Genomic DNA, 57,277 nt, shown 5'->3' on the forward strand with positions numbered 1-57,277 from the left:
CCGGCCACCAGCATCCGCGCCGCCCTGCGTGCCGCTGTGATCATGGGCTGACGATTCGACCGATGACCACGCGGGCGTACCGTTACCCCGGGCAGTTCCGGCGGCCGATGTTCTGTCCGGCACCGACGACGGAGACCCAGACAGGGCTTTCCGGTGCCGTGGCGGCGGCCGTGCACACGATCTGCGCCACGGCCAATGTGGACAGTTTGCCGGCCGGAGTGGACGGGTTCACCGCCCAGTGGCCGGGCTGACGGCCTGGCGCGGCGGTCACCGAGAACGGGGCGGCTTCGGGCGGCACGTCGGTGGTGAGTCCTTGCGCCCGTTCGCTCGCGGTGGGTCCGGCTGCCAGCAGCGCGAGCGTGTCCCCTTGGGACAGTGGCGGACCGGGCCGCGTCACCGCGCTGAGCCGGCCGTTCTTCAGCAGGTAGAGGGTGGTCGTCGGGGTTCGTGCGACGGGCCCGCTCGGCGGGGCGCCGGCGCGGATGACGTCGGAGGGCCGCACGCCGCAGCCGGCCACGGCGACGAGCGATACGAGGCCCGCGGCGAGCACGCGGCGGGCGAGCCCGGTCCTCACTCGGGGCCTCCGTCCTGATCGTGCGCCCGGCGTGGCAGGCGCAGCGTGAAGATGGCGCCGCCGTCCGGGGCGTTGGTGACGGTGAGGTCGCCTTGGTGCAGGCGCGCGTTCTCCCGCGCGATGGCGAGGCCGAGACCGCTGCCCTCGGACCTGGCCCTGGCCGCGCTGGCCTTGTAGAACCGGTCGAACACGTGCGGCAGCACCGCTTCCCTCAGCCCCGGTCCGTGGTCGCGGACCTCGAGAGCGAGCCATCGCGGGTCGGCGGAAAGCCGGACCGACACCGGTGGCTCGCCGTGCCGCAGGGCGTTGCCGACCATGTTCGCGAGGATGACGTCCACTCGGCGTGGGTCCAGCCGGGCCGTCACCTCGGGTGGCAGCTCGGTGTGCACCTGCTCCGTCCAGCCCCGGGTACGCAGGGTCGCGCCCACCAGCTCGGCCACGTCGATCTCGTTCAGCGCGAGGGCCGCGACGCCGGAGTCGAACCGGCTGATCTCGATGAGGTCGTTCACCAGCCCGGTGAGGTTGAGCGTCTCCTGGCTGACCAGCCTGGCGGCCCGGCCGGCGGGCTCGGGCAGCTGGGCCGCCTCCTCGTCGAGGACGTCGGCGACCGCGGTGAGCGCGGCCAGCGGGGTGCGCAGCTCGTGGGACACGTCGGCCACGAACCGGCGGGCGTCGGCCTCCATCTCGCGCAGCTGCTTGACGTGCCGTTCCAGCTCCGCGGCGGTGTTGTTGAACGTGCGTGCCACGTCGGCCAGCTCGTCGGAGCCGCGGACCGCGATCCTGGTCCGCAGGTCGCCCTCGCCCAGCAGGCGTGCCGCCCGGCCGAGCTCGCGCACCGGGCGCAGCACGCCACGGGTGGCCAGCAACGCCAGGACGACCGCGAACGCCAGGGCCGCCCCGCCGATGAGCCAGGCGAACACGGTGAGCTGGTCGATGCTGCGTTGTTCGGCAAGCAGGCTGCGCGCGGCGTACACCTCGATGCCGGACACCCGGGTCGTCCGGTCCGGCTCGGTGATCAGCAATGGCGCGCCGATGATCAGCCAGGGCGTGCCCTGCCGCACCACGCGTTGCCACGCGATCTGGCCGTCGGCCACCGCCTGCCGCAACTGCGGGGAGATCACCCCGAGATCCAAGGCCAGAACCCTTCCGCCCGGCCTCAAGCGCCCCGGCGGGGCGATCGGCGAGTGCGTCTCGCGGTACATGGCGACCGCGTACTCCACGCTGTCCTGGTCGGGCACGGCGGCGGCGATGTCGTCGAGCTCGTCCGGGCCCGGCACCGGACTCCGCAACGGGTAGAGCGCCGCCAGGCGGCTTCTCATCGTCTGCACCGTGGCATCCTGGGCGCGCTGCAGGATGTCGTTGCGGGCTTGGACGTAGAGCCCGCCGGCCACCGCCGCCGTGGTGACCACACACAGCAGGGCGAACGCGAACAGCAGCCGGGTACGCAGCCCCAGATTCGGCCGAAATGTCACGGGCGGCCTATACCGGCCCGAACCGGTACCCGAACCCACGCACCGTCTGCACGTAGACCGGCGCCGCCGAGTCGTCCTCGATCTTCGCGCGCAAGCGCTGCACGCACGCGTCCACGAGACGCGAGTCGCCGAAGTACCCCTGCTCCCACACCGACTCCAGCAGCTGCTGGCGGCTGTGCACCCGGCCCGGCGTGCCGGAGAGTTCGAGCAGCAGGCGCAGCTCGGTCGGGGCGAGGCTGACCGGTACGCCGCGGTTGACGACCACCAGACCGGCCCGATCGATGGTCAGGTCCCCGTGCCGCTCCAGCTCCGCCTGGTCCCGGCCGATGCGCCGGAGTATCGCGCGAATGCGTGCTTCGAGCACCCTGGGCTGCACCGGCTTGACCACGTAGTCGTCGGCGCCCGCCTCCAACCCGGCCACCACGTCCATGTCGTCGCCGCGCGCGGTCAGCATGATGATCGGTACCTCACGGGCGGCCCGAATGCGGCGGCAGACCTCGAACCCGTCCATGCCAGGCAGCATCAGATCGAGCACGACGACGTCGGGAAGATCCGCACGCAGCCGGTCCAGCCCCTCCTCGCCGGACTCCACGGCGCGCACCCGGTGCCCCTGCCGGGTCAGGGCCAGCTCAAGGCCCTCTCGTACGGCCGGGTCATCCTCGATCAACAACACTCGCGACACGCCGCCGAGTATCACAGCACGCTCCGTAACTTGCCTGTCGGTCAACCCCATCCACTGTCGGCCGGTCGTGTCCCCGCCCCGTCCGCGCCGTGTCATGGTTGTGTCACGATTGCGCCTACGGTCGCGCCGACGGTCGCGCCTGCTCGCGCCGACGGTGGCCGCCGTCGAGAAACGGTGACATGCGGCTGACAACGCACGCACATTCGGCGTCAAGCCTAGTCGCCATGAACGAGCCACGCACGATCCCACCTCGGCCCCGAGATCGGCTGTACGCCGCGCTCACGCTGGTGCTCGCCGTGCTCCTGCTGCCCGCGGCGTTCGCCCGCCGTCCCGGCCGCGCCCGCGAACTGGCCTGCCGCTGGGCGCTGTGGATGCGATTCCCCGCCGAGGACCTCACCGGGCTCACCGACGGCGCCATGGCGGCGTTCAGCGCGGCGCGCACCGAGGCGCTGTGGCGTCATGGCCAGCTCATCGGCCTCACCTCGGGATACCGCGATCCCGTTGTCCAGCAGCGGATGTTCGACGAGGAGGTGCGCCGCTCCGGCTCCCCGGCCTCGGCCCGCATGCTCGTGTTACCCCCTGCGGAATCCAGTCACGTCAAGGGCATCGCGCTGGACGTGCGCCCGCACGAAGGCGCGCGCTGGCTCGAGGAACACGGCGCCCGCTACGACCTCTACCGCATGTACGACAACGAGTGGTGGCACTTCGAGCACCGCCCGGACAGGTGCGGCACGCCACCACGTCGACGACCCCACCCCGGCGTGGGCTACGTCATCGAGAACGGGGGTCAGACGTAGCCCATGCGCTACAGGGCGGAGTGGTTATCGCTGATCGCGCAGACTTTCGCACTCCGCGAGGATCATCGTCCACGAGGCGGCGGGCAGCCGCGCCGTCAGCCGGTCGCCGTCAGCCTGTACGGCCAGCGGCCCCGGAAGGGCCTCCACCCGGTGCGGGTCGTCCCCGGCGGCGATCACCGAGGCCGACACCGGCCGGACCGCCGCCGGGAGCCGGACGGAGAGGTCGAGGTCCTGGTCGGGCGACCGGTTGACGGCGAACAGCGCCACCTGGGACCCCTCGACGGTGGCCACCGCCGACAGCGCGGGCGCCTCGCCGTGCCGTTCGGTCTCCAGGAGCGGCCCGGACGGCTCCACCCGCAGTACGGTGCCGCGCGCGTGCCGGGCCGTCAGCGCGAACGGGTGGAAGATCGTCTGACGCCAGGCCGGGCCGCCGGGCTCGGTCCTGATCGGCGCGATGATGTTGGCCAGCTGCGCCTGGCAGGCGATGCTCACCCGGTCGGCGTGCCGCAGCAGAGTGATCAGGAAGTCCCCCACCACCACGGCGTCCGCGGCGGTGAAGGTGTCCTCGATCAGCTCCGGCGCCTCCTGGAACGGCGAGCGCTCGCGCCCGGTGAACCGGCTCTGGTTCCAGACGTTCCACTCGTCGAAGGACAGGTTGATCTTCTTCTTGCGCCGGAGCTTCGCCCCGATGTGGTCGGCCGTGGCCACGATGGCCGAGATGTAGCGGTCCATGTCCACGGCGCTGCAGAGGAAGCCGGGCAGGTCGCCGTTCTCCTCGTAGTAGTTGTGCAGCGACAGGTAGTCGACCGCGTCGTAGGCGTGTTCGAGCACGGTGGCCTCCCACGCGCCGAACGTCGGCATCCCGCTGTTGGAGCTGCCGGACAGCACCAGCTCGATGCCGGGGTCGACGAGCCGCATGGCCTTGGCGGTCTCGTTCGCGAGCCGTCCGTACTCGTGCGCGGTCTTGTGGCCGATCTGCCAGGGTCCGTCCATCTCGTTGCCGAGACACCAGAGCTTGATCCCGTACGGGTCGGTCACTCCGTGTTTGACCCGCAGATCCGACCACTGCGTGCCCGAGGGGTGGTTGGCGTATTCGAGCAGGTCGCAGGCCTCCTGGATGCCCCGGGTGCCGAGGTTGACGGCCATCATCGGCTCCACCTCGGCGGCCCGGGTCCAGGTCATGAACTCGTTGAGCCCGAACGCGTTCGTCTCGATCTGCCGCCAGGCCAGGTCCAGCCGGGAGGGCCGGTCGGGGCCGACGCCGTCCTCCCAGCGGTAGCCGGAGACGAAGTTGCCTCCCGGGTAGCGGACCACGCTCACGCCCATCTCGCGGGTCAGCTCCAGCACGTCGGTGCGGAAGCCGTTCTCGTCCGCCGCCGGGTGGCCCGGTTCGTAGATGCCGGTGTAGACGCACCGGCCCATGTGCTCGACGAACGAGCCGAACAGGCGCCGGTCGACGGGGGCGATGCGGAAGGAGGGGTCAAGGGTCAGGTGTGCTTGTGGCACAGGTCAGGCTCCTCGGTAGACGCGTACGTAGTCGAAGTCGGCGTTGATGGCCGGCTGGGCCCCTCCGTGGGCGATCAGGCCGACGCGCACGGCCGTGTCCTTGGGGAAGGTCCACACGCCGCCCCAGGTCCAGGTCTTGCCGTCGCGGCTGGATCCGGCGCGGAACTCGTGCTCCCCGTTGGCCGGGTCCACGTGGTGCGCCAGCCGCAGCCAGGTGGTCTTGGCGGGCGGGCCGACGATGTTGCCGCCGTAGGACAGGCGGTCGGCGAAGGTCAGCTCGCGGCCGTACTCGACCTGGCGGGTGTTCCAGATGGCGACCTGGGACAGGCGGGCGAAGTCGTCGTCGGAGGCGTAGGCGATCAGCCCGGCCTGCTGGTAGTTGCGGACGGCGTCCTCGCCCAGGTCGAGCGTGACCTTGGTCTCCACGACGTAGTCGCCCTTGGGGGCCTCGCGCAGCAGCGCCGACGCCTTGTTGCCGGCCCCGACCAGGTCGGTGCCCTGGACGGGCCAGCGCAGCATGCCCTCTTCGGTCTTGGCCGCGGTGTCCTGCCGCACCCAGGTCCAGCGGGAGTCGAGCGGCCCGTTGAACTCGTCGGCGTCCAGCAGCCTGCCCGTACGCGGCGTCGCCGCCGCCTTGGTGACGGCCTTGAACAGCGGGGCGGCGGAGACGTTGTCGAAGTCGGCGCCCCCGTCGGTGACCAGCCCGATCGGGCCGTTGGCGCGGCCGGTGACGGTGACGCTAGCCTGCGGGTCACGCAGCCGGGCCTCGGTCACCTCGGCGGTGATCGTTCGTCCCTTGACGGTGACGGCCAGGTTGTGCCAGGTCGAGGCCCCTCCGGGCAGCGCCACCGTACGCGACGCGCCGCCCGAGGTGAGCGTCAACCCGTCGCGCGAAACGACCGCGGTCGTGCCACCTATGCGAATCCCAGCGGACTTGTCCGTCTTGAGGTCGGTCTCGACGCGTATGTCCCCGCCGAGCGACTTGCGGCTGATGAGCGTGCCCTGGCCACGGACATACCCATCCTGTACGGTCCAGCCGGCCGTGTTCCGCCAGCCCGACAGATCGCCCGCGAACCGATCGTCCACGACCCCCCGGGTCACCGGCGTCTCCCGCGACTGCTCGGAAGGCCCAGCCCCCGCGCGCACGGCCGGCCAGCCGTCGATCCAGTCCAGCCGGTCCAGCAGCATGGGCCGCTCGTTGATCCCGTACGGCTCGTCCAGGAACGGGTCGTTTCGATCGATGGCGTGGTAGAGCATCCAGTCCTGACCGGAAAGGTCGGTGAGCTGGGCGTGGTGGCCGGTGCCGATGAAGCGGTTGCCGTTCTGGTCCAGGACAGGGGTGCCACCGGCGCGCGAGGCCAGCAGCGGCATGCCCTCGCGGTCGACGAACGGCCCGCGCGGGCTGGTCGAGCGCCCGGCCAGCACCGAGTAGCCGGTGGTCGGCCCGGCGCAGCAGTTCGCCGAGGAGCCGAGCAGGTAGTAGTAGGCGTCGTGGCGTACCACGTACGCGCCCTCGAACTTGTTGTCGATCGCGACCTGTTGTGGCTGCCCGGTGGCGCGCAGTCCGTCGGCGGACAGCTCGGTCACCCACAGGCCGCCGAAGAACCCGCCGAAGTACAGGTACTTGCGCCCGTCCACGTCGGTGAACTGCGCGGGGTCGATCGTGTTCCAGTAGGAGTTGCCCGAGGGGCGCGGGGCGACGACCGGGGCGTCGATGTGCGTCCACGGCCCGGTCGGCGTGGGTGCCGTGGCGGCGCCGATCGAGTAGTCCCAGTTGGCGGGCGTGGTGGCGGTGTCGGTGACGGTGAAGTACATGACGTACCGGCCGTCGAGGTAGCGGATGTCCGGGGCCCAGAACAGGCTGCCCGGCGCCGCGTACGACGGCAGGTTGTCCGGCCCGAACGCGTCGCCCACGTAGGTCCAGCTGACCAGGTCGCTGGAGCGGGAGATCGGCAGCCTGTGCAGGACCTTCTCGCCCTCGCGCAGCGGGTCCGAGGTGCCGTAGGAGTACCAGTAGCCGTCCTGCCCGCGGATCACCGACGGGTCGGCGAAGGTGTCGGAGAAGGAGTTGGACACCGGATTGGTGAAGAGGGAGAGGATCAGTGTGGCGATGACAGCCAATGGGTGCATGTGTCAGCCCTTCAGGCCACTACGAGAGATGCCTTCGATGACGTATCGCTGGGTCAGACTGAAGAGGATCAGGACGGGGATGCTGGCCAGCACCGCGCCCGCCATGATCACCGGATAGTGGATCGTGTACGCGCCCTGCAGGATCGACAGGCCCGGCGGCAGCGTGAAGTACTCCGGGCTGAAGATCACGTAGATCGGCCAGATGAAGTCGTTCCAGTTGGACAGGAAGCTCAGCACGGCCAGCGTGGCCAGCGCGGGCCGCGACAGCGGCAGCGTGATCCGCCAGAAGATGTGCCAGTGGTTGGCGCCCTCCATCAGCGCGGCCTCGTCCAGCTCACGCGGCAGCCCGACGAAGAACTGCCGCAGGAAGAACACCCCGAACGCGCCCGCCGACCCCGGCACGATGAGCGCCGTCAGGCTGTCCAGCCAGCCGAGCTGGTCGACGATCAGGAACTGCGGGATGAGGAAGACGAACCCCGGCACCAGCAGCGTGCCGACGATCATCGCGAACATCAGCTTCTTGCCGCGGAACTCCAGCCTGGCCAGCGCGTACGCGGCCAGCGACGACACCGCGAGCACCAGCAGCATGTGCCCGGTGGCGGCGATGACACTGTTGGCGAACCAGCGCAGCACCGGCGTGTCCGTGGTGCCCTGGAAGACCGTCCCGTACGCGGACGTCGTCGGCTCGGCGGGCAGCAGCGTGGGCGGCACCCGGGTGGCCTCGGTCTGCGTCTTGAACGACACGCCCAAGGCCCACACCAGCGGCCCCACGAACACCACGGCGAGGGCCAGCAGGCCCGTGTACCGCTTCATGACCGGGTCCTGAACAGCCGGAAGTTGACCACGCTGATCAAGATCAGCAGCAGCGTGAGCAGGTAGCTCATGGCCGAGGCGCTGCCCATCTTGTACTCCCTGAGCCCCTGCTGGAGCATGTACATGATCGCGGTCCGCGTCTCCCCGCCCGGTGCCCCCTGGGTCAGCAGGTAGGACTGCCCGAACATGTTCGCCGAGGCCAGGATCGTCGTCGTCACCACGAACAGCGCGACGGGCCGCAGCCCCGGCAGCGTGACGTGGACGAACTCGCCCCACCGCCCCGCGCCGTCCACCTTCGCCGCGTCGTAAAGCTCGCGCGGGATGTCCTGCATCCCGGCCAGGTAGATCACCGCGTTGAAGCCGAGCGTCCACCAGACCGTCACCCCGACCAGCGCGATCCAGGCCCACGGCGTGGCGGTGGTCCAGGGGATCGGCGTGCCGAGTATCCAGGCGACCAGGCCGAGGTTCGGGTCGAGCAGCAGCCGCCACATCAGGCACACCACCGCCACGCCCAGCACGAACGGCGCGAAGAACAGCCCCCGGAAGAACGTCCTGCCCCGGAAGGGCCGGTTGAGCAGCAACGCCACCCCGAGCGGCAGCACCACCAGGAATGGCACGCTGAACAGGGTGAAGATCCCGGTCGCCCGCATCGACATCCAGAAGTCGCCGTAGACGGGCGACTGGGCGTCGAACAGCGCCGTGTAGTTGTCCAGGCCGACGAATGGCTTGCCTTCGAGCATGTAGTCCCAGTCGTGCAGGCTCACCCAGATCCCGAACAGGGCCGGGGCCAGCACGAACACCGAGAACAGGATCAGGTACGGCGCCAGGAACAGGTAAGGCGTCGCCTTGCCCGACCGGGGAACGCGCACCTCCCGCTCCAGCGTCTCTTCCGCCGAGATCGCGACCATCAGGCGCCGTACTTCTTCCGATTGGCCTCAAGGATCTTGTCGGCCTTGGCTGCGGCCTCCGTGAGCGCGTCCTTGGGGCTCTTCTTGAGCAGGATCGCCGCGTTGATCGCCTGGTCGACAGCCGCGAAGGCGTCCCCGATGCCCGCCACCGACGGCGGGAAGTACAGGTAGTCGATCTGGGTGCCGATCGTGGCCTGCTCCTTCAGCGCCGCGAACTCCGCGCCGTCGCGGATCGACTTGCGGGCCGGCACCTGGCCGCCCTTGGCCCACTCCAGCGAGTGGCCGCTGATCCAGTTGATGAACACCTTGGCCGCGGTCAGCTTGTTCTGGTCGGGCGTACGCTGCTTGAACACCACGAACTGGTGCGAGCCCGCCCACGCCGCCGGCTTCGTCCCGATCTGCGGGAGCGGCGCGACGCCCCACTCCAGGTTCTTGATCTCCTTGAGCGTGTTGATGGACCAGATGCCGTTCCAGTTGAAGGCGGCCTTGCCGTTCTGCAGGGCGATGAAGTCGGCGTCCTGGCCGACGTTCTTGGGGCTGTAGCCCTTGTTGACGAGGTCGACGAGCCAGGTCAGGGCCTGCACGCCGGGGTCCTCGGCGAAGCGCGAGACGCTGGCGTCGTCGGCGAAGTGCTGGCCGCCGTTCTGGTAGAGCAGCGACCCGAACTGCATGCTTCCGGTGAACGGGAACGGCGTGGCCCAGTGCCCCTGAATGCCCGCCTTCTTCAGCGCCTCCAGCGCCGTCATGTACTCCTCGCCGGTCTTGGGCGGCTGCTCCGGGTCGAGCCCGGCCTGCTTCATGACCGTCTTGTTGTAGAAGAAGCCGAGCGGGTGCACGTCGAGCGGGATCGAGTAGCGCGCGCCCTTGTAGACGCCGGCCTTCCAGACCGGCGGGGAGAAGTCCGCCTCGGTGAGGCTGAGCGCGTTGGCCACGTCGTCGAGGGGCAGAACCACCTGCCGGGCCGCGTTGGTGGCGACGCTGTCGACGTGCATGATGCCGATGTCAGGGCCTTGACCTGCGGAGACGGCCGCGGGGACCTTCGCGTAGTAGTCCTCCCACTTGTAGACGTTCATCGACACCTTGATGTTCTGGTGCTCGGCGTTGAACTGGTCCACCAGCTTCTTCATGACCGGGCCGTCGCCGCCGGTGAAGCCGTTCCAGAACTTCAGCGAGACCGCGGCACCGGTGTATTCGGTGGGTGCCGCCGTGGTGGCCGGCGCCTGCGCCTGCTTGGGGCCGCCGCCTCCGCCGCAGCCCGCCGCGCCGATGACCAGCGCACCGAGGCCCAGTCCCAATGCGTGCCGCCTGGAGAGGTTGTCGAGGGACATGCCAGATCACTCCTGCCCGTGAGGTTACGGACGTTCTACAACGTTGGTTCCAACGTTGTAAATTACCTGGCGCCAGTTCGTTACATCGTTGTAAACCAGGTAGGGTTCGCGACGGCGAAGGGGGCGAGGAGGGCATGGTGCGGCCGAGGCTGAAGGACGTCGCCGAACTGGCCGGGGTGTCGATCAAGACCGTGTCCAACGTGGTCAACGACTATCCCCATGTCAGCGGCGAGACACGGGCTCGGGTGGAGGCGGCGATAGCCGAGCTCTCCTACCGGCCGAACCTGTCGGCGCGCAGCCTGCGCCAGGGCCGCTCCGGCGTGGTCGCGCTGGCGGTGCCCGACCTGGACAACCCCTACTTCGCCGAACTGGCCACGAACGTCATCGAGGCGGCCGACCGGCGCGGCTGGACCGTGCTCATCGACCAGACCCAGGGTGACCGGGCCAAGGAACGCGTGGTGATCTCCGGGATCCGCGACCACCTCATCGACGGGCTGCTGTTCAGCCCGCTCGCGCTCACGGGCAAGGACCTGGCCGGGCGCGATGAGCGTACGCCGATGGTGCTGCTCGGGGAGCGCATCGGGATGGGCCGCTCGCCCTACGATCACGTCGGCATCGACAACGTGGCCGCCGCGCGGGCGGCCACCCTGCACCTGGCCGAGCGCGGCGCGCGCAGGATCGCCGCCATCGGCGTGCAGCGCACGGCCGTCGCCGCGACGGGCCGCCTGCGGCTGAAGGGCTACCAGCGGGCGCTCGCCGAGGCCGGCTTCCCCGCCGACCCGTCACTGGTCGCGCCGGTCGCCCGCTGGGGTCGCGCCGACGGCGCCGAGGCCATGAGCCGCCTGCTCGACTCCGGCGCGCCGGACGCGGTCTTCTGCTTCAACGACACCCTCGCGCTGGGCGCCCTGCGAACACTGCTCAAGCGGGGGTACGAGGTGCCGGGCGGCGTGATGGTGATGGGGTTCGACGACATCCAGGACGGCCGGTTCGCCACGCCCACACTGTCGACCGTGGCGCCCGACAAGGCGCAGATCGCGCAGGCGGCGGTGGACCTGCTGGCCGAGCGGCTGAGCGGCGGGACGGAGAAGGCACACGAGGTGTGCGTGCCGCACCGACTGGCTTTTCGGGAGAGTACGGATTTTCCGGGGGAAGGGCATTCCTTGCGGCTCGCAAGGTAGGTCTGAACGCCGTTGCTACGGCCGTGGGCGGCGGTACGCCGGAGCAGGCCAGGGCCATCGCCGCCGACTGCGGCCTGCCCGCTCCTCCTCCGGCGACCGCCCGATAATGTGAACCCTCAGTGGTATTGGGTGTAGGTGGTGGAGTACATACGAATCCAGTCGACGTCCTGTCGCGCCGGGCGCATCAGCGTGCCGGTGGCGGGGAACATGTCCATCTGGGCGCCGCCGTTGGTGGAGTTGAAGTAGTTGATCGCGGCGTTGACCGTACACATCAGGTTGCCGTCGACGTACCACTTCACCGAAGTCGGCTGCCAGTCGACGGCGTAGTTGTGAAACTGCGTCGAGTCCACGCCGACCGAACAGTTGCTCTGCGTACCGTCATGGTGGACGAACAGATCGACCGTGGGCGAGGCCACATCGCGTTCGGCGAAGTCGATCTCCGCGTTGGGGTAATCGTCGTCGTTCTCCGGCCACAGCAGCGGGACCGCATGGTAGCGCTGACCACCGTTGCCGGTCAGCGGCACCGCGCGTTCCCTGACCTCGACCCGGCCGTACTTGAAAGGTTGCATCCGGCTGTACAGGCCACCGGTCTTGCCGTCCGCGGTACCGGTGACCGACAGGTATCCACCGCCCTCGGTCGTCTGTGACGCGCATCGCTGACCGTGGCCGTTGTAGCCGGGCGAGCATCCGGTCGTCTGGCCGGGATCGGCGCCGAACAGGCCCCATTTGGTGAGGTCCACCGATGTCCCGTCGTACTCGTCGGATTGACTGGCCACCGGGGTGCCCCAGCCGTAGCGGACCGATGCGAGGGCACTCGGCGCGGCCGATTCGAGCCGGTAGTCGCACTTGGTGGCCTTGAAGTCGGTGCCCGTCGTGGTGCCGAAGTCGCCTTGCTGCAGCACGTGCGCCGAGGTCGCGCCGGTCGGTGCCGTGAGCGTGGCGGTCACGGGAGTCCACGTGCCGCCGGTCTCGGTGGAGGCCGGCAGGTTGGCGATGGGTCCTTGCTGTTCGCTGAGGTAGTGACCACTGTTGTTGTACCACTCGACCACTATCCGGGCGGTGCCGGAGCCGTACACGACCCGGTCCTGTGCGGAGAACGTCCAGATCTGGCCGGCGGCTACCGCCAGTTGCGGCATGTAGAAGGAGCGTCCGCCGGTGTCGAACGCCCAGTTTGCCCCGGACAGGTCGCCGACCGGGTCGCGGGTCACCCAGCCGCCGTCCAGAGAGCCCCAGCCATCGAGGTTGGAGGCGAGTACCGGGTTGCCGCACTCGTTGGTCGTGGCGGCGGCGGGCAGCGGGACCGCGGCGGTCACGAGAGAGGCCAGCATCACGACGGCGCTGCCGATCGCCGCCAGGTGTAGCCGGAGATGGGGATACTTCATGGCAGGCTCCCACTCGGTTCGAGGTTGGTGAGTGTGCTCTTCCGCGCAGTGAATGCCGCGACCGGCCGGGTGCGACAGTGCGGGGCTGCACTTCCGCTCCCGGCCGGGGCATTCCTGGGAGTACCGCCCTTGAAGGCGTGGGGTCCTAAGCGGGTGGGCCGGGGCATTGGTTCGGGGTCGCACTGGCGACTCGATGCACTTTGACGCCGGCCAGCACGGTGCCGGACTTCACCAGAGCCTGAACCTCGCCGACCGTGAGTTGAGTGTCGTGGAAGCGTCTGGCGCGCTCAAGCTTCACCGCGACCAGCTCGACGCGGAAATTCTGCCCTACGCCGCCCTCGTTCTCGCCACCGAAATAATGTGCCCCTTTCCACGTGGCGAGCGCGCTGGGATTGTTGTAGCCGAAGACGACCTCGACGTATTTGTTGGGGTCGCCGTTGACGAGATTCTGCTTTGCCAGGATCAGTGTGGTGTCGGGCGGAAGCGAAGCAGTGCCGGAGAAGTAGGAGCAATATTTCACACCTGAGCCATCGGCCGGCGAGATGATGGTTCCGGTGGCTTTCGCCGCGTCGCCGGTGGTGCGGCTCGGCGTGGATCGCGTCGGAGCGGCACCAGTGCCGCCGCTGAGCGAGGGCGGGGCGGTCCGGCCTTGGCCGCCGCCGTCGGGGGTACGTGCCAGCAGCCCCGGCAGGAATACCCCGCCCGCGGCGACGACGAGGCTCACTGCGACGATCGCGAAGGCGAGCCATCGCCGGCGTAGGCGCGCCGGCGAATGTGGGCGGCCGGCCAGGTCACCCTCGGGCAGCTCGCCATAGCCGCCGGCGCCTGCGGGAACGGCCGCCTCCAGCAGGCCGCGGCTCCAGCTTCGCAGGTCGGCGGGACGGCGGGACGCGTCGCCGTCCAGAGCGCTCAGGATGTGCGACGCGAGGTGCCCAGGGTCCTTCACCCCGGAAAGTCGGGCCACGGCCGCCAACTCGCGCTCGATGTGCGCCAGGGCGCCGGAGGCGTCCGCGGCCGGCGGGTCCTGCCCCGTGAGACAGAAATAGGTGAGCGCGCCGAGCGAGTAGACGTCCGCCGCCACGGCCCGGGGCAGGTGCGGTGCGGCCAAGGCCTCGGGCGCGGTGTAGGCGGGCGTGTGCCATCCGGCGAGGTCGTGCCCGTCATCGATGAGACGCAGGGTGCTCACGTCGATGAGCACCAGATCACGCTCCGGGTGCACGATGCAATTGGTGGGCTTCACGTCCCGGTGCAGGCTCGGGTTGCCGCCGGACCGCGTCACGGACGCGAGGCTGGCAAGTGCCTCGCCGGCCTGGGCCACGTATTCGAGGCGCCGGCGGATCGTGTCGTCGCGCGCCGGGATGCCCGCCAGCAGCGCGTACAGTGTCGGGCCCTCGACCCACTCCATGACCAGGTACGCCATGGACTCGGCCGAGGTGGCGTCTCCCGCCCGCGCGCCGCCGGCCGGGTGGGGAGGCGCGCCGAGGAAAACCTCGTCGAGCCGGACCACATGGTCCAGCTTCAGATGCCGCAGCAGTACGGCGTGGTCGCGCCAGCGCTGCTGATCACGCGCCGAGGGCCAGTCAGGCCCGGCGTCGCGCGGCGGCCTCAGCAGTTTGATCGCCAGCGGGAGTGGTGAGGTCAGCTCACCCTGATAGCGGGCCTTCCAGGTGATCCCCTCACCGCCGGGTATTCCATCACCTAGCAACTCGTGCCGGTCGGGTGCTTCCGGCGGGCCGACGAACAGCCCGTTCGGTTCCTCGGCCGGCACGCTGATTCTGCTCGGCGCACCGCCGTGGACGCCGGCAGTGGGCGTGGGCTGCGGCAGATCCGGCGCGCCGCGGGTGACCGGATCGTCGTCCGGTCGGTCACGGTGGTGGTCAGAGTCCATCGTTTTCGACGCCCGGCTGCGGTTCGGACGGCATGGCGTGCAGATCCTCCACGCTGACGACACCGGTGCGCACGGCCCAACGCGCCAGCGCCCACCGGAAGTCGTCGTGCGGGATTCCCTCGTCGTCCGTGGTCAGCCCTGGGATGCCGTGGCCGGACAGGCTCTCCCGCAGTGACTTGACGACATTGCGGATGTACTGCGGCTGCCGGCCCAGCCGCCGTCCCATCTGCGCGTACGTCGCCGGAACCGCCTGTGGCCCGGCCTTGACCAGCAACGGCTCGCACAGTGCGGCGAGCACGAGTCGCTGCCCCCTGGTCAGGGTCATCGGCGATGTGACGGTCTTGGGAGCGCGGGTCGCCGCCTCGTCCCCGCTCCGGTCCGCACCCGGCGTCAGAGCCCGGGCGTCCACCCGCACGGTCATCGTCGAGCCGCTACGGCCGGCGAAGACGATGCTGAAGATCGGAAACGGCAGCGACGTGGTCGCCGCGCCCGGCTCCACGAGCCGGTCCTCACCGGCCGGTGGCCGGACGACGAGCGGTTTGTGGCGCGAGTCATTGCGTATCAGGACGCAGTCGTTGAGGACGATCAGTGAACCCGCTCGCCGCGACAGGTGATCATCGTCCGGGAAGCGCACACTGCATGCGCGGCTTCGGCCCAACGTCAGCAACTGTCCGCGCGATATGCGCCATTGTTTGCTGTCGAACGCCACGAGTACCGACTCGGCCGGCGTTGGCGAACTGTCTAGCTGAACATCCTTCATGTTGCGCGGCCGCCTTTCGGCGGTGGATCGGCCGCTTCTCCGACCTGCGGCGAACGCGGAACTCATTGATCGTGACTCATTATCGATCACCCGCCACCTCAGATAATAGCGGTCCTTATACGCCGCTGAGGCGCGGAATAACGAAAACGTCTACGCGGAAGCCGAATGGGATTCGGCGGGCTGTATGAAATGTTCTTGTCGTTATCACGTAACGGGCACCCTTGCAAGACGCCTATTCGGTCATGGCGTTTGGCGCCCCGTACATTTGTCGCGATCTTCGGTATGGGCCGGCGGTGGTGGAAGCGGCTGTCGTGCCGCGGCCGCGGCTGACCGAATAGTGCGGGGCTGCACTATTCGGTCAGCCGCGGGCACCCTTCACTACCGCTGAGACCACCTGTCACGGCAGGTCCAGTCAGCGATTCGGATACGAACCGAAGGAGCGATCATGAACATCCCGGCACGCGATCTCCCCAGCAGAGGCGGCACGCTGTCGACGGGGACCCCCTTCCGGCTCCGCAGGGTATCCGCCCTGCTCGCCGCCTTCAGCGTGATTTCGCTGATGTTCTTCGCATCACCGGCCGCCGCTCAGTCGAAGGGCGACCGCATCGGAGTGACGAACTTAGGCTCGACCGACTGGATCGAGTCCCCCAATCACGCCTACCGCCTCGTCATGCAGGGTGACGGCAACCTCGCGCTCTACGGACCGAGCGGCGTCCTGTGGGCGACCTACACCAACGCCGCCGCGAACAACGGCGCCTACCTCGCCAACCAGGGCGACGGCAACCTCGTGATCTACCGGCCGGATCGCAGCGTGGTCTGGGCCAGCCGGAGTCACGCCGCCGGCGGTGGGACGCTGATCATCCAGGACGACGGAAACGCGGTGGACTACGGCGCATCGGGCCCCTTCTGGACCACGTACACGAGCGGAGGGGCCAACAAGATGGCCGCCGCGGGTGCGGTCGCCTTCGCCCGCCAGCAGGTCGGCAAGCCCTACATCTACGGGGCGACCGGGCCCAACGCCTACGACTGCTCCGGCCTCACGTTCAAGGCTTACGGCAGCGTGGGGATCGTCCTGAACCGCACCAGCCAGGGCCAGTACCAGCAAGGCTGGTCGGTCAGCAGAGCAAGCCTGCAGCCGGGGGATCTGGTGTTCTACAACGGTGCCATGCCTGGTCACGTAGGTGTCTACGTCGGCAATGACGAGATAATCAATGCTCTCAACGCTGCCACCGGCGTCCGCTACGACTCCATCAACTACCCAGGCTCCATCACCGGCTTCCGACGCTACTCCTGAGACCTTCGCGCACTCGCGAGCAACAGTGCCCTCTCGGCGTAGCTCTCGCACGCGGAGACATGGCGGCGCGGATCTCGGAAATGGCGCACGGCCTGGGCGGCGACGCTCAGAACCGTCTGCCCCTTTTCGCCCAGACCGGTCCCCGACTCTCGGATCTACCTCAGCGCTCGTACATCCCGTCACCAGATCGGCCGACGTGCTCGCAGGTTCGAACTTCGTAGGGCGCGTTCCTTGACCAGCGCAAGAGCCTCCGACCAGCAGCGGCGGAGGCTCTTCGCTGTGCGGGGTGTGTCCAGTCGACTACGAGCGGAACCGACGTCGTTAAGTCCGTCCGCTGGCGGCTGCTCGAACCTGGTGGATCTGGGCAGGACGCGGTGCGCACCCGCCGGCCGAGGGCTGGTGGCGAACTCCTGAGCCGGTTTGCCATTGCCGGCAGGGAGGCCATGAGGAAGGTCTGAGGCGTTACTCCCAGAACTCGTGCGACGGCACACCGTCATCGCGCCGGAAGGTGACGCGTCCATGGGGGCCGCAGGGCCGATGCTGGGATTTGCCCGGGAATCATGCGTGTAGTCGCTCTGCCAAGCCGCGCACCCGCTTTTGGTGGGAGGCGCGACGGTCTTGCTCAACGTTCCCCAGAGGTTCTCACCAGGGTGGCGCGCCGCGTCTTTCCCCGCAGGTGAAGTCCCCTCGGATCTTAAGAACAGGAGCCGCCGACGTGGCTGATGAGACAGCCGTCAACGACACCGACGCTACTTCCCAACAGCACGCCGAGGAGCTGAGGTTCAACTACAACGGTGGCGACACCAGTGAGTTGGCCCAGCACCTGACCGGACGCAGCTTGAGCAGCCGCCTGCCGAAGCTGGTGCGCCGCTCCTTCGCCCTGGCCTGGACCGCGGACCCTCGCTCGACGCTCGTCTTGCTGACCTGCCAAGTGCTCTCCGGCCTGTTGGAGGCGCTTGGCCTGTTCGCGACGACCGCGACCCTCAGCGCGTTGATCTACTCCGTCCAAGATCCCTCACGCCTGCGCACAGCCCTGCCGTCGGTGTTCATCCTGGCCGCCGCGGCCGGACTGCGTGCGGTCCTGGGCATCGCGATCCAGGGTCTGTCGAACCGGCTGGGGCCACGAATCTCGCGGGAGGCCGAGTACCGCATGCTGGAGGCCGCCACCAACGCGGAGATGGCCGCCTACGATCACCCCGGATTCAACGACCGCTACGACAAGGCCGACCGAGGAGTAGAGGTCAGCCGGGAGATGATCGGCCAGTCGCAGAACCTGGTCTCCTCCCTCGCCACGCTGATCGCCGCGGCCGTGGTCATCACCGCGCTGGCGCCGCTCCTGCTGCCCCTGCTCGCACTGACCGCCATACCGCAGGCCCTGGCATCGGTCGCCGGCGAGAGGGTCACCTACCTGGCGACGCTGCGAACCTTCCACGATCGGCGCATGCTGAACATGCTGCGCTGGCACCTGACCCACAAGGACCAGGCCGACCAGATCCGTACCGACACGTTGGCGCCTTACTTGCTGGAGAAGTACCGGGTCAGCGGCGCGCGGGTGGATCGCACCAACGACCAGGCCGCCTGGCAGCGCGCAAGGATCAGCTTCCTGGGGTCCACCGTCAGTGGCCTGGCCTCAGCGCTGATGTGGGCCGGCGTGATGGTGCTGCTCGGCACCGGACACATCAGCGCGGCCGCGGCCGGCACGCTGGTCTTCGCCCTGCGGTCGGCCGCCGGCGGACTGCACGGCATCGTCGGATACGGATCCGATCTCATGCGCACCGGCCGGTACATGGACGACTGGGAATCCTTCATCGAGGAGGCGGCCGGGCAACGCCTGGACCGGGGGGCCATCGTGCCGGCCCGTCCCCTGCATGTCGCCCTGCATCAGGTCACCTACCGCTACCCCGAAGCCGACCACGACACCCTGCACGAGGTGGACTTCGAGGTCCGTCAAGGGGAGATCGTCGCCGTGGTGGGCGAGAACGGCTCCGGCAAGACCACGCTCATGAAACTGCTGTCCGGGCTCAACCTGCCCACCCAAGGTGTGGTCACCTGGGACGGCGTCAGCACCCGCGATCTGGACCCGCACGCCCTGTGGAAGCAGTGCGCGGTCGTACCGCAGGAGTTCGCCCGCTGGCCCCTGACCGCCCGTGAGAACATCCACCTCGGTCAGCCCCAACGCGAGGCGGACGACGCCGTCCGGCGCGCGGCCACCGCCAGCGGCGCCGACGCGGTGATCAGTGTGCTGCGCAGCGGCCTGGACACCCTGCTTGCCCGCGAATGGTGGGGCGGCCAGGCCCTGTCCTCAGGACAATGGCAGCGCATCGCCGGAGCCCGGGCCATCCACCGCGACGCCGGCCTGCTGGTGATGGACGAACCCACCTCCGACCTGGACCCACGCGCCGAACACCGGATCTTCACCGGGCTGCGCCGGCTCGCCCGAGACCGAGCCATCGTGCTGGTCACCCACAACCTGGCCAACACGATCGTCGCCGATCGAATCGTGATCCTCGAAAGTGGGCGCGTGACCGCCGAAGGCACATTCCCCGACCTGACATCCCGGCCCGGGCTCTTTCGCGACCTGTGGCTCCTGCAACAAGATCGCGCCAACTCCTGACAGCCAGACCCCGATTCGCGAACGCACAAGCATGCGGCCGGTACGGAAGCCACTACCTCGCGCCCGGCGAGCGCTGCCGTTGGGCGCGGTGACGGGGCGCATGAAGCGGACAGCCGTCATTCATACCCCTCTTCGTACGCCGATACAGCACCCGTGAAGAATCCATCCACTTCTAATCCACAGCCGCCTGTCAAAGTCAACGCGAAAGATCTGACCGCCCAGAGCAGAGAAAGGTACGGCCCGCGTGCGAAGAAGAGCGAGCTGGAGACTGGCCACCGCATTCAGCCTGGTCGTCGTCGCCGGCCTGGTCGCCGTTCCTGATACGGCGCTGGCCGCTCCCGCTATCCGGCTGTCCGCGCCCGCGAAGTTACGGGTGGCGGACGTTCCCGGTTCTGTCGACTACCTGACGAGGAAATACGGCATCAGCGTCGACGAGGCGATGCGCCGGCTGGAGTTGCAGCGAACCTCGGGGGCTCTGCACACCGTGCTCGCCCGCGACCATGCCGACACCTATGCGGGGTCCTGGATCGACCAGGAGAACGGTGGCGTGCTGGTCATCGCGAGTACCGCCGCCGAGGCGCTGGTCCCCGCGCTGAGCGCGGTCCCGGACCGGAACCACGTCCGCGTCGTGGCCGCGCGGCACTCCCTCAAGGAGCTGAAGGCGAAGGCCGCCGACGTCGGTGCCCGTCTCGGGCTCACGCCCGAGCAGGCGCCGGTGATCAACGAGCAGAAGAACCGCGTCGAACTGCACAACCAGGCCGCGGCCGCGGTACGCGGTTCGGCCGGCCGGCTCGCCACAGCCGGCGACCTGGACGTTACCGTGATCGATCCGCCGACCATCACGCCCCAGCGGGGGCCGTGCGAGATCCAGGCGTGTTTCCCTCCGATGCGCGGCGGCTTGCGGCTGGACCTCTACGACGTGAACTACAACAAGCTCAAGGGCGACTTCTGCACCAGCGGCTTCAATGTGAAGGGGTCGAACGGGTGGAAGTACACGCTTACGGCGGGACATTGTCTCATCGGTGAGAGCTATTACACGAAGCACACTGACGTGTTCGTCGGCCGCCGCGAACCCTTGACCAGGAACTCGGAATATCCGGCGGATGGAGCCCTCATGCCGTTCGTCACCAGGGGCTTCACTGAATACGTTAAAGTCTGGGCGATATGGCCGTATAACACGGTGATCCACTACAGCACCAAGGCATTCCCGATATTCGGAATGTGGGCGTATGACGACGTCCGTGTCGGCTGGGTGGTGTGTTCGACCGGCGCGCGGTCGGACAACACCAGGTGCGGTGACATCACGAAAAAGGATGGCGGCTTCCAGTCGAACATCTGCACCCAGTCCGGGGACAGCGGCAGCCCGCTCTACAGCGAGGTCGACAACAAGGCCTACGGGATCCTGCACGGGTCTTCGGGGCTGGGCTGCTGGACCGGTAAAACGTCGTACTGGTCGTCGCTGACGAACATCTTCAATATGGCGAAGAAATCCGGTCTTACCTTCGAGCTGGTCACCGACCCCGACCCGTGACAACAGGCCGCGCGCCCAGAAACGTCGAAGCATTAGGGGAAGCGATTATTTCCTCTCAATTCGATCGCTGTTCGCTATGCTCGACGTCATGGCTGACGTCGAGCTACGCCACCTGAGGACCATGGCCGCCATAGCCGAAGAAGGAACATTCGGGCGGGCGGCGGTTCGGCTTGGCTACACCCAATCGTCGGTGAGCCAGCAGATCGCCGCGCTGGAGAAGGCCGTCGGTGGCGCCGTCTTCGATCGGCCCGGAGGTCCGAGGCCGGTACGAATCACTCGCCTTGGCGAGGTGGTCCTGGCCCACGGACGCGATCTGCTCACCCGAGCGGAGGCGCTGGCCGACGCCGTCGATCGCTACAGGGCGGGTAGCGGCCGGATCGACATCGGCACCTTTCAGGGCGCGACCAACCTGATCCTGCCGGCCGTCGTGCGCCGGCTGCTGAGCGAACACCCCGGCTGCGACATCAGGCTTTCCGAGGTGGAACCGGAGGATCCACAGATCGGAGATCTTGACCTGTTGTTCCACTACGGCCGGATCGAAGGCGACGTCGAGCACGTCGAGCTGCTCGATGAGCCGTATCTCCTGGTGGCCGGTGCCGACGCGTTCCCCGATGGTCCAGTGCGGGTGGAGCTGCTCGACGATGCTCCGATGGTCGCCTGGCCTCCCACCTATCACCAAACATGGCTGGAGCGGGAGCTGGCCGGCGCCGGCGCGCGGCCACGGATCGTGTTCCGAACCGCCGGCCACGAAACCATCGTGTCCATGGTGCGGGCCGGCATCGGGTCGGCGGTGCTGCCGTGGCTCGCCCTTCACGGATCCGATGCCTGGTCCGACGACCGGCTCAGCATCCACCAACTGCGACCATCGCCCGCCACCACGTGGTACCTGTACTGGCCGGCCGGACGCACCCAGTCGCCGCTCGCAGTCCGAGCCATCGCCATCGCCGTCGAAGGCGCCAAAGAGCTGGCCGCCCGGATTCTATGAACATCGCCATAGGCGATCATGTTGATCGATAATCATCGCTTTTCACGATGGAGTCGCGTTACTTAGCCTTCCAGGCATGAACGCTCATCAATCCCATGGCGAGCAGCTCCTGTCGATCAACGACGTCGAGCTGTGTGTGGAGACCTTCGGAGACCGCGCGACCTCGGCGATCATGTTGGTGGCCGGGGCGGGGGCCTCGATGCTGTGGTGGGACGCCGAACTGTGCGAACGCATCGCCGCTCGTGGCCGGTTCGTGGTCCGGTACGACCATCGAGACACCGGCCGGTCGACCTGCTACCCGCCGGGACAGCCCACCTATTCCCTCGCCGACCTGGCCCTGGACGTGCTCGGCATTCAGGACGCCCTGGGCATCGAACGCGCCCACGTGCTCTGTCAGTCGATGTCCGGCGGGATTGGACTCATTCTCGGTGTGGACCATCCCGATCGGGTCGCGTCGCTGACGTTCGTCTCGACCTCGACCGGGGCCGACGACCTGCCGCCGCCGTCGAGCGATCTGGCCATGCCGGCCGAGCCGGATTCCTTCGACGCGGCCGCGCTCGTCGAGTATGTGGTCGCCGGCGCGAGGGCCTGCGCCGGTGGCTCGCCGTACTTCGACGAGGCCGCGATCCGCGCGTTGGCCGAACGTGACGTGGCGCGTGCCAGGAACTACGCCTCGACTCTGGCCAATCACTACGCCATCGAGTTCGACGAGCCGGCCCAGGGCGGCTTCGGCGACATCGCGGCGCCGACACTCGTGGCCCACGGCGACCACGACCCACTCCTGCCGCTGCCGCACGGCAAGGCGCTCCGCGACGCCATCCCCGGCGCCGAACTGCTGGTCCTGGAAGGGGCCGGACACGACCTGCCGCGCCCGGTATGGGATGACCTCGTGTCGGCCCTGATCCGACACACGGAACCGCCGGTACGGCGCACGGAACCGCCGGTACGGCGCACGGAACCCCCGGTGCGGCGCACGGAAGCCCTGGTACGGCACACGGAGGAAGGCCGCTCATGAACCGGCTGCGATCGGCGCTCTGGCTGCCGCTCTTCGACGACCTCGCCGACCCGCGAGAGGTCGCGCGCCTTGCCGCCGACGCGGAGGAAGCCGGCTGGGACGGCTGCTTCGTATGGGACCAGCTGTGCTGGCGAGCGCCGGTCCGGCAGGTCGCCGATCCGTGGATCGCGCTGGCGGCGATCGCGACGGCGACCGAGCGGCTGCGCCTCGGCCCGATGGTGTCGGCGCTTCCCCGTCGACGGCCGGCCAAGGTCGCCCGGGAGACCGCGACGCTGGATCGGCTCAGCGACGGCCGCCTGACCCTCGGCGTCGGCCTTGGCAGCGACCGTTTCGCCGGCGAGCTGTCCAAGACCGGCGAGCAACTCGACGATCGGCGGCGCGGACAGATGCTCGACGAGTCCTTGGCCATCCTGGCCGCCGCCTGGTCCGGCGAGCCGGTGCGCCATCGCGGCGAGCACTACATTGTCGACGACATCGCGTTCCTGCCGCGACCGGTTCAGCGGCCCGGCGTGCCGGTGTGGGCCGCCGGATTCCCGGGCAACGCCAAGCCGATCCGCCGCGCCGCCCGGCTAGATGGCTTCTTCCCGGTCAATCTCGAGCACCCCGACCAGCTCGCCGAGGTCGTCGCCACCCTCACCGAACTGCGCCATGGTGAGATGGACTCGTACGACATCTCCGTCAGTCTGCCGCTCGGCGTCGATCCGGAGCCGTACGCGAAGGCCGGGGCGACCTGGTGGCTGCCGGAGTTCGACCCGGGTGTACGGCTCGACGTCGTGCGTGGCGTACTCCGCGATGGCCCAGTAGGTTGACGCGTCAGTCGGGCGTCAGGACTGCGCGTCCCCTGAGCTCTCCGGCGCGCAGCCGGGTCAGCGCCTCATGGGCGGCGGACAGCGGAAACCGCTCGACCTCGACGTGCAGCGCCCCGGAGCGGCCGAGGGCGATCACCTCCGCGAGTTCGGGCAGAGTGCCCCAGAACGGCAGTGAGATCCGGCCGCCCGGGGGCAGCGGGCCCGGTTTGCGGACGGTCAGGTGCCCGCCTCCATTGCCGACGATGACGAGGTCACCGCCGGCGCGCAGGCTGGCGGCGGCCAGATCGACCGTTGATTGGCTGCCCGCGAAGTCGAGCACGACGTCAACGCCGCTGCCGCCGCTCGCCGCGCGCAGGACGCGGCCGGTATCCGGCGAAAGGCGGGTGCTCAGGTGGGCGCCGCACCTGTCGGCGACGGCCAGGGCCTCCTCGCGCACGTCGACGGCGAACACCCGGCTCGGCGTCAACGCGCGCAGGAGCTGAATGGCCAGGTGCCCGAGGCCGCCGACCCCGATGACGGCGACCGTGGATTCGTCGTCCAAGGACGCCCGGCACTGCTGGATGGCGTGGTAGGGCGTCAGGCCGGCGTCGGACAGCGGGGCGGCCTGCACAGGATCCAATTCGCCGATCGGCTGGAGGTGGCGGGCCGCCGGCACGAGGACGTAGTCGGCCATCCCGCCGTCGCGGCCCAGCCCCATCCCGGCCCACGGCAGTTCCGCTCGGCGGTCGCAGTAGTTCTCCCGGCCCGCCACGCAGCGCCGGCAGTCGCCGCAGCCCCAGGGGCCGTACACCACGTACCGATCGCCGACGGTGATCCCGGTGACGGCCGAGCCCACCGCCGCCACCCGGCCGGCGACCTCGTGGCCGAGGGTGAACGGCGCAGGGAAGGGCATGTCACCCGGACCCGCGTCGAGAACGTGCAGGTCGGAGTGGCAGAGTCCGGCGGCTTCCACGCGCAGGAGGACCTCGAAGTCTCGCGGGGCCGGCTGGTCGACGTCGGTGAGGACGGGCGGCCGGCCCCAGCCCGGCAGCCGGAGCGCTCTCACCGCGTCGTCCGATGCGCAGGGAGGCGGACCTCGGCTTTTGTCATGGTCGGCACCGGCATGGCGACACAGTAGCAAACTGAAGTTGGTTCAGTATCGAAGCCTGCCGAGAGGCTTGCTGGACGGCGGCTCGTCGTCTAAAGTTCTCGAACTGAGTTCATTTTGGGTTACAGGGCGCGGAGCGCGTGAGCCGCCCTGCGAGAGAGTGACGGTCGGAATGGATCAATTCCTGCTCGTCCTGGTAAGCGGCGTCGCCAGCGGCGCGATCTACGGGTTGATGGGCCTCGGCCTGGTGATCATCTACCGGGCGACGGACGTGGTGAACTTCGCCCTCGCCGCCCTGGCCACGCTGGGACTCTACGCGGCGATCACCTTCCGTGACAGCGGCGTCGCGATGCTCCTGTGCGTGCTCGCCGCGATCGCCGTGACCGCGCTGGCCGGGGTGGTCGTCCGAGAGGTGGTGATCCGGCCGCTGGGTCAGGGGCAGTTGTTCTCCGCGCTCGTGGTGACGATGGGTGTCTCGCTCATCGTCGAGAGCGTGGTGGACTCGATCTGGGGCACCCAGCCGAAGACCTTTCCCAGCCTGGTGGACGGCACCGTTCGATGGGGTGACGCGGCGCTGCCGGCGCAGAGCCTGGTGACCATCGGCATCGCGGCGGTGGCGATGGCGGCCGTCGCCTTCCTGTTCGGGCGCACCACACTGGGGTCGGCGATGCGGGCCGTCGCCGAGTCCGCCGACACCGCCCAGCTCATCGGCATCAGCGCGCAACGCGTCGCGCGGATCGCCTGGGCACTCGGCCTCGCTCTGGCCGCCCTCGCCGCCTGCCTCTACGCGCCCAGGTCGGGGCTGGTGCCCACGGTGCTGGCCGCGCCACTGTTCCGCGCGTTCGCCGGGATCTTCCTCGGCGGGCTCACGAGCATGTACGGAGCCGTCATCGGAGGTCTGACCGTCGGGGTACTGGAGAACCTCGCGGCCAGCTACGTCTCGGCCAGCTTCCGCGACACCTTCGTGTTCTCCTTCACCGTCCTCGTGTTGCTGATCCGCCCGCAGGGCCTGTTCGGCACACGCACCTTCCAGCGGGTCTGAGGAGCAGCACATGGTATTCACCCGCTCGAATCTCTTGCGGGCCGCGCTCGGGCCGGTCGCCGGGCTGGCCCTCGTCGCGCTGATGCAGTCCGGGGCGATACCGGCCTATCAGGCCTATTCGGTCGGGCTCGCCGCGGTCTACGCGATCGTCGTCCTCTCGGTCGGCCTGCTGGCCGGCTGGTCGGGGGTGTGGTCCGTGGGTCATCCCGCGTTCGTCGCGGTGGGCGCCTACTTCGCGGCGTACGGCGGTGCGCATCAGTGGCCGCTGGAGTGGGTGATCGTGGGGGCGATCGGGTCGTGCGCGCTGATGGGCGCCTTCCTCGGGTACGCCGGCGCCAGGTTCTCGGTGCTCTACATCGCCCTGCTGACGTTGGCGTTCAGCCTGGTGTCCCTTGAGGTGATCAACCGGTGGACCAGCGTGACCGGCGGCGACCAGGGCGTGGCGGTGGCCCCGCTTGACGGTGTGTTCGGCGCGGTCCCGAGTGGCGGCAGCGAGGCCCAGCATCTCGCGGTCCTCGTGGCGGGCGTGGTGTTCGCGGTCGCGGTCCTCGCCAGGTCGACCGCGCTGCGCATGCGACTGGTCGCCGCGAAGGCACACCCGCTGGTCGCCCGTTCCGTGGGCATCGTGCCGGAGGCGCAGACCGCTCTGTCGTTCGCGGTCAGCGCGGCGTTCACCGGCCTGGCCGGCGTGCTGCTGGGCCTGATCACCGGCTTCGTCAGCCCTGATACGTTCTCGCTGAACTTCGGTGTCACCATCATCGCGGCCTGCGTGCTCGGCGGCGTCGGCTCGGTGTTCGGCGCTGTGGTGGGCGGGGTCTACCTGGTATGGGTTCCGACGGTGGCCGACGCCGTGTCGGTGCCGCAGCCGGTGGTGCAGGGCGTGCTGCTGATCGCCGCGCTGATCTTCCTCCCCGGTGGAGTGGTCCCGTTCCTGGGCTCGCTGGTACGAAGGGCGCTGGGCAGGCGAGGCCCCGGCCTTCCCGACGGCGAGCACCACGTCAGCGCGACGGCCGCCGACAGCGGGGACGGCGCTCCCGCCACCCCGGCCAGGGACCGGCCGGCCGCGGACGACGTGGCGCCGTTGCTGGTCGTCGATGGCCTGTCCGTGCGATTCGGCGGTCTCAACGCCCTTGAGAGCGCGTCGCTCGACGTACGGCCCGGCGAGGTGCTCGCCATCATCGGCCCGAACGGCGCCGGCAAGACCACGCTGCTCAACGCCGTCTCTGGGCTCATCGGCGGCGCGCGGATCAGCGGCGCGGTCGACTACGCGGGTGCGAACCTGATGGGGACGAGGGCCACCGCACGGCGCAGGCTGGGAATCGCCCGCACCTTCCAGCACGCGGAGACCTTCTCGGAGCTCACGGTCGCGGAGAACGTGCTGTGCACCAAGCGCTGGGTCGGCACGGCGGACCGCGCCCGGGCCGATGAGCTGCTCGCCCGCACCGGACTGGCCGACGTGGCCGACCGTTACCCGGCCGAACTGCCGTTCGGGCTGCAGAAGCGCCTGGACCTGGCCCGGGCGATCGCCGAGGAGCCGAAGCTGCTGATCCTGGACGAACCGTTCGGCGGCCTGGACGCCACAGAGCGGCAACTGGCCGCCCAGCAGATCGTCCGCCTGCGGGCGCGGGGCGCCGCCGTCGTGATCATCGATCACGTTCTGGACGACCTCTTCGCCGTCGCCGACCGGGTGGTCGCCTTCGACTTCGGCAAGCCGATCGGTTCCGGCGAGCCGGGCGCCATTCTGGCGGACCCGAAAGTGCGCTCGTCGTACCTCGGCCTGACCGCCACGCGCGCCGAGTTGCCGGCCCGCGCCGACGAGAGCGTCGCCATCGCCCTGCGCGACGTCAGCCACCACTACGGTGGTGTCTCCGCCCTGCACGACGTCCACCTCGACATCGGCAAGGGCGCGGTCATCGGCATCGTCGGGGCGAACGGCGCGGGCAAGAGCACCCTCGGCAAGATCATTCACGGCTCGCTGCGCCCGTCGTCGGGGCAGGTGCGGATCGGCGAGCCTGGTGCGCGCCCGGTTCGCGGCAGCCTGGTCCCCGAAGGTCGTGCCCTCTTCAAGACCTTGTCGTTGCGGGAGAACCTCGAAGTGGCCGGTTACGCCGCAGGCGTCCATGGATCGGCCCTGCGCACCCGCCTCGACGAGACCGCCACGTGGCTGCCGGAGCGGCTGCGCGGCCGCCTGTCGGTGGCCGCGGCCGGGCTGAGCGGAGGAGAGCAGCAGATCCTGGCCATCGCACGGGCCCTCATGGCCCGGCCGGACGTGCTGATCCTCGACGAGCCCGCGCTGGGGCTGGCGCCGGCCCTGGTCGACGAGGTCTACGCCCGGATCAACCAGCTTGCCCGCGAGGGGATGACGATCGTGCTCCTGGAGCAACTGCTCAGCAGGGCGCTCACCTCCTGTCATGAGGTGGTGGTGCTGCACGAGGGCCGGGTGGCCGCGCGCGGAGACGCGTCGGACCCCTCGTTCGCCGAGACCGCGGAGCTGGCCTACTTCGGTGGGGAGGCCGCGACCTTGCTCAAGCTAAGTGAGCTCAAGCTAAGTGAGCTCAAGCTAAGCGATGTGAACGAACTGGAGGCCTGATGCTCGACGTCGATCCGGCGCTGCTCGGCGACACCGATGAACGCAAGCAGCTACGGGAGGTCCTGCGCGACTTCTTCACCGAGGCCGCCGCGTCGGAAGGCGTACGCGAGCACCTGGCGACCGGCCGCGCACACGACGCGGCACTGTGGGCGCGGATGGCCACGGAGCTCGGCGTCCAGGGCCTGGCGATACCGGAGGAGTACGGCGGGTCGGGCTTCTCGTTCGCGGAGCTCGCGGTGGTCTTCGAGGAGGCGGGGCGGGCGCTGCTGAGCGCCCCCTTGCTCTCCACCACCGTGCTCGCTACCTACGCCCTGTTGCTCAGCGGAGATCGCGAAGCCTGCGCCCGCTACCTTCCCGGCATCGCCGCGGGCACCCTCACCGCGACGGTCGCGGGCTTCGACGACGACGGCGGCGGGATACGAGCCGCGCCGGGGAAGGGCGGGTGGACCGGCAGCGGGACGGCCGACTTCGTGCTCGACGGCTGCGGGGCCGACCTGATCATCGTCGCGGCGCGGACCGCTGATGGAGCCGGTCTCTTCGCGTGCGAGCCTGGTGGGGAAGGCGTCACCCGGACGGCCCGGACGGTTCTGGACGGTGCCCGGCCCCAGGCCCTGATCACCTTCGCGGACACTCCGCTCATACCGATCGGGCAGCCGGGGAACACCGCCGCGACCACCGGGCGGGTGCTCGACATCGGACGGGCCGCGCTGGCCGCCGAGCAGGTCGGCGGGAGCGCGCACGCGCTCGACGCGAGCGTGTCGTACGTGCTGCAGCGCCGTCAGTTCGGCCGGCAGATCGGCTCGTTCCAGGCGATCAAGCATCGGCTGGCCGACCTGCTGGTCGAGATCGAGGCGGCACGGTCGGCCGCGGTCTACGCGGTGGCGTGCGTCACCGCCTCGTCGCCGGATCTGCCGGTGGCGGCCAGTACGGCGAAGGTGGTCTGCTCCGGCGTGTACAGCCGGGCGACGGCCGAATACGTGCAACTGCACGGCGGGATCGGGTTCACCTGGGAGCACCCCGCCCACCTATATCTACGCCGCGCCCGAGCGGCGGAAGTGTTGTTCGGCACGGCCGGTGACCACCGGGCGCGACTGGGCGGTCTGCTCGGCCTGAACGGGCTCTGACAGGCGATATTTCGCACAATGCCCGCTATTGACAGGGCAGCAGTCGGCCCATAGAACTGTACTGAATTCAGTTCAAGGAGGAACGTTGACGGTAGAGGAAGAGATCCAGTTCGAGCGCGATGGCAACGTCGCGAGAGTCTGGCTCAATCGCCCGTGGAAGAAGAACTGTGTAACCCTGCCGATACTCAAGCGGCTCGACGAGATCATCACCGAGGTCGACGCCGACCCCGAACTGCGCGTCCTGGTGCTGCGCGGCCGGGGCGGCACGTTCTGCTCGGGCTTCGATCTCGACGAGTTGCAGGCCGACTACATCGGCAGCAGCACGGCCATGGACGTGGCGGTCATCTCGGCGAAGGTCTGCGACCGGCTGTACTCGATGAGCACCCCCTCGGTGGCGGTGCTGGAGGGTCATGTCACGGCCGGCGGGTTCGAGCTGATGATCTCCTGTGACTTCGCCATCGCCGCGGACGATGCCAAGATCGGGGACTTCCACATCCGCCGAGGCCTGTTCGGCGGCGCGGGGCCGATCTACCGGGTGCCTCGCATGATCGGCATCCGCAAGACCAAGGAGCTGATGCTCACCGGCAAGCTGTTGACCGGTGTCGAGGCGGCCGACTTCGACCTGATCAACAAGTCGGCGCCAGCGGAGGAGCTCGATGCCACGGTCGATGAGTTCATCAGCCACCTGACCGACAAGAGCCCCTTCCAGATGCGGATCACCAAGATGACCATCGACCGCAGCCTGGAGGCCGACATCCAGTCGCTGATGGTGATGGAGCACCTGGCCGTCGGCGTGACGCTCAACTCCGAGGACGCCGCCGAGGGCGTGGCCGCGTTCCTGGAGAAGCGCGAGCCGAAGTGGAAGGGTCGCTGACCGGTGTCGACGATGGCGCAGGCCGGTCTGCGGGGCTCGCGGTGCGGTGAGTGCGCGGTGACGGTCTACCCGGCCGACGGCGCCTGTCCGCGGTGCGGGCGGGCGACGTCCGAGGTGACGCTGTCCTCGGTGGGGGAGCTATGGACGTGGACGGTTCAGCGGTTCGCCCCGAAATCTCCCCCGTACGCGCCGCCGCCACAGGGCTTCCGGCCTTTCGCCGTGGGGTATGTGGAGCTGCCGGAGGGTGTCCGCGTCGCGGCGGTGCTCGACGTCGGCGACCTCGACTCGATCCGGATCGGCATGCCGCTGCGGATCGAGCCCGCCACCGGAGTGCCGCGCGCCGTCCGGATCGAGCCCGCCGCTGGAGCGCCGGGCGCTGTCCCGATCGAAGGCGCCCGATGACGGACGTCCTGATCGCCGGTGCCGGCATGTCGCCCTTCGGGCGCACCGAGCACACGACCGGCCGCGAGCATGCCGTGCACGCGGTGAACGCCGCGCTCGCCGACGCCGGGATCGCCTGGTCACGGGTGGGAGCGGCGTTCGGCGGCAGCGACGCCGCCGGGCTGGCCGACACCTTGGTGGCCCAGCTAGGTCTGACCGGCTTGCCGTTCGTCAACGTCAAGAACGGCTGCGCGACGGGCGGCAGCGCCCTGGTGTCGGCGGTGAACGCCATCCGCGGCGGTATGGCCGACGTGGTGCTGGCCGTCGGGTTCGACAAGCACCCACGGGGCGCCTTCGACCCGATGCCGGCCGACTGGGGGCTGGACGAGGCCTACGGGCGCGACGGGCTGATGGTCACCACCCAGTTCTTCGGCATGAAGATCCGCCGCTACATGCACGAGCACGGGATCAGCTCCCGTACGCTCGCGCTGGTCGCGGAGAAGGCCTACCGCAACGGCGCCCGCAACCCCAACGCCTGGCGGCGCACGCCGATGACCGCCGACGAGATCCTCGCCTCTGGCATGGTCAGTGACCCGCTGACCCGCTACATGTTCTGCTCCCCGGGAGAAGGCGCGGCCGCGTTGGTGTTGTGCAGCGCCTCGGTGGCCGGGAAACTGACGAGCGTCCCGGTCACCCTGCGATCGGCGGTCGTGCGGTCTCGTCGCTTCGGCTCGTTCGAGGTCTTCAGCCCGTGGCTCGCCGGCGGCGAGCTGAGCAGCGTGACCAGGGACGCCGCGGCGGCGGCGTTCGAAGCGGCCGGGGTCGCTCCCGGCGACGTCGATGTGTGCCAGCTGCAGGACACCGAGAGCGGTGCCGAGGTGATGCACATGGCCGAGTGCGGGTTCTGCGAGGACGGTGAGCAGGAGAAGCTGATCGCCTCGCGCGCCACCGAGATCGGCGGCTCGTTGCCGGTCAACACCGACGGCGGCTGCATCGCCAACGGTGAGCCCATCGGCGCGTCGGGTCTGCGCCAGGTCTGCGAGGTGGTCCGGCAACTGCGCGGACAGGCCGGAGAGCGGCAGGTGCCCGGCCGGCCGAGAGTCGGATTCACCCACGTGTACGGCGCCCCGGGCGTAAGCGCCTGCACGGTGCTGTCCCGATAGAGGACCCCGATAGAGGAACTGATGAGCGATAGTCCGGCACCTGAGAAGTTCAGGGCAGAGGCACGCGACTGGCTCGCGTCGGTCGCCCGGCCGCGGCAGGCGAACGGTGCCTGGGGCACCGGTGACGACTCGGTCGCGGTCTTCGAGAACTGGTCCGAACAGGAGGAGCGCGAGCACACCGAACGGATCCGGGCCTGGGAGGTGACCCGGTTCGAGGCGGGCTGGGGCGCGCTGAGCTGGCCGGCGGAGTTCGGCGGACGCGGACTGCCCGTGTTCTACGAGCAGCTCTACCGGCAGGAGGAGGCCGCCTTCGACGTCCCGCGCCGCACCGAGATCTTCCCGGTCACCCAGCAGCTGGTGGCCCCGGCCGTCCGGATCTGGGGCACGCCGGAGCAGCGGGAACGCTGGATCAGGCCGATGCTGCGCGCTGACGAGCTGGCCTGCCAGCTGTTCTCCGAGACCGAGGCCGGGTCCGATCTGGCCGCCGTCCGTACGCGGGCGGTTCGCGACGGCGACAACTGGGTGCTCGACGGGCACAAGGTGTGGACCTCGGGGGCGACGGTCGCGTCCTGGGGCGTGGCCGTCTGCCGTACCGACCCGGACGTGCGCAAACACGCGGGCATCACGGTGTTCATGGTTCCGATGGACGCCCCGGGCGTCACCATTCGCCCCATCCGGCAGATGACCGGCGGGATCAGCTTCAACGAGGTCTACCTCGACGGCGTCGTCATCCCCGACACCGATCGGCTGGGCCCCGTCGGCGAGGGATGGCGGGTCACCCTGACAGTGCTGGCCGCCGAACGGCTCGACTCCGGCGCCCTCGGCCTGGACAACGCCGACCGCGCCGTCGAGCTGGCCCGGCACCTGCCGCGGCCACTCACCGGCCACGAGCGGAACCTCGCGGCCGACCTGTACGTACGCACGCTCGTCCAGCGCCTCATCGGCCTGCGCGTGACCGCGGCGCTGGTCTCCGGCCGCGAACCGGGAGCCGAGGCGTCGGTGGGCAAGCTCTACGCCACCGAGACCATGCGCCGCACCAGCGACCTGGTCCTGCAGCTCCTCGGGCCGCGCCTGGTCGCCGACACCGGAGAGTGGGGCACCTTCGCCTGGACCGAACACCTGCTGGGCGCGCCCGGCTACAGCATCGCCGGCGGAACCGACGAGATCCAGCGCACCATCCTGTCCGAGCGGGTGCTCGGCCTGCCCAAGGAGCCCGTGGGATGACCGCCGACCTCGCTTCGCCAGACCTGGCCGACCGGGTCGCCGGCGCGTTCCCCGGGCAGCGGGTGGGCCCGCTGGAGACGCTCGCCGGCGGCCACTCCGGACTCACGTACGTGGTCACGGTGGGGGAGCGCAAGCACGTCGTCAAGGCGGTGCCGCCCGCCGAACGGCCGGTGGGCCGCAACGACATGCTCCGCCAGGCCCGGGTGCTCCAGGCGCTGGCCGGCACGGCGGTGCCCGTCCCGGAGGTGGTGGCAGTCGACGAGCGGCAACCGGCCTGGTTCGCGATGGAGTTCGTCGCCGGTGAGGCCGCGGAACCGGTGCTCGACGAGCACGATCTCACTCCGGAGCTGGCCCGCGCCCGCATGCTGGAAGCCGCCCGTGTCCTGCGGCGGCTGCACGATCTCGACGTCGCCTCGCTGACGCTGGACGCGCCACCGCCTCGCGACGCGGTCGCCGAGCTCGGCCAGTGGGGCCGCACGATGCGCGCCGTTCCCGCCGAGCTGCGCCCCGGATCCGACGACCTGCTCCACCGGCTCGCCCAGGACGTGCCCGCCGATCTGCCGCCGGTCCTGGTGCACGGCGACTTCCGGCTCGGCAACGTCCTGTACCGGGCGCGGGAGGCGGCGGCCGTGGTCGACTGGGAGATCTGGAGCGTCGGCGACCCGCGTACGGACCTGGCCTGGTTCCTGCTGTTCGCCGACCACCGCAACTTCCCCGCGCTGGGCAGGGAACTGCCCGGGTTGCCCACCGAGGGGGAGCTGCTGGACGCCTACCTCGCGGGCGCCGCGCCGCTGCCCCGCTTCGACTGGTTCCGCGCGCTCGGCCGGATGAAGATGGCCGCGATCATGGGCCACAACCTGCGGCGGCACCGCGAGGGCCGGATCCACGACCCCGACCAGGAACGCCTGCCGCCGACCATCGCCGCCATGATCCGCACAGCGCACGACTTTCTAGGGACATAAGTGGATTTCGCCGACTCGCCCCGCGCACGCGAGCTCCAGACCCGGATGCGGTCCTTCATGGAGCAGCACGTCTACCCCGCCGAACCCGTCTACGACCGGCAACTCGCCACCGCCGGCGACCCGCACGCCCTGCCCCCCGTGATGCTCGAACTCAAGGAGAAGGCGCGCGCCGAGGGCCTGTGGAACCTGTTCATGTCCCACGGCGACTGGGGCGCCAACCTGACGAACCTGGAGTACGCGCCGCTCGCCGAACTGGCCGGCGGGTGCGTCTTCGGGCCGGAGGTGTTCAACTGCTCCGCCCCGGACACCGGGAACATGGAGCTGCTGGCCCTGTTCGGCACCCCCGAGCAGCAGGAGCGGTGGCTGCGCCCGCTGCTGGCGGCCGAGATACGCTCGTGCTTCGCCATGACCGAGCCCGACGTGGCCAGCTCCGACCCCCGGAACCTGCGCACCAGGATCACCCGCGACGGCGACAGCTACCTGGTCAACGGCCACAAGTGGTACACCTCCGGCATCCTCGACCCGGACTGCAAGCTGATCATCCTCATGGGGGTGACCGACCCGGACGCCGACCCGTACCGGCGCCAGAGCATGTTGCTCGTCCCCCGGGACACCCCCGGCATCACGGTGCTGCGGGACCTGCCCATGTTCGGCTACACCGACCGGCTCGGGCACGGCGACGTGCTCTTCGAGGACGTACGCGTACCCGCCGCCAACCTGCTCGGCGGCGAGGGCGACGGCTTCGCGCTCGCCCAAGGGCGGCTCGGACCAGGGCGGATGCACTACGCCATGCGCGCGGTCGGGTTCGCCGAACGCGCCCTCGCGCTCATGTGCCGTCGCGTGCTCGACCGCGAGGCGTTCGGCGGCCCGCTGGCCGACCAGGGCGTCGTACGGGAATGGATCGGGCGCAGCCGCATCGAGGTCGAACAGGTGCGGCTGCTGGTGCTCAAGTCCGCGTGGCTGATGGACACCGTCGGCAACTCCGCGGCCCGCATGGAGGTCGCGGCTATCAAGGTGGCGGCTCTGGAGACGGCGCACCGGGTGGTGGACCGGGCCGTCCAGGCGTTCGGCGCGGCCGGGGTCAGCGACGACACCGTTCTGGCCCGGTTGTTCGCGATCACCAGGGCGCTGCGCATCGCCGACGGGCCCGACGAGGTCCACCTGCGTACCGTCGCCCGCCAGGAACTGGCCAAGTACCGAAACAAGGGGGCGGCATGAACGTGCTCGACGGCCGGACAGCGGTGATCACCGGTGGGTCCCGCGGCATCGGGCTGGCCATCGCGCACGCCTACCGGGCCGCGGGAGCGCACGTGGTCATCGCCGCGCGCAAGGCGGAGGGGCTGGCCGGCGCACGTGCCGAGTTGCTGCGCACCGAGGCGGGCGGGGGTGTGCACACGGTCGTGGCCAATGCCGGGGAGCCGGAGCAGGCACAGCGCTGCATCGACGAGACGATGGAGCGCTTCGGCCGGGTGGACGTCCTGGTCAACAACGCCGCCACCAACCCCTACCACGGCGACCTGCTCGACCTCGACCTGCCTCGCGCGGAGAAGACGGTGCGGGTCAACCAGTACGGGATGATCGCCTGGACCCGTTGCGTCTGGAACGCCTCGATGGCCGAGCACGGCGGCGCCGTCATCAACATCGCGTCGGTGGGCGGGCTGATCGTCGACCCGCACATCGGCTACTACAACGCCACCAAGGCCGCCATGATCCATATGACCCGGCAGCTGGCCTACGAGCTCGGCCCCAAGGCGCGCGTCAACGCCATCGCGCCGGGACTGATCAAGACCGAGCTGGCGCGGGCCGTCTGGGAGGCGCGCGAGCCCATCCTCACCGCGAAGCTGCCGCTGCGGCGGCTGGGCACACCCGAGGACGTGGCGAGCGCGGCGCTGTTCCTGGCCTCGGACGCCTCGTCCTGGATCACCGGCCAGACTCTCGTCATCGACGGCGGCGCGCTGGCCCTGCCGATCGGGGTCGACGAGTGATCGAGCACCTGTTCTCCCTGAGCGGGCGGACGGCTGTGGTCACCGGGGCCTCCTCCGGACTCGGGGCCCGCTTCGCGGCGGTCCTGGCCGCCTCCGGGGCGACCGTGTTCGCGGCGGCCAGGCGGGCCGACCGGCTGGCGGAGCTGGCGGCCGGTGATTCCCGTATCCACCCGGTGGCCTGTGACGTCAGCCGTGAGGACGATCGCGAACGGCTGGTCGCGACCGCCGTGGCGGAGACCGGCCGTTTCGACGTCCTGATCAACAACGCCGGCGTCGCGGGCGGCACCCGCGCCGAGGACGAGAGCTCACAGGACTTCGCTGACGTTCTCGCCGTGAACCTGGTCGCTCCGTTCCATCTGGCCCGCCTCATGGCCGCGACGTCCGGCACCGGCCGCAGCATCGTGAACGTCGCCTCCATCCTGGGCCTGGTGTCGGCGGCCCCGATGGGCGGCGCGAGCTACGCGGCCTCCAAAGCGGGGCTGGTGGGACTGACCCGTGAGCTGGCCGGCCAGTGGGGTCAGGCCGGTGTGCGGGTCAACGCGCTGGCGCCGGGCTGGTTCCGATCCGAGATGACCGAGGAGCTGTTCGCCGACGCCCGGTCCAGTCGGTGGGTCGAGAAGAACACGATGCTGGGCCGTGGCGGGGATCCCGCCGAGCTCGACGGCGCCCTGCTCTTCCTCGCCTCGGACGCCTCGTCGTACTGCACCGGACAGGTCCTGGTCGTCGACGGCGGCTGGACGGCGAGATGAGCGTCGGCGAGAGGAGCGTTGGTGAGAGGAGCGTTGGTGAGAAGAGTGTCACGGTGGAGGTCCTGGACGGGGTGGCGGACATCGTCCTGTGCCGGGGCGAGCGGGGCAACGCCATCTCTCTGGATCTGGCGCGCGAGCTGCGGGACGCCGCCCAGGACTGCCTGAGCGAGAACGTCCGGGCAGTCCTGCTGCGCGGCGCGGGGCGATCCTTCTGCGTCGGCGGCGACCTGCGCGAATTCTCCGGTCTGCGGGGGAGAGCGCTGGAGGAGCACCTGATCGAGGTGACGGACGCGCTGCACGGAGCGTTGCGGATCTTCGCCACGATGGACGCGCCGCTCGTCGCGCAGGTGCAGGGGGCGGTCGCGGGCGCCGGAGTCGGACTGGCCGCCGCCGCGGACCTCACCATCGCGGCGGACGACGCGACGTTCACGCTCGCCTACACCGGCATCGGCTACTCGCCCGACGCCGGTGTGACCTGGTCGCTGCCCCGGCTGGTCGGTCCCAAGCGGGCGCTGGAACTGCTGCTCACCAACCGCCGGATCGCCGCGCGGGAAGCGGCCGACATGGGGCTCGTGACGACCGTGGTGAGCGCCGAGCGGCTGCCGGCGGAAGCGCGGCGGGTGGCCGCCACGCTCGCGCGGGGGGCGACTAGGGCCTTCGGCGCGACTCGGCGGCTGGTGTCCGACGCGCTGTCCAGCGACCTCGACACGCACCTGGACCGTGAGGCCCGCGCTCTCGCCTCGGCGGCGACCTCCCCCGAAGGGGAGGAGGGCGTGGCCGCCTTTCTGGGCAAGCGCCCCGCTCGCTTCCCGGGCGGCACCGAGCAGCGCGGCTTGTGACCTGAGCAGCGCGGCTTGTGACCCGCGCTGCGCGGCTTGTGACCCGAGCCGCCAGACCTTTCCCTTATCTCCCTTATCTCCCTTATCGACTGACCGGAGTGGATCACCGTGGCTGAAGCCTTCATCGTCGATGCCGTCCGTACCCCTGTCGGCCGTCGCAACGGGGCGCTGAGCGGGGTTCACCCCGCCGACCTGGGCGCCCACGTGCTGCGTTCGCTCATCGCCCGCACCGGGATCGACCCCGGGGCCGTCGATGACGTCTTCTTCGGCTGCGTCGGCCAGATCGGCGCGCAGACGGGCAACGTCGCCCGTACGTCATGGCTGGCCGCCGGGCTGCCCCAGCACGTGCCCGGCACCACCATCGACCGGCAGTGCGGCTCGTCGCAGCAGGCCGTCCACTTCGCCGCCCAGGCCGTCATGTCCGGCACCGCCGACCTCGTCGTCGCCGGCGGCGTCGAGGTCATGAGTCTGGTGCCCATCTCAAGCCCGGCCGTCCTGGGGGAGCGTGAGGGCATGGGCGCGCCGTACGACGGGGAGGGCTGGCGGGCTCGCTTCGGCGAGGAGGAGGTGTCGCAGTTCCGCGGCGCCGAGCTGATCGCGCGAAAGTGGGACGTTTCGCGGCTGGACATGGAGCGGTTCGCCCTGGACAGCCATCGGCGCGCGGTCGCGGCATGGTCGGACGGGGTGTTCGGCGAAGAGGTCGTGCCCGCGTTCGGCCTGGCGGCCGACGAGGGTCCGCGGGCCGACACCGGCTTGGCGAAGATGGCGGGGCTCAGGACCCTCAGCGAGGGCGGTCGGCTGACCGCCGCGGTGTCGAGCCAGATCTCGGACGGCGCCGCCGCGTTGCTCGTCGCCTCGCAGGAGGCGGTGCGCCGCCACGGGCTCACGCCGCTGGCCCGAGTCCACAGCATGGCCGTCGTCGGCTCGGACCCGATCTACATGCTCACCGGGCCCATCCCGGCCACCGAGAAGATCCTGGATCGTTCTGGTCTGTCCATCGGCGACATCGATCTGATCGAGATCAATGAGGCGTTCGCGTCGGTGGTGCTGGCCTGGCGCAAGGAGATCGGGGCGGCGCCCGAGCGGACCAACGCGTTCGGGGGAGCGATCGCGCTCGGCCACCCGCTGGGCGCCACCGGGGCGCGGCTGATGACCACCCTGGTGCACCAGCTGCGGCGCACCGGGGGACGGTACGGCCTGCAGACGATGTGCGAGGGAGGCGGCATGGCCAACGCCACGATCATCGAACGGATGTGATCAGCCGTGGACGGTGTTGAGGATGGCGGCGAGCCTCTCCGGCGCGCTGATCATCGCCATGTGCCCGGTGTCGAGGTCGACGACCTCCGGGCCGAGCAGCGCGATGGACCGTTGCTGCAGCTCCTCGACGTAGCACAGGTCCCGGGTGAGGTGCACGTACGTGCGCGGGATCGCGCGCTGGTAGCCGCTCAGGTCCACGACCTCGCTCAGCAGCGCGGCCGAGTCGTCGATCAGCCGATCCAGGGTCGCCGTGGTGGTCGCCTCGTCCATGTCGTCGCACAGCATCGCGGCGGCCCCCTCGCGGGTCTGGTGGTAGACGCCACCGGCGATGGACTGCTCGACCATGTCCCGTACGCCCGGATCGATCTGGTCGAGCACCCGTGAGCTGTCGGGAGGCACCACGGCCGACACGAGAACGACGTGCCGGATCCGCTCCGGCATGAGGTCCAGCACGCGTGGCACGGTGACCCCGGCGAAGGAGTGACCGACCAGCACGACGTCGCGCAGGTCCTTCGCCTCGACGTCCTCGCGGACGGCTTCGGCGCAGTCGGCGAGGGTGACCGCGCGCAGGTCGGCTCCGGCGCGCGTGCCACGGCCGGGAAGGTCGACGGCCAGCGCCTCGGCGGTCAGATGGGGGATCAGCTCGTCCCAGCAGTTCGCGCCGAAGCCGGCGCCATGGATGAGTACGAACGGCATGGGAGGCCTCCTCGTGGATGACTACCAGCGAACCCTAATTGAATTCAGCTCTGGCGTACAGGGCGGTGCCTGAGGCCGCGGTGCCCGGTGGCGTCTACCAGGTGCGACGGGGGTCGTCCTCGGTGAGCCTGCCGCTCCTGCCCGCAGGATGCTTCCGCACGGCAGCCAGTGCGGTCACCCCGACGAGCGGCGGCCTCTCCCAGCCCATGGACTGGTCTGCCGAACGGCCGGGCCACCCTTGTCAGCGCTAGGCGCATGGCGGCTGTCCCGGTCGCTTGACCGACAACCGGGACGTGCGAGCACCTTCGATGGGTAAGATGACGGGGAATGAAACTAGAACCGAGTTCAAGTCAGGTCGGCGGCAGAGGCCGGCCGGGCCGCGACGTTTTCCAGGCGCAAAAGTGGGGGGTGCGGTGATGAAGGCGGCGAAGATCGTCGAGCCGGACGAAAGCCCCCGTTCCAAGCGGCGGGCGATCCTGGCGGCCGCGGTCAAGAACTTCGGTAAGACCGGCTACGAGGCCACCAAGTGGTCGGTCGTCGCCGATCAGGTGGGGATCGGGCAGACCGCGCTCTATCACTACTTCGAGTCGAAGGCGCATTGCCTGCTCACGATCATGCGGCTTGAGCTCCAGCGTTCGCTGGAGATGTTCACGAAGGCGACCGCCGACCAGCCCGACCCGATGGAGGCACTGCGGGCGGCGGTGCGCTCGGCGTACGCGGTGTCCGAGCAGAATGTGCTGCAGATGCGGATCCTGCAGAACAACCTGGCCATTCTCGCGGTGCCCCGCAACTCCAAGAAGGAAGAGGCCGAGCGGCTCGCGGCCCGCGAACTCGTGCACGGCATCGAGGCGGCCTGGACCGAGCTGCTGGAGCGCGGGATGGCTGAGGGGGTCTTCGCCCGTCGTGACGCGCACACGCTGGCCCTGAACATGCTCGGCATGATCGTGAGCGTCTGGCGCTGGTATCGCCCCAAGGGCCTGGTGACGTTGTCCTCCGTGAGCGAGCTGACCGAAGACTGCTGCGTGCGGATGGTCGCGCCGTAGCGCTGGCCGCAATGACCGGCACGACCTGCGCCGAAGGTCGTGCCGGTCGCTCTGTTCCGGGCCTGGCGCGAGCCGCGCGCCCGATGTTTCCTTTTCCGGGCATTCCGCTATTGCCCCATGGTGAGCGCGACGATACAGTCTCGTAAACTGAACTGAACTCAGTTGTGGGAGAACGTCATGCGCCTCCGTTCCACACACCTTCTCACCACCTGCGTCGCGGCCCTCGTCCTTGCCGTGGGCGCCTGCGGCGGGGGCGGCTCCAGCGCCGCGAGCGACAAAGAGATCAAGATCGGCGCCTGGTATCCCCTCACGGGTGCCGTGGCGGCCTCCGGCGTCCCGCAGCGCGCGGGCGCCGACGCGTACTTCAAGATGATCAACGACAAGGGCGGCGTCAACGGCCGCAAGATCAACTGGATCGTCAAGGACAACGCCTTCGACCCGCAGCAGACCGTCCAGATCGCCCGGGAACTGATCGGCCAGGACAAGGTCGTGGCCATCGTCGCCGCCAACGGCACCGCGCAGGGCGAGGCGAGCTTCCCGTTCGTCCTGCAGCAGTCGAAGGTGCCGATCCTCAACGAGCTGGGCGGGGCCGCCACCTGGTACACGCCGCCGCGTCCCGGCCTGTTCGGCACCCAGACCCTCTATGAGGACCAGGCGGCGGCCCTGGCGGCCTGGGCAGGGGAGGACGGCGCGAAGAAGGTGCTGGTGGTGCACAGCGACCCCGCCGCGTTCGTCAACGTGGCCAAGCAGGTGGGGCCCGTCCTGCAGAAGGTCAGCCCGGGCAGCACCACCGAACTGCTGTCGGTGAAGTTCCAGTCCACCGACTGGAGCCCGACGATCACGCAGGTGAAGGCCAAGAAACCCGACGCGGTGATCGTCATCCTCGCCTCGCCGGAGGCTGCGGCCTTCCTCAAGGAGGCCAAGCTGCAGGGCCTGTCGGTGCCTATGTACGGGTACGCGCCCACCGCCGCGGCCTCCACGCTCACCCTCGCGGGGGACGCCGCCGAGGGCTTCAAGGCGGTGCAACTGGTCAAGGTGCCCAGCGACGAGGATCCGGCCGTCAAGGAATTCCGCGACGCGATGGCCAAGTACGAGCCGAAACAGCCCGCGGACTTCATCGCCCTGTGGGGGTGGACCGCCGCCAAGGTGTTCGTCCAGATCGCGCAGACCATCCAGGGTCCGGTCACTTCGCAGTCGCTCGTCGCGGCCTACGAGAAGGCGGGCAACATCGACCCCGGTGTCGCGCCCGTCATGAACTTCAGCGCGGCCAACCACCTGGGCACCCGCGCGGTGCAGAAAGTGGTCGTGAAGGGCGGCCAGTTCGTCTCCGAGGGCGACTTCTTCACCCCGCCGGACCGCTGACACCAGGAAGGATGTACATATGGTGCTGCTTGAGTACATGGCCCGCATGGACGGCCAGAACCCGGAGAAGGCGCTCGAGTACGTGGAGCCGGACTTCCGTTTCCTGCTCGCCCTTCCCGGCGGGCAGGTGAGCGGGCAGTCCAGGGAGGACTTCGCCCGGTACATCACCGGCCGCGAAGCGGTCGAACGAGTGCACAACGTCCTGCGTTCGGCGGTCGACGGGAATGTTGAGATGGTTTACGGGGTGGTGACCGAGTCCGGCAGGCCCACCGGGGCATTCCACTCCGCCGCCGTGGTGTCGGCCAACGGGCGGATGCTGCGCTACCAGTCGTTCTTCACGACCTCGTTCGAGCTGCTGGACTGGCCGGCGGCGCCCGGATCGGAGGGATGACATGTACAACCTCGTGCTTCTGGCCGCGCGACCGCCGGAGTGGACCCACGACCGGTTCATCGCCTGGTGGCGGGGTGAGCACGCGGAGCTCACCCGTCGGCTGCCGGGTCTGCGGGCATGGCGGCACACCGAGATAGAGGCGGCGCTGGAAAGCCGGTCCGAAGGCTGGGACGGGATGTCGGTGCTGAGCTTCGACAGCCCGGAAGATCTCCGGAAGGCTCTGGACAGCCCCGAGTGGGCGGCGGCGGTCGCCCAGGTCGGCGACATGAGGGGCCGCCGGATCGCGGTGATGGGGACCGAGCTGGAGATGTTCACGAGCTGATTGTGGAGGGGGCCGTATGCGGCACCTGGTGAGTGAGTTCCGGCGTCGGGCCGAGGAGTCGGACTTCGTCGCCGTCATCGACGATTCGGGCGAGCACACGGCGCGGGAGCTGCTCGCCCGCGCCGCGCGGCTCGCCGAACCCCTGGGCGGCGGCGCCGGGACCGTCCTCCTGCAGGCCGACAACTCCTGGCGGACCGTCGCGGCGAGCCTGGCCGTGGGGATGAACGGTGGCGTGCTGGCGGTGGTCAATCGCCACACGACCGCCGCCGAGTTCGCCGCGGCCTTCGAGGACATCCGGCCCGACGCCGTGGTGGCCGAACCGTCCGCTCTCGCGGAGTGGTCCGTGCCCGCGGCCGGGGGCGGCTGGGACGGCTGGGGGGTGTGGTCGGGCGACAGGCCGCGGGACGTCTCGCGGTGGTCCGGTGGCTCGCTGATCGGGCTGACCTCCGGCTCGACGGGGCGGCCCAAGGGAGTGGTCCAGTCCGAGGACGCCCTGCGCTACGCCTGCTCGCGCACCATCGCCGTCAACGGCCTGCGCCAAGGGGACGCGGTCGCGGCGCTCGTGCCGCTGTCGTCGACTGCGGCGTACTGCTTCGGCGTCTTCATGGCTTTGACGCTGGCGGGCCCGCTGGTGTTGTGGAGCAAGTGGGACCCCGCCGCGGTGCTGACCCGGATGGCCGCGACGCGGGCGCGGTGGACCATGTGCGTGCCGACCATGGCACTCCAGCTCGGCGCCACCGCCGCCGGTTCGCGGGCGCTCCAGGGCGTGCGTTCGATGACTGTCGGCGGCGGTCCGATGGACGTCGGGGCCCTCGCCCGTGCCGAGGAGTCGCTGGGCACCAGGATCCTGCGGGTGTTCGGGATGTCGGAGTGCCTGGGCCACACCTCGCCGTCGCCGGACGAACCGGTGGAGATCCGGCTCGGCCGTGACGGGCGCCCGTTCCCCGGCACCGAGCTGCGGATGGTCGGCCCCGACGGTCGCCAGGTGTCACGGGGCGAGGTCGGCCGGGCCCAGGTGCGCGGACCGTCGCTGTTCCTCGGGTACGCGCACGAGGGCAGGCCGGAGCCCCCGGCGCTCACCGCGGACGGGTTCTTCCCCACCGGTGACCTCATGATGGCCAACGACGACGGGACCGTCAGCGTCATGGGCCGCGAGAAGGACGTGATCATCCGTGGCGGCCGCAACATCGACGTCACCGAAGTGGAGCGCGCCGTCGCGACCCATCCCGGCGTTTGGCAGGTCTGCGTGGTGCCGGTCCCCGACGAGATCCTCGGCGAACGGGTGGCCGCGCTGGTGACCCTCACTGACGGAGGCGGGATCGGGCTCGACGAGATCACCCGGCATCTGCGGAGCGTCGGACTCTCCAAGACCAAGTGGCCCGAGCTGGTGTTCGCCGTCGACGCGCTGCCGCAGACCACGGTCGGCAAGATCTCCCGGGCAGGCGCCCGCGACTTGGCGCGTGACCTGCTCGCCCGCCTGCCCAGCCCGGCGGGCAAGGCGGAGGCGTGACGGCGCCGGCCCGGAGCGGCCAGTGGGCCGAGGCCGGAGCGGAGACGATCCGGCCCGGCGTGCACCGCGTCCCGCTGCCGCTCCCCGGAGACGGTCTGCGCGCCGTCAACGTCTACCTGCTCGAAGAGGACGACGGCATCGTCATGATCGACGGCGGCTGGGCGCTGCCCCAGTCCCGTCGGGTCCTTGAACAGGCCATGGCGTCGCTGGGCCACGACCTCGGCCGGATCACGAAGATCTTCGTCACCCACATCCATCGCGACCACTACACGCAGGCGGTGGCGTTGCGCCGGCTCCTGGGGTCGCGGGTGTATCTCGGCGCCGGCGAGCGACCCGGCCTGGACGCGCTGGGCGAGGTGCGCAGCAACGTGCCGGTCACCTCCCTGGAAGTGCTCCGCCACGGCGGCGCGGGCGACCTCGCCGACCGGCTCTCCCGCCTGGACTTCGGCCGCTTCACCGAAAGCGACTGGGAGGCGCCGGACGGCTGGATCGGCGCGGGCCTCCTCGACCTCGGCCGCAGGAGCCTGCGCGTCATCCCCACACCCGGCCACACCAGAGGGCACGTGGTGTACCTGGACGAGGCGGCCGGCCTGCTGTTCTCCGGTGACCACGTGCTGCCGCACATCACGCCGTCCATCGGCTTCGAGCTCGGCGACCCAGGGTTTCCGCTGGCGGACTATCTCGCCTCGCTACGGCTGATGACCTGCTTCCCCGACGCGCGACTGCTGCCCGCGCACGGCCCGGTCACCGGGAGCGCGCACGCTCGCGTCGCCGAACTGCTGACCCACCACGATGTACGGCTGGCGCAGGCGCTGCGGGCCCTTGGCGGCTGGACCCTGGACGCCTACGCCGTCGCGCGGCGGCTGACCTGGACCCGGCGCGAGACGCCGTTCGCGAGCCTGGACGACTTCAACCAGATGCTCGCGGTCAACGAGACGGCCGCGCACCTCGACGTTCTCGCGGCGCGCGGACAGGTGATTGTCACGGTCGATGGCGGCGTGAGCGAGTACACGCGCGTGGACGGCGGCGCGGAGTGATCGACCGCGCCGCCGTGCGGTCCCGGGACATCGCGGGTGGTGCGCTGCTGTGCGGTCCTGGGACACAGCGGGTGGTGCGGCCGCTGTGCGGTCCCGGAGCTCAGCGGGCGGTGTAGCCGCCGTCGACGTACAGCTCGGAGCCGGTGACGAAGCTCGACTCGTCGCCGGCCAGGAAGAGCGCGGCGTTCGCCACCTCGTCGGTACGGCCCAGCCGCCCCATCGGCGTGTTGTCGAGCATCAGGTCGAGCCTGGGAGTACCCCGCCAGAGCTTGCGTGACAGCGGGGTCTCGATGAATCCCGGATGCAGCGAGTTGACCCTGACCCCACGCTTAGCCCAGTGCAGCGCCGCGTTCTTGGTCATCAGCCGGACCGCGCCCTTGGCGGCGTGGTAGGAGAACTGGCCGCCGAATCCGCCGACAGTGCCGAAGATCGACGAGACGTTGACGATCGACCCCCCGCCGGAACGCTCGATCACCGGGCCGGCGTGCTTCATCCCGAGCCAGACCCCGCGCTGGGTGACCGCGACGACGGCTTCCCACGTCTCCAGCGTCTCCGTCTCCACATCCGTCATCTTGGCGATGCCGGCGTTGTTGACCAGCACGGAGATGCCGCCGAGCCGTTCGGCCACCTCGTTCACGACCGCTTCCCAGACACCCTCGTCGGTGACGTCGAGGCCGAGGCCGATGGCCCGCTTACCAGCCTTGGTGAGCTGTTCGGCGGCCTCCGCACAGCGTTCCGCGTCCACGTCGGTGATCACGACCGTCGCGTCCTCCTCGGCGAAGCGCCGGACGACGGCCTCCCCGATCCCGCCGGTCGCGCCGGTCACCAGGGCCACGCGGCCGGACAGTCGAGCTTTCACGGCGATCTCCTCTGTCGATCTCAATGCGCAACTGCCTCAGACCGTGAACCGGCCGCCGTTGCTGAGCAGTACGGCGCCCACCACGTTCGACGCGGCGGGGGAGGCGAGGTACAGGATGTTGTCCGCCAGTTCCTCGGGTGAGGCGTACCCGATCGGCCCGGAGGCCGCCAGTGCCTGCCGGACGGCCGCCGGGGTGCGAGCCGCCATGGGGGTGTCCACGGGACCCGGCGCGACGACGTTGACCCGTACGCCGAACGCCGCCGCCTCCTTGGCCACCGACTGCGCGAGCGCGTGCACGCCCGCCTTGGACGCGGCGTAGTGGGCGTAGCCCGCCAGCGTGTCGAAGGCCGCCGACGACCCCACCATGACGACGGCGCCGCGACCGGCCGGGATCATCGCCCGTACCGCCGCCCGCAGGACATGGAACGACCCGTCGAGATTGATCGCCATGACCCGGCGCCACTGTTCGTCCTCCAGGTGCCGGAACACGTCAAGGGGCTCGCCTGACTGCTGGGCGGCCAGGATCCGCTCCTTGGCGCGTGGATCGTCGACCCCCGCGGTGTTCACGACGACGTCCAGCCGGCCGTGTGCCGCGACGATCCGTTCGACCTGCGCCTCCACGTCGGCGGCGACGGTGACGTCCAGGGCGGCCGGGCGGCCGGACCTGGTCGTCGCGGCCACCGTACGCGCTCCGACCTCGTTGATGTCGGCCACGTAGACCGCGGCGCACCGCTCGCGATCGAGCTGCCGCACGACCGCGGCGCCTATCCCGGACCCGCCTCCGGTGACCAGCGCGACCGCCCCCTCGAACCTGGCCGAGTCACTCACTGGTCGCTCAAGGGAAAGGCGATTTCCGGCGTACGACAGATCAGCAGCCGACGGCACCTGCCGGAGGCGGGGTCCACGAGCGCGGTCACGTTGAACGACGCCTCGAACCGTCCGTCCCGCGTCACCGTCCCCAACCCCAGCTCGACGTCGCCGACGGCCGTGGCCCGGACCAGGTGATGGACCAGCGCGTTCTTCTCGCGCTGCGCGAGATAGCCGACCAGGCCCTCACGGTCGCCACGGAACTCGGCGGTCTGCCCGCCGCCCTTGGAGAACACCACGGACATCTCGAAGTCGTCAGTGATCTTCGTGAGCACGCGTTCGGGCTCGTCGGAGTCCATCGTGGCGAACCACGCGTCGAGCAGGGGGGTGTCGGTGGTCATGGGGCTCCTTCTAGGCGTCTTCCTGGCGTCTTCTAGGCGTCGGCGGTGGTGTTGGTGGCCGTACCGGAGGCGGTTTCGCCGGTTGTCTCGGTGGCCGTGTCGGCGGCGGTCAGACCGAAGACGAGAGCCGCGGCGATGCCGCCCGCGTACGCCCGGTTCCACAGACCGCCGACGTCCGACCCCGCCGCGAGCAGCCCGCCGATCGGTTCGCCGTCCTCGCCCAGGACGCGGGCGCGGTCGTCGACGCGCACGCCGTGGAACGGGAACGTGATGGCCGGCACCGCCTCGATGACGTAATACGGCGGCTCGTCGAGCGGCAGCCGGTCCAGCTCGCGGCCGGGCCGCAGGTCGAGCCCCGCCGAGGCGCGCTGGTTGAAATGCTCGACGCCGTCGCGGACGGCCTTGCCGTGATAGCCCCATTCCTCGGGCAGGAAGGCCAGCTCGTCCAGGTCCTGGGCGAGCCCGACGCGACCGCCTCGCCTGCTCGCCAGGGCGAACTTGTCGACGGCGACGGCGCCCTCGACATAGGAGCCGACGATCCAGTCACTGAACACCCGGGCGTCGGCGACGAGCAGCCCGCGGCTTCCGGGCTGCTCCAGCAACGCCATGGTGGTGAGGTGATCGCCCAGCGTCTCGTCCGTGAACCGTTCGTTGTTCAGGTTGAACAGGAGCGCGTGCTCGCTGTAGTACAGCGACAGGTCGACGAAGTCCGCCGGATCGGCGAAGGAGATGCCGCTGGGGATGAGGTGACCGTAGAAGCCGGCGTCCTCGTGACCGGTGGCCGCGCCCACCTGGGTGGCCAGGCGGTAGCCGCCACCACGGCTGTGCGGATTCGAGCGCAGCTCCATACGGTCGGCCCGCGGGTGCACGTGGGCGGTACGGAGTGCGAGGTCGCCCTGGAATCCGCCGGTCGCGATGAGCGTCGAGCGAGCCCGCACCGTTCTACGCGTGCCGTCGGCCGACCTCAGCTCCGCCCCGGCCACGACTCCGTTCTCCGTCACCAGACGTTCGGTGCCGGTGTCGAGCAGCAGCTCGCCGCCGCCTTGGAGGATGAGCCGGCGGCAGGTGTCGAGGTAATGGTTGGTGTCGAACCGATGCCCGCGGCCGAAACTGAGAATTCCCTGCTCGTCCCCGGCCTCGACGCCGATGGAGCGGATCCATGAGACGCCGTCGGCGAACCGGTCCACCAGGGCGCGTTTCAGCGCGGCCTCTCCGCGCGGATTGTGCTGATCCATGATCTCGTGGCTGGGAGCGGTCCACGCGTAGCCGGCGAAGCGCGCCGATCCGCCGACGTCGCCGCCGATCTCGACGATCAACACCGACAGACCGTCGCGCACGGCTCGCGCACCAGCCGTCAGCCCAGCCATGCCGGCGCCGATGGTCAGCAGATCGACGGCTTCCGCTTCTGCGCGCACGCGACTCTCCTCCATCGGTACCCGCTGATCAGCGGGCCTGCGGGCGTCCCGCGTGCCACTTTAGACCAAACTCAATTCAATTCAAGTGCTGGTCCTCTGGCGCCGACGAGGCGCAGCGCGAACTCGCTGTACTGCCACACGACGGCGTCCTCGCCGTGCTCGCCGTCTTCGCGATACCAGGCCGCCAGGCCCATGCCGAGGTCGAGGATCGCGTACGACGCCAACCGCGCCGATGCCACGGCGAAAACCCCCTGTCGCGATCCCGCCTGTACGAGATCACGAAACCGGCTCTCGTACTCGGCGCGCAGCTCCAGCACACGGCCGCGATGCGGTTCGGTGAGACTGCGGATCTCCCGGTTGCCGACGAACGCCTCAAGCCGGTGCCGGGCGTGATAGCGGACGTGAGCCTCGGTCGCCCGCCGCAGGCGCTCGACGGGGTCGGTAGTGGTCGCGACCGCCGCGCGGTTGGCGGCGAGCAGTTCGCGCATCGTCGCCTCCATGATCTGGGCGAGCAACTCCTGCTTGGAGGCGACGTGCTTGTACAGGCTGGGCGCGCGCATTCCCACCGCTTCACCGATGTCGGCCATCGTGGTGGCCTCGTACCCCTTCCCGGCGAACAGCTCCAGCGCGACCGAACGAATGTGCTCGACCCGATCCACATCGACTCCTCGGCTAACATCAATTAGCTGCAATGATGGCGCATTGCCATCGCCGGAGGCTACGGTTCGGCTAACGCTCATTAGCCAGATGGGAGACCCCATGGCCGTCGACCTCGCCCCCGATCCAGATGTCGCCGACGTCGCCCGGCGCACCGCGACGTTCATCCGCGAGGCGGTGATTCCCGTCGAGGAGGCACAACACGGCCTCGCGCGGTCGGAGGAGGTCCGCAGGACGCTGCAGCAGGCCGCGAAGGAGGCCGGTGTCTTCGCCCCGCACGTCGCGCGGGAGTACGGCGGGCTCGGGCTCGACATGCGCGGCCGGGCCGCCGTGTTCGAGGAGGCCGGCTACTCCCTGCTCGGACCGCTCGCGCTGAACATCGCGGCGCCCGACGAGGGAAACATGCACATGCTCGAGGCCATCGCCACTGACGAGCAGAAGGAACGTTACCTGCGGCCACTCGCCGCGGGCGAGGTCCGCTCGTGCTTCGCGATGACCGAGCCCGCCCCGGGCGCGGGCTCGGACCCGAGCGCCCTCACCACGCGTGCCACGCGAACGGCTGACGGATGGCGTATCGACGGCCACAAGTGGTTCATCACCGGTGCGGACGGGGCGGCCTTCGCGATCTGCATGGCCAGGACCTCCGGGCAACCGGGCGAAGCGGGCGGCGCGACGATGTTCCTGGTCAACGGCGACAACCCCGGCATGAAGACGGTCCGGCACATCGACACCCTCGACGAGAGCCTGTACGGAGGTCACGTCGAGCTGGTCTTCGACGACTGCGTGGTGGGGGAGGAGGCGATACTCGGCGAGGTCGACGAGGGGTTCCGCTACGCCCAGGTCAGGCTCGGCCCGGCCCGCATGACGCACTGCATGCGCTGGCTGGGTATCGCGCGACGGGCGCAGGACATCGCGGTGGCGCGGGCCGCGGAGCGGCGGCTGTTCGGGTCGCGGCTTGGCGAGCTCGGCATGGTCCAGCAGATGATCGCCGACAACGAGATCGACATCGCCGCGTCCCGCGGCCTCATCCTGCGGGCGTGCTGGGAGCTCGATCAAGGCGACAGCGCGGCACAGTCCACCGCTGTCGCCAAGACCTTCTGCGCGGAGGCGATCTGGCGCGTCGTCGATCGTGCCGTGCAGATCTGCGGCGCCCTCGGCGTCTCGGGCGACGTTCTGCTGAGCCGCTACCTGCGGGAGGTGCGCCCGTTCAGGATCTATGACGGGTCGTCGGAGACCCACCGCTGGGCCATCGCCAGGCGCGTCCTGCGCCGCCACGACGCGGCGACGGCGCGATGACCGGCGTGACGTGGAGGTGGCGCGATGACCGGCGTGACGCGGAGGCGGCGCGATGACGGACACTGACCGGTCCGCGCTCGACGGCCTGGATCTTCCCGCGCTCGAAAGGTTCTTCGCCGAGCGCGTGCCCGGCTTCGCCGGTCGCCTCAGCGCCGAGTTGCTCCATGGCGGGCGGTCGAACCTGACGTACCTGCTCGGCGACGGCCGGCACAAGTGGGTGCTGCGCCGTCCGCCGCTGGGCGGCCTCACCCCGTCGGCACACGACATGGGCCGCGAGTACCGGGTCGTCGAGGCCCTTGCCGACAGCCAGGTCCCGGTCGCACGCGCGGTCGCCCTGGCCGGCGCCGAGGTGCTGGGCGTGCCCTTCTCCGTGGTCGAGCACGTCGAAGGGGCCGTGATCCGGACCACGGACCAGTTGCTCACGCTGTCCAAGGGCGATATCGCCCGTTGCGCGTACAGCCTGCTCGAGGTGCTGGCCCGCCTGCACGCGGTCGATGCCGATGCCGTCGGGCTGGGGACGTTCGGCCGTCCCCACGGCTACCTCGCCAGGCAGGTGCGGCGCTGGCACGACCAGTGGCAACGGGTCCGGACCCGCCCCCTGGCCGACATCGAGCGGCTGCACGCGCGGCTGGCCGAGGCGTGTCCCGAGGAGAGCGGTACCTCGATCGTCCACGGCGACTATCGCATCGACAATGCCATCCTCGACCGGCACGATCCCGCCCAGGTGCGGGCGGTGGTGGACTGGGAGATGGCCACGCTCGGCGACCCGCTGGCCGACCTGGGACTGCACCTGGTGTACGCGGATCCGGCGTTCGCCCCCGTCATCGGCGGCTCAGCGGCCTCCACCAGCGACCGCCTGCCCCCGCCGGCCGAACTCGCCCAGCGATACGCCACGATCAGTGGCCGCGACCTCGGCCGGCTCGACTTCTATCTCGGCCTCGGCTACTTCAAGATCGCAGTGATCGCCGAAGGGATCCACACCCGCTTCCAGCAGGGCATGACGCGGGGATCGGGGTTCGAATCCGTCGGTCAGGCGGTCGCGCCGATGGCCGCCGCCGGTCTGCATGCCCTGGCGAAGCCTGCCTGAAGGAGCAAGGAACGCCGGGAGCTGGCCGGCCAGTGGTCGTCGGGCCCATGTTCCTGGGCAGGACCAGATTGATCACGGTCCGGCAAGGAGATCCGCAACTCCTGGGTCACACCCGCATGACGGCGTAGTCCGTTGCGTTGAGAGGCGCACCTTCGGTACACCATCGGCCCCCGGCGACTGGCTTGTCGCCGGGGAATTTCTTTTGCCTGATCCCTTGACCTGGACCCCCGGGAGGGGAGAGTTTGGTCAGAATCGGAATTACGAGTCATTTACGAACCTAGTTCGTAAAGGGGTGTCGTGGCGATGGTGATCGGAGTGGTGACCCACTCCATGCACGGGGAGTTGTTCCGGGAAGCCGCGAACACGCTCGGTGGAGTCGACTTGGAGTGGGTCAGCTACGACCACGAGGACGAGATCCGCGCCAAGGTCGCCGAGTTCCTGAGCACGACCCGGCTCGACGGCTTCCTGGCCGGCCCGGTCCCGTACACGGCCAGCCGCGAACTCCTCCCGCCCGGCCTCCCGGTCGGCGTGATCCGCTCGTCGGCGCTCGATCTGACCCTCGCGCTCTATCGCGCCCAGGAGCGTGGCTGGGGTCGCACCCCGGTCAGCATCGACACCTTTCCCGCCGAGGCGGTCGAGGCGGTCGCCCTCGCGCTCGAGCTCGACGCCGACGCCATCGACTGCCTGCCGTACGCCCCCACGCAATCCGTGGAGGACATCGTCGAGTTCCACCGTTCCGCCTACCACCGCTTCGGCGAGCGCAGCTACGTGATCAGCGTCCGCGCCGCCGTCCGCGAGCGACTGTCCGGCGAGATTCCGATCATGAGCGGTATGCCGGTGCCGGCGACGATCCGGACCGAGTTGCACGAGCTCGCGCTCCGGATCGAGTCCGAGCGAGCCAGCGCACAACGCTTCGCCGCCGGAGTCTTCCTGATCTCGCATTCGCAGGACGAGGAACGGGCCCGGATCGGCCTGATGAATCTGTTGCTCAACACCCCCGAGTTCGCCGGCGCGTGGATCGAGGACCGCGGCCGGCGCGGTGTCGTCGTCTTCGCCCACAAGGCCTTGTTCGAGCGCATCACCCGCAACTGGGTCGCCGTACCCGCGCTCGCCGAGGCGGCCGCGGCGCTCGGTGCGCAGGTCTCGGCCGGGTTCGGCGTCGGCGCGTCCGCCCGCGGCTGTGTGGCTCTGGCCGAACAAGCGGCCGCCCGGGCCGAGCGGGAGAGTGAGCCATGCGCCTACCTGATCGAGGACAGCGGCGTGATCATCGGCCCGATGGGTCCGGTCCGGGTGGCGCTCAGCTACTCCTACCGCGAGCACGGCGACGACGTCGAACAGCTCGCGAAGTCCGTCGGCCTCAGCGCCGCGACCGTCTCCCGCCTGGCGGCACTGGAGCACGAACTGGAAGGTCGCGCGGTCTCGCCCGGTGAGCTCGCCGACCATCTCGGCATCACGGACCAGAGCGGCCGCCGGCTGATCCGCACACTTGACGCTGGGGGCCTGGTGAGCGTCGAAGGCACTGCTCAGCGCCATCCGAAAGGACGCCCGACGCGTCTGTACCGGCTACGCATCGCCCAAGCGTTACTGCGCTCATCGCGTTGAAGGGACAACCATGGAGCTCAACCGCCGCCAGATCCTGAAGTACGCGGGTCTCGGGCTGGCCCTGCCCGCCGCATCGCCCCTGCTGTCCGCCTGCTCCAACGACAAGTCCGCGGGCTCCGGCGACGGCAGCGTGAAGTTCGAGGGCTGGGACTACGAGGCCGCGCTCGTCCAGCAGAACCTCGACAACTTCACCAAGACCACCAACATCAAGGTCAACTACACCCCGGTCACGAGTGCGCAGTACGTTCAGAAAGTAGTCGCCGAGTTCACCGGCGGCGGCGGCCCGGACGCCCTTTACGTGTACGACGATTCCCTCGCGGGCTGGGTCGAGGGGGACTACCTGCAGCCGCTCGACGGCATGGCCGGCGTCGACGAAGTGTACGCCGCGATCTACCCGGGCAACGCCTCCGCGATGACGTACCAGGGCAAGCGCTACGGCCTGCCGTACTACACCGACTCCAACTGCCTGACCTACAACGCCGACATCCTCGCCAAGGCCGGGATCACGAAACCCCCTGCCAGCCTGGAGGAACTGGAAGCGCAGGCGGTCAAGATCAAGAACGCCGGCCTCCTGAAGTACCCGATCGGCGTACCGGCGCAACTGTCCGACACCTGGTGGTCCTGGGTGTGGGCGCTGGTCTTCGGCAGCGGCGGCAACATGTTCGACGACCAGCAGGCGCCGATCATGAACACCACCGACACGGTGGTGAAGGACGTCTTCGCCTGGCTGCAGCAGGCGGCGAACAAGTCGAAGGTGATCGACCCGGCCTGCCTGCAACTGCTGGCGGTCCCGATCGACAACGCGATGAAGGCGAACCGGTACGCGTACACGATCGGCGCGCGGTACGCCAGCCGCGACTACAACGACGCGACCAAGTCCAAGGCCGCGGGCAAGATCCGGATGGCGCTGATCCCGAGCCTCGACGGTCAGGTGCACGGGACGGTCAGCAACACCCGGCTCTATGCGCTGGCCAAGGACACCGAGGTGAAGGACAACGCGTTCAAGCTGCTCACCTACCTGGGCGGACTCGACGCGAACAAGCAGCCTCACACCGCGAAGTTCTGGTTCCTGCAGCGTGGTCTCGGGTTCGCCTACCGGTCGATGGCGACCGACCCGGAGATCACCGCGTCGCTGAAGAAGTTCGCCGACCCGGCGATCTACGCCCACCTGGGCGAGATCGCCAAGCCGCGCAACGTGCTCGGCGTGCCGTGGTACACCGAGTTCGAAACCGAGATGCACAAGGTCGTTCAGGGCGTGCTGAGCAATCAGACGCAGCCGGCCGCGGCGGTGGCGAGCTTGGCGCAGTCCGCTGCCACGCTGAAGAAGAAGTACAGCTGAGGATGGCCGTCCAAGCCGAACGCCGGCCGCTGGGCGACAATGCCAAGGCCTGGGCGCTGAACGCGCCGGCCATGATCGTGATCGCCCTGCTGGTCGCCTACCCGATCGCGTACTCGTTCTGGGTCAGCCTGCAACGCAACAACCTGAAGCGCCCGCGGGCGAAGAGTTTCATCGGCTTCGACAACTACCAGGACCTGCTCAGCGATCAGGCTTTCCTGTCCGCGCTGAAGGTGTCGGCCCTGTTCGTCGTCGTGGTGCTCGGGCTGACCGTCGTACTCGCGCTGATCCTGGCGCTGGTGCTGAACGAGCGGTTCCGCGGCCGCGGTCTGCTGCTCAGCCTGGCCTTGTTGCCCTGGGCGATGCCGGGGGTGGTGAACGGCCTGATGTGGCGGACCATCTTCGACGCGAAGACCGGCGCCCTGAACGGGCTGCTGACGCAGCTCGGACTGATCGACGACTATCACGCCTGGCTGACGTCCGCGACCGGCGCGTTCCTGTTCACCGCGCTGGCCCAGGTGTGGAACACGCTCCCGTTCTCGGTCATCATTCTGCTCGCCGGATTGTCGACGATCCCTTCAGAGCTGTACGACGCCGCCACCGTCGACCGAGCGGGTGCGGTGCAGCGGTTCGTCCAGGTGACGTTGCCGTGGTTGCTGCACCCGCTGCTGATCGTGCTGATCCTCGAGACGATGAACGCCTTCCGTGCCTTCGACACCATCTACGTACTGACCGGCGGCGGACCGGGTGACGCGACCACCACCATCGCCCTGCTCAACGTGCAGACCGTCCTGACCTTCACCGACTTCGGCCTGGGCAGCGCCTACGCCTGGGTGATCACCGCGATCACCCTGCTGATCTCGGTCGCCTACATCGGCCTGCTCTACCGGAAGGGGAACTTCGAGGTATGAGCACCGTGGTGAAGGTTCCCCTGCGCTACCGGATCCCCTGGAAGAAGATCGTCCTGTACGTGCTGGCGGTCGTGTTCGCGCTGTATCTGGTGTTGCCGTTCTACTGGATCGTCGCGATGAGCTTCATGCACGAGGTGGACGCGATCTCCGTTCCGCCGCACTGGATTCCGGCCCGCCCGACGCTGGAGAACTATCTCGGTTTCATTCATCCGAGTGAGGCCCAGCAACTCGTCGGCGGCCGGGCGATCGACGAGACGCCGTACTCCTTGCGCAACAGCCTGATCGTCGCCACCTCGACGGCGATCCTGAATCTCGCGCTGGCCACGTTCGCGGCGTACTCGTTCTCGCGGTTGAAGTTCCGTGGCAGCCAGGTGCTGCTCATGCTCTACCTGCTCACCCGGATGGTGCCGGGGATCGCGATCATCATCCCGTTCTACCTGCTGATGCGGACGTTCGGGCTGCTGGACACCTACCTGGCGCTGATCCTTTCGTACACGACGTTCGCGCTGCCGATCACGATCTGGATCCTGAAGGACTTCTTCCGCTCGGTGCCGCGCGAGCTGGAGGAGGCGGCCCGGGTGGATCGGTGCGGCTGGTTCCGGACCATGTGGTCGGTGTTCCTGCCGGTCGCGGCGCCGGGGCTGGTCGCGGCCGCGGTGTTCGCGTTCATGACCGCGTGGAACGAGTTCATGTTCGCGTTGTTCCTGACCAGCACGAAGGCGGCGAAGACGATCCCGGTGGTGGCGGCGAACTTCGCCACCGACTTCAACACCCAGTTCACCGTGATGGCCGCGGCCGGCGTGCTCGCGGTCGTCCCACCCCTGGCACTGGCCCTGCTCTTCCAGCGCAAGCTGGTCCAGGGCATGGCCGCCGGATCCGTGAAGGGCTGACAGATGGCAGAGGTTCGACTCGAAGGCGTCACCAAGTCGTTCGGCGGCAAGACGGTGGTGAAGGACCTGAATCTGACCATCGAGGATCAGGAGTTCCTCACCCTGGTCGGCCCGTCCGGTTGTGGAAAGTCGACGACCCTGCGCATGATCTGCGGCCTCGAACGGGCCTCCGAGGGCAACATCTTCTTCGACGGCAAGCCGGTCAGCTGGCTGCCGGCCAACAAGCGCGACGTCGCGATGGTGTTCCAGAGCTACGCGCTCTACCCGCACAAGACGGTCCGGCAGAACATCGGGTTCGCGCTGAAGATGATGCGGGTGCCCAAGGCGACGATCGAGGAGCAGGTGCTGCGGGCGGCCCGGACGCTGGACATCGAGGACCTGCTGGATCGCAAGCCGCGCGAGCTGTCCGGTGGTCAACGGCAACGGGTCGCGCTCGGTCGCGCGATCGTACGGGACGCCGGCGCGTATCTGCTCGACGAGCCGCTGTCCAACCTGGACGCGCAGCTCCGGGTGCTGATGCGCGCGGAGATCAAGCGGCTGCACGTGGACGTCGCCCGGACGTTCATCTACGTCACCCACGACCAGGTCGAGGCGATGACGATGTCGGACCGGATCGCGGTGATGCGCGACGGCGTCGTCCAGCAGTGCGCGACGCCGGGGGAGATCTACGAACGGCCCGCGAACCGGTTCGTCGCGTCGTTCATGGGCTCGC

Annotated in this window: 53 protein-coding genes (2 of these 53 cut by a window edge); 35 read left to right on the top strand and 18 right to left on the bottom strand. The window is 69.5% G+C overall.

Annotated features, from left to right (window positions below):
• Positions 1-51, top strand: the 3' end of a protein-coding gene (locus AB0J16_RS47430; protein WP_358552549.1) for an aminoglycoside phosphotransferase family protein. The gene continues 1,149 nt to the left of window position 1, outside the view; 51 of the gene's 1,200 nt are visible here — the last part of the coding sequence; its start codon lies off the left edge, out of view; its stop codon occupies positions 49-51.
• Positions 52-82: 31 nt separating this feature from the next.
• Here the strand turns inward: AB0J16_RS47430 and AB0J16_RS47435 are convergent, their stop codons facing one another.
• The 3 genes from AB0J16_RS47435 to AB0J16_RS47445 are packed head-to-tail and all read right to left on the bottom strand — an operon-like array spanning position 83 to position 2,728.
• Positions 83-574, bottom strand: coding sequence for a hypothetical protein (locus tag AB0J16_RS47435; RefSeq protein WP_358552551.1), 492 nt, complete (start codon positions 572-574; stop codon positions 83-85).
• Positions 571-2,046 (bottom strand): HAMP domain-containing sensor histidine kinase, encoded by a 1,476-nt coding sequence (locus AB0J16_RS47440; RefSeq protein WP_358552553.1) that lies wholly within the window; start codon positions 2,044-2,046, stop codon positions 571-573. Before AB0J16_RS47440 ends, AB0J16_RS47435 begins: the two co-directional genes overlap by 4 nt.
• A gap of 7 nt (positions 2,047-2,053) precedes the next feature.
• Positions 2,054-2,728 carry a response regulator transcription factor gene (locus AB0J16_RS47445; protein ID WP_358552555.1) on the bottom strand — a complete coding sequence of 225 codons (675 nt, stop codon included), beginning with the start codon at positions 2,726-2,728 and terminating at the stop codon, positions 2,054-2,056.
• Positions 2,729-2,952: 224 nt separating this feature from the next.
• On the opposite strand from AB0J16_RS47445, the gene vanY-N reads away from it, so the two are divergent.
• Complete coding sequence (gene vanY-N, locus AB0J16_RS47450; RefSeq protein WP_358552557.1) at positions 2,953-3,525, top strand: D,D-peptidase/D,D-carboxypeptidase VanY-N; 573 nt, start codon at positions 2,953-2,955, stop codon at positions 3,523-3,525.
• A 24-nt stretch (positions 3,526-3,549) separates the two neighbouring features.
• On the opposite strand, the gene AB0J16_RS47455 is transcribed toward vanY-N, so the two are convergent.
• From AB0J16_RS47455 to AB0J16_RS47475, 5 genes are read right to left on the bottom strand one after another with little or no spacing between them, the layout of a single operon-like run.
• Positions 3,550-5,031 (bottom strand): alpha-N-arabinofuranosidase, encoded by a 1,482-nt coding sequence (locus AB0J16_RS47455; RefSeq protein WP_358552559.1) that lies wholly within the window; start codon positions 5,029-5,031, stop codon positions 3,550-3,552.
• 3 nt (positions 5,032-5,034) lie between these two features.
• Positions 5,035-7,161 (bottom strand): family 43 glycosylhydrolase, encoded by a 2,127-nt coding sequence (locus AB0J16_RS47460; RefSeq protein WP_358552561.1) that lies wholly within the window; start codon positions 7,159-7,161, stop codon positions 5,035-5,037.
• A gap of 3 nt (positions 7,162-7,164) precedes the next feature.
• Positions 7,165-7,974 carry a carbohydrate ABC transporter permease gene (locus tag AB0J16_RS47465; protein ID WP_358552563.1) on the bottom strand — a complete coding sequence of 270 codons (810 nt, stop codon included), beginning with the start codon at positions 7,972-7,974 and terminating at the stop codon, positions 7,165-7,167.
• Positions 7,971-8,882, bottom strand: a complete 912-nt coding sequence (locus AB0J16_RS47470) for a sugar ABC transporter permease (RefSeq protein ID WP_358552565.1) — start codon at positions 8,880-8,882, stop codon at positions 7,971-7,973. The genes AB0J16_RS47465 and AB0J16_RS47470 overlap by 4 nt, the downstream gene beginning before the upstream one ends.
• Positions 8,882-10,210, bottom strand: a complete 1,329-nt coding sequence (locus AB0J16_RS47475) for an ABC transporter substrate-binding protein (RefSeq protein WP_358552567.1) — start codon at positions 10,208-10,210, stop codon at positions 8,882-8,884. Before AB0J16_RS47475 ends, AB0J16_RS47470 begins: the two co-directional genes overlap by 1 nt.
• Before the next feature lie 134 nt (positions 10,211-10,344).
• Between AB0J16_RS47475 and AB0J16_RS47480 the strand changes: the two genes are divergently transcribed.
• Positions 10,345-11,388 carry a LacI family DNA-binding transcriptional regulator gene (locus AB0J16_RS47480; protein WP_358552569.1) on the top strand — a complete coding sequence of 348 codons (1,044 nt, stop codon included), beginning with the start codon at positions 10,345-10,347 and terminating at the stop codon, positions 11,386-11,388.
• Positions 11,389-11,504: 116 nt separating this feature from the next.
• Here the strand turns inward: AB0J16_RS47480 and AB0J16_RS47485 are convergent, their stop codons facing one another.
• From AB0J16_RS47485 to AB0J16_RS47495, 3 genes are all read right to left on the bottom strand, one after another.
• Entirely contained in the window at positions 11,505-12,770 is a 1,266-nt protein-coding gene (locus AB0J16_RS47485) for a glycoside hydrolase family 16 protein (RefSeq protein ID WP_358552571.1), read from the bottom strand.
• Between the two features lie 145 nt (positions 12,771-12,915).
• Complete coding sequence (locus AB0J16_RS47490) at positions 12,916-14,538, bottom strand: protein kinase (RefSeq protein WP_358552573.1); 1,623 nt, start codon at positions 14,536-14,538, stop codon at positions 12,916-12,918.
• A gap of 109 nt (positions 14,539-14,647) precedes the next feature.
• A complete protein-coding gene (locus AB0J16_RS47495; protein WP_358552575.1) occupies positions 14,648-15,484 on the bottom strand; it encodes a hypothetical protein in 837 nt (278 codons plus the stop codon).
• Between the two features lie 379 nt (positions 15,485-15,863).
• On the opposite strand from AB0J16_RS47495, the gene AB0J16_RS47500 reads away from it, so the two are divergent.
• The 6 genes from AB0J16_RS47500 (at position 15,864) to AB0J16_RS47525 (ending at position 23,666) form a co-directional block, all read left to right on the top strand.
• Entirely contained in the window at positions 15,864-16,712 is an 849-nt protein-coding gene (locus AB0J16_RS47500) for an NlpC/P60 family protein (RefSeq protein ID WP_358552577.1), read from the top strand.
• A gap of 715 nt (positions 16,713-17,427) precedes the next feature.
• Positions 17,428-19,326, top strand: a complete 1,899-nt coding sequence (locus tag AB0J16_RS47505; RefSeq protein WP_358552579.1) for an ABC transporter ATP-binding protein — start codon at positions 17,428-17,430, stop codon at positions 19,324-19,326.
• 244 nt (positions 19,327-19,570) lie between these two features.
• A complete protein-coding gene (locus tag AB0J16_RS47510) occupies positions 19,571-20,857 on the top strand; it encodes a S1 family peptidase (protein WP_358552581.1) in 1,287 nt (428 codons plus the stop codon).
• Between the two features lie 88 nt (positions 20,858-20,945).
• Complete coding sequence (locus AB0J16_RS47515; RefSeq protein WP_358552583.1) at positions 20,946-21,842, top strand: LysR family transcriptional regulator; 897 nt, start codon at positions 20,946-20,948, stop codon at positions 21,840-21,842.
• Positions 21,843-21,918: 76 nt separating this feature from the next.
• Entirely contained in the window at positions 21,919-22,857 is a 939-nt protein-coding gene (locus AB0J16_RS47520) for an alpha/beta fold hydrolase (RefSeq protein WP_358552585.1), read from the top strand.
• Positions 22,854-23,666, top strand: a complete 813-nt coding sequence (locus tag AB0J16_RS47525) for an LLM class flavin-dependent oxidoreductase (RefSeq protein WP_358552587.1) — start codon at positions 22,854-22,856, stop codon at positions 23,664-23,666. Before AB0J16_RS47520 ends, AB0J16_RS47525 begins: the two co-directional genes overlap by 4 nt.
• A 4-nt stretch (positions 23,667-23,670) precedes the next feature.
• On the opposite strand, the gene AB0J16_RS47530 is transcribed toward AB0J16_RS47525, so the two are convergent.
• Positions 23,671-24,711 (bottom strand): NAD(P)-dependent alcohol dehydrogenase, encoded by a 1,041-nt coding sequence (locus AB0J16_RS47530; protein ID WP_358552589.1) that lies wholly within the window; start codon positions 24,709-24,711, stop codon positions 23,671-23,673.
• A gap of 214 nt (positions 24,712-24,925) precedes the next feature.
• Between AB0J16_RS47530 and AB0J16_RS47535 the strand changes: the two genes are divergently transcribed.
• The 13 genes from AB0J16_RS47535 (at position 24,926) to AB0J16_RS47595 (ending at position 38,943) form a co-directional block, all read left to right on the top strand.
• On the top strand, positions 24,926-25,795 hold the full coding sequence (locus AB0J16_RS47535; protein WP_358552591.1) for a branched-chain amino acid ABC transporter permease: 870 nt from the start codon (positions 24,926-24,928) through the stop codon (positions 25,793-25,795).
• Between the two features lie 10 nt (positions 25,796-25,805).
• Complete coding sequence (locus AB0J16_RS47540) at positions 25,806-28,385, top strand: ATP-binding cassette domain-containing protein (protein ID WP_358552593.1); 2,580 nt, start codon at positions 25,806-25,808, stop codon at positions 28,383-28,385.
• Entirely contained in the window at positions 28,385-29,509 is a 1,125-nt protein-coding gene (locus tag AB0J16_RS47545; protein ID WP_358552595.1) for an acyl-CoA dehydrogenase family protein, read from the top strand. The genes AB0J16_RS47540 and AB0J16_RS47545 overlap by 1 nt, the downstream gene beginning before the upstream one ends.
• An 85-nt stretch (positions 29,510-29,594) precedes the next feature.
• Positions 29,595-30,383, top strand: coding sequence for an enoyl-CoA hydratase/isomerase family protein (locus tag AB0J16_RS47550; protein ID WP_358552597.1), 789 nt, complete (start codon positions 29,595-29,597; stop codon positions 30,381-30,383).
• Between the two features lie 12 nt (positions 30,384-30,395).
• Positions 30,396-30,785 carry an OB-fold domain-containing protein gene (locus AB0J16_RS47555; protein WP_358552670.1) on the top strand — a complete coding sequence of 130 codons (390 nt, stop codon included), beginning with the start codon at positions 30,396-30,398 and terminating at the stop codon, positions 30,783-30,785.
• Positions 30,782-31,927, top strand: a complete 1,146-nt coding sequence (locus AB0J16_RS47560) for a thiolase family protein (protein WP_358552599.1) — start codon at positions 30,782-30,784, stop codon at positions 31,925-31,927. The genes AB0J16_RS47555 and AB0J16_RS47560 overlap by 4 nt, the downstream gene beginning before the upstream one ends.
• Positions 31,928-31,948: 21 nt before the next feature.
• Positions 31,949-33,151 (top strand): acyl-CoA dehydrogenase family protein, encoded by a 1,203-nt coding sequence (locus tag AB0J16_RS47565; RefSeq protein ID WP_358552601.1) that lies wholly within the window; start codon positions 31,949-31,951, stop codon positions 33,149-33,151.
• Positions 33,148-34,113, top strand: a complete 966-nt coding sequence (locus AB0J16_RS47570; RefSeq protein WP_358552603.1) for a phosphotransferase family protein — start codon at positions 33,148-33,150, stop codon at positions 34,111-34,113. The genes AB0J16_RS47565 and AB0J16_RS47570 overlap by 4 nt, the downstream gene beginning before the upstream one ends.
• Positions 34,114-35,331, top strand: a complete 1,218-nt coding sequence (locus tag AB0J16_RS47575) for an acyl-CoA dehydrogenase family protein (RefSeq protein WP_358552605.1) — start codon at positions 34,114-34,116, stop codon at positions 35,329-35,331. It abuts the gene before it with no gap.
• Entirely contained in the window at positions 35,328-36,098 is a 771-nt protein-coding gene (locus AB0J16_RS47580) for an SDR family oxidoreductase (RefSeq protein WP_358552607.1), read from the top strand. The genes AB0J16_RS47575 and AB0J16_RS47580 overlap by 4 nt, the downstream gene beginning before the upstream one ends.
• Positions 36,095-36,847 (top strand): SDR family oxidoreductase, encoded by a 753-nt coding sequence (locus AB0J16_RS47585; RefSeq protein WP_358552609.1) that lies wholly within the window; start codon positions 36,095-36,097, stop codon positions 36,845-36,847. The genes AB0J16_RS47580 and AB0J16_RS47585 overlap by 4 nt, the downstream gene beginning before the upstream one ends.
• Before the next feature lie 53 nt (positions 36,848-36,900).
• Entirely contained in the window at positions 36,901-37,686 is a 786-nt protein-coding gene (locus tag AB0J16_RS47590) for an enoyl-CoA hydratase-related protein (protein WP_358552611.1), read from the top strand.
• A 108-nt stretch (positions 37,687-37,794) separates the two neighbouring features.
• A complete protein-coding gene (locus AB0J16_RS47595) occupies positions 37,795-38,943 on the top strand; it encodes an acetyl-CoA C-acetyltransferase (protein WP_358552613.1) in 1,149 nt (382 codons plus the stop codon).
• Here AB0J16_RS47595 and AB0J16_RS47600 read toward each other — a convergent pair whose 3' ends face one another.
• Entirely contained in the window at positions 38,944-39,639 is a 696-nt protein-coding gene (locus AB0J16_RS47600) for an alpha/beta fold hydrolase (RefSeq protein ID WP_358552615.1), read from the bottom strand.
• A 416-nt stretch (positions 39,640-40,055) separates the two neighbouring features.
• Here AB0J16_RS47600 and AB0J16_RS47605 point away from each other — a divergent pair, with 416 nt between their 5' ends.
• The 6 genes from AB0J16_RS47605 to AB0J16_RS47630 all read left to right on the top strand — a co-directional run bounded on the left by AB0J16_RS47605 (position 40,056) and on the right by AB0J16_RS47630 (position 45,304).
• The gene (locus tag AB0J16_RS47605) at positions 40,056-40,682 is read left to right on the top strand and encodes a TetR/AcrR family transcriptional regulator (protein ID WP_358552617.1); all 627 of its coding nucleotides are present in this window, start codon (positions 40,056-40,058) and stop codon (positions 40,680-40,682) included.
• A gap of 177 nt (positions 40,683-40,859) precedes the next feature.
• Positions 40,860-42,044, top strand: coding sequence for an ABC transporter substrate-binding protein (locus AB0J16_RS47610; protein ID WP_358552619.1), 1,185 nt, complete (start codon positions 40,860-40,862; stop codon positions 42,042-42,044).
• Positions 42,045-42,063: 19 nt separating this feature from the next.
• Complete coding sequence (locus AB0J16_RS47615; protein WP_358552621.1) at positions 42,064-42,435, top strand: hypothetical protein; 372 nt, start codon at positions 42,064-42,066, stop codon at positions 42,433-42,435.
• Between the two features lies 1 nt (position 42,436).
• The gene (locus AB0J16_RS47620) at positions 42,437-42,757 is read left to right on the top strand and encodes an EthD family reductase (protein WP_358552623.1); all 321 of its coding nucleotides are present in this window, start codon (positions 42,437-42,439) and stop codon (positions 42,755-42,757) included.
• A 16-nt stretch (positions 42,758-42,773) separates the two neighbouring features.
• A complete protein-coding gene (locus tag AB0J16_RS47625; RefSeq protein ID WP_358552625.1) occupies positions 42,774-44,267 on the top strand; it encodes a class I adenylate-forming enzyme family protein in 1,494 nt (497 codons plus the stop codon).
• Complete coding sequence (locus tag AB0J16_RS47630) at positions 44,264-45,304, top strand: MBL fold metallo-hydrolase (RefSeq protein ID WP_358552627.1); 1,041 nt, start codon at positions 44,264-44,266, stop codon at positions 45,302-45,304. Before AB0J16_RS47625 ends, AB0J16_RS47630 begins: the two co-directional genes overlap by 4 nt.
• A gap of 100 nt (positions 45,305-45,404) precedes the next feature.
• Here AB0J16_RS47630 and AB0J16_RS47635 read toward each other — a convergent pair whose 3' ends face one another.
• From AB0J16_RS47635 to AB0J16_RS47655, 5 genes are all read right to left on the bottom strand, one after another.
• Positions 45,405-46,163 (bottom strand): SDR family NAD(P)-dependent oxidoreductase, encoded by a 759-nt coding sequence (locus tag AB0J16_RS47635; protein WP_358552629.1) that lies wholly within the window; start codon positions 46,161-46,163, stop codon positions 45,405-45,407.
• Positions 46,164-46,199: 36 nt separating this feature from the next.
• Entirely contained in the window at positions 46,200-46,991 is a 792-nt protein-coding gene (locus AB0J16_RS47640; RefSeq protein WP_358552631.1) for an SDR family NAD(P)-dependent oxidoreductase, read from the bottom strand.
• A complete protein-coding gene (locus AB0J16_RS47645; protein WP_358552633.1) occupies positions 46,988-47,371 on the bottom strand; it encodes a hypothetical protein in 384 nt (127 codons plus the stop codon). The genes AB0J16_RS47640 and AB0J16_RS47645 overlap by 4 nt, the downstream gene beginning before the upstream one ends.
• 32 nt (positions 47,372-47,403) lie before the next feature.
• Entirely contained in the window at positions 47,404-48,786 is a 1,383-nt protein-coding gene (locus AB0J16_RS47650) for an FAD-binding protein (protein ID WP_358552635.1), read from the bottom strand.
• 71 nt (positions 48,787-48,857) lie between these two features.
• Positions 48,858-49,445, bottom strand: coding sequence for a TetR/AcrR family transcriptional regulator (locus tag AB0J16_RS47655; protein WP_358552637.1), 588 nt, complete (start codon positions 49,443-49,445; stop codon positions 48,858-48,860).
• Positions 49,446-49,545: 100 nt separating this feature from the next.
• Here AB0J16_RS47655 and AB0J16_RS47660 point away from each other — a divergent pair, with 100 nt between their 5' ends.
• From AB0J16_RS47660 to AB0J16_RS47690, 7 genes are all read left to right on the top strand, one after another.
• Entirely contained in the window at positions 49,546-50,739 is a 1,194-nt protein-coding gene (locus AB0J16_RS47660; protein ID WP_358552639.1) for an acyl-CoA dehydrogenase family protein, read from the top strand.
• Positions 50,740-50,791: 52 nt separating this feature from the next.
• Positions 50,792-51,826, top strand: coding sequence for a phosphotransferase family protein (locus tag AB0J16_RS47665; RefSeq protein WP_358552640.1), 1,035 nt, complete (start codon positions 50,792-50,794; stop codon positions 51,824-51,826).
• A 297-nt stretch (positions 51,827-52,123) separates the two neighbouring features.
• Entirely contained in the window at positions 52,124-53,428 is a 1,305-nt protein-coding gene (locus tag AB0J16_RS47670) for a hypothetical protein (protein ID WP_358552642.1), read from the top strand.
• Positions 53,429-53,438: 10 nt separating this feature from the next.
• Positions 53,439-54,767, top strand: coding sequence for an extracellular solute-binding protein (locus AB0J16_RS47675; RefSeq protein ID WP_358552644.1), 1,329 nt, complete (start codon positions 53,439-53,441; stop codon positions 54,765-54,767).
• Between the two features lie 2 nt (positions 54,768-54,769).
• A complete protein-coding gene (locus AB0J16_RS47680) occupies positions 54,770-55,675 on the top strand; it encodes a sugar ABC transporter permease (RefSeq protein WP_358552646.1) in 906 nt (301 codons plus the stop codon).
• Complete coding sequence (locus AB0J16_RS47685; RefSeq protein ID WP_358190028.1) at positions 55,672-56,565, top strand: carbohydrate ABC transporter permease; 894 nt, start codon at positions 55,672-55,674, stop codon at positions 56,563-56,565. The genes AB0J16_RS47680 and AB0J16_RS47685 overlap by 4 nt, the downstream gene beginning before the upstream one ends.
• A gap of 3 nt (positions 56,566-56,568) precedes the next feature.
• Positions 56,569-57,277, top strand: the 5' portion of a protein-coding gene (locus AB0J16_RS47690) for an ABC transporter ATP-binding protein (RefSeq protein ID WP_358552648.1). 392 nt of this gene lie beyond the right edge of the window; 709 of the gene's 1,101 nt are visible here — the first part of the coding sequence; the start codon lies at positions 56,569-56,571; its stop codon lies off the right edge, out of view.

Origin of the sequence: Nonomuraea sp. NPDC049750, from assembly GCF_040659625.1 — a bacterium.
In the GTDB taxonomy this organism is placed as follows: Bacteria; Actinomycetota; Actinomycetes; order Streptosporangiales; family Streptosporangiaceae; genus Nonomuraea.

Coding starts and splice junctions, on each gene's coding strand:
- AB0J16_RS47545 (WP_358552595.1), top strand. CDS start 28,385: ATGCTCGACGTCGATCCGGCGCTGCTCGGCGACACCGATGAACGCAAG.
- AB0J16_RS47535 (WP_358552591.1), top strand. CDS start 24,926: ATGGATCAATTCCTGCTCGTCCTGGTAAGCGGCGTCGCCAGCGGCGCG.
- AB0J16_RS47465 (WP_358552563.1), bottom strand. CDS start 7,974: ATGAAGCGGTACACGGGCCTGCTGGCCCTCGCCGTGGTGTTCGTGGGG.
- AB0J16_RS47645 (WP_358552633.1), bottom strand. CDS start 47,371: ATGACCACCGACACCCCCCTGCTCGACGCGTGGTTCGCCACGATGGAC.
- AB0J16_RS47605 (WP_358552617.1), top strand. CDS start 40,056: ATGAAGGCGGCGAAGATCGTCGAGCCGGACGAAAGCCCCCGTTCCAAG.
- AB0J16_RS47560 (WP_358552599.1), top strand. CDS start 30,782: ATGACGGACGTCCTGATCGCCGGTGCCGGCATGTCGCCCTTCGGGCGC.
- AB0J16_RS47475 (WP_358552567.1), bottom strand. CDS start 10,210: ATGTCCCTCGACAACCTCTCCAGGCGGCACGCATTGGGACTGGGCCTC.
- AB0J16_RS47515 (WP_358552583.1), top strand. CDS start 20,946: ATGGCTGACGTCGAGCTACGCCACCTGAGGACCATGGCCGCCATAGCC.
- AB0J16_RS47665 (WP_358552640.1), top strand. CDS start 50,792: ATGACGGACACTGACCGGTCCGCGCTCGACGGCCTGGATCTTCCCGCG.
- vanY-N (WP_358552557.1), top strand. CDS start 2,953: ATGAACGAGCCACGCACGATCCCACCTCGGCCCCGAGATCGGCTGTAC.
- AB0J16_RS47675 (WP_358552644.1), top strand. CDS start 53,439: ATGGAGCTCAACCGCCGCCAGATCCTGAAGTACGCGGGTCTCGGGCTG.
- AB0J16_RS47470 (WP_358552565.1), bottom strand. CDS start 8,882: ATGGTCGCGATCTCGGCGGAAGAGACGCTGGAGCGGGAGGTGCGCGTT.
- AB0J16_RS47485 (WP_358552571.1), bottom strand. CDS start 12,770: ATGAAGTATCCCCATCTCCGGCTACACCTGGCGGCGATCGGCAGCGCC.
- AB0J16_RS47620 (WP_358552623.1), top strand. CDS start 42,437: ATGTACAACCTCGTGCTTCTGGCCGCGCGACCGCCGGAGTGGACCCAC.
- AB0J16_RS47525 (WP_358552587.1), top strand. CDS start 22,854: ATGAACCGGCTGCGATCGGCGCTCTGGCTGCCGCTCTTCGACGACCTC.
- AB0J16_RS47555 (WP_358552670.1), top strand. CDS start 30,396: ATGGCGCAGGCCGGTCTGCGGGGCTCGCGGTGCGGTGAGTGCGCGGTG.
- AB0J16_RS47685 (WP_358190028.1), top strand. CDS start 55,672: ATGAGCACCGTGGTGAAGGTTCCCCTGCGCTACCGGATCCCCTGGAAG.
- AB0J16_RS47600 (WP_358552615.1), bottom strand. CDS start 39,639: ATGCCGTTCGTACTCATCCATGGCGCCGGCTTCGGCGCGAACTGCTGG.
- AB0J16_RS47480 (WP_358552569.1), top strand. CDS start 10,345: ATGGTGCGGCCGAGGCTGAAGGACGTCGCCGAACTGGCCGGGGTGTCG.
- AB0J16_RS47520 (WP_358552585.1), top strand. CDS start 21,919: ATGAACGCTCATCAATCCCATGGCGAGCAGCTCCTGTCGATCAACGAC.
- AB0J16_RS47570 (WP_358552603.1), top strand. CDS start 33,148: ATGACCGCCGACCTCGCTTCGCCAGACCTGGCCGACCGGGTCGCCGGC.
- AB0J16_RS47460 (WP_358552561.1), bottom strand. CDS start 7,161: ATGCACCCATTGGCTGTCATCGCCACACTGATCCTCTCCCTCTTCACC.
- AB0J16_RS47615 (WP_358552621.1), top strand. CDS start 42,064: ATGGTGCTGCTTGAGTACATGGCCCGCATGGACGGCCAGAACCCGGAG.
- AB0J16_RS47660 (WP_358552639.1), top strand. CDS start 49,546: ATGGCCGTCGACCTCGCCCCCGATCCAGATGTCGCCGACGTCGCCCGG.
- AB0J16_RS47580 (WP_358552607.1), top strand. CDS start 35,328: ATGAACGTGCTCGACGGCCGGACAGCGGTGATCACCGGTGGGTCCCGC.
- AB0J16_RS47540 (WP_358552593.1), top strand. CDS start 25,806: ATGGTATTCACCCGCTCGAATCTCTTGCGGGCCGCGCTCGGGCCGGTC.
- AB0J16_RS47625 (WP_358552625.1), top strand. CDS start 42,774: ATGCGGCACCTGGTGAGTGAGTTCCGGCGTCGGGCCGAGGAGTCGGAC.
- AB0J16_RS47610 (WP_358552619.1), top strand. CDS start 40,860: ATGCGCCTCCGTTCCACACACCTTCTCACCACCTGCGTCGCGGCCCTC.
- AB0J16_RS47495 (WP_358552575.1), bottom strand. CDS start 15,484: ATGAGTTCCGCGTTCGCCGCAGGTCGGAGAAGCGGCCGATCCACCGCC.
- AB0J16_RS47680 (WP_358552646.1), top strand. CDS start 54,770: ATGGCCGTCCAAGCCGAACGCCGGCCGCTGGGCGACAATGCCAAGGCC.
- AB0J16_RS47565 (WP_358552601.1), top strand. CDS start 31,949: ATGAGCGATAGTCCGGCACCTGAGAAGTTCAGGGCAGAGGCACGCGAC.
- AB0J16_RS47500 (WP_358552577.1), top strand. CDS start 15,864: ATGAACATCCCGGCACGCGATCTCCCCAGCAGAGGCGGCACGCTGTCG.